The organism is Aeromonas sp. 96A, assembly GCF_051919165.1.
Classification (GTDB): Bacteria; Pseudomonadota; Gammaproteobacteria; order Enterobacterales; family Aeromonadaceae; genus Aeromonas; species Aeromonas veronii.
The window spans coordinates 2,827,501-2,883,070 of the sequence record NZ_JBQBFE010000001.1 but is presented as its reverse complement, the minus strand read 5'-3'; the positions used below and the strand labels follow the sequence as shown (position 1 = coordinate 2,883,070).

The 55,570-nt window shown below is 58.7% G+C and carries 55 protein-coding genes (2 of these 55 running past the window's edge); 37 read left to right on the top strand and 18 right to left on the bottom strand.

Annotated elements, in window-relative coordinates:
- Window positions 1-386, top strand: partial view of a response regulator gene (locus ACTG2W_RS13250; protein ID WP_005357169.1) — the 3' portion only. The gene continues 298 nt to the left of window position 1, outside the view; the window shows 386 of its 684 coding nt (coding positions 299-684); the start codon falls outside the window, past its left edge; the stop codon is at window positions 384-386.
- Window positions 387-390: 4 nt separating this feature from the next.
- Here ACTG2W_RS13250 and ACTG2W_RS13245 read toward each other — a convergent pair whose 3' ends face one another.
- Complete coding sequence (locus ACTG2W_RS13245) at window positions 391-1,518, bottom strand: multidrug effflux MFS transporter (protein WP_106844438.1); 1,128 nt, start codon at window positions 1,516-1,518, stop codon at window positions 391-393.
- 91 nt (window positions 1,519-1,609) lie between these two features.
- Here ACTG2W_RS13245 and ACTG2W_RS13240 point away from each other — a divergent pair, with 91 nt between their 5' ends.
- On the top strand, window positions 1,610-2,434 hold the full coding sequence (locus tag ACTG2W_RS13240; RefSeq protein WP_106844439.1) for an AraC family transcriptional regulator: 825 nt from the start codon (window positions 1,610-1,612) through the stop codon (window positions 2,432-2,434).
- On the opposite strand, the gene ACTG2W_RS13235 is transcribed toward ACTG2W_RS13240, so the two are convergent.
- A complete protein-coding gene (locus ACTG2W_RS13235; protein ID WP_106844440.1) occupies window positions 2,364-2,597 on the bottom strand; it encodes a hypothetical protein in 234 nt (77 codons plus the stop codon). The genes ACTG2W_RS13240 and ACTG2W_RS13235 overlap by 71 nt on opposite strands.
- A 302-nt stretch (window positions 2,598-2,899) precedes the next feature.
- Between ACTG2W_RS13235 and ACTG2W_RS13230 the strand changes: the two genes are divergently transcribed.
- Window positions 2,900-4,150, top strand: a complete 1,251-nt coding sequence (locus ACTG2W_RS13230; RefSeq protein ID WP_106844441.1) for a valine--pyruvate transaminase — start codon at window positions 2,900-2,902, stop codon at window positions 4,148-4,150.
- A gap of 72 nt (window positions 4,151-4,222) precedes the next feature.
- Here the strand turns inward: ACTG2W_RS13230 and ACTG2W_RS13225 are convergent, their stop codons facing one another.
- The gene (locus ACTG2W_RS13225) at window positions 4,223-4,663 is read right to left on the bottom strand and encodes an Hsp20 family protein (protein ID WP_005339297.1); all 441 of its coding nucleotides are present in this window, start codon (window positions 4,661-4,663) and stop codon (window positions 4,223-4,225) included.
- Window positions 4,664-4,755: 92 nt separating this feature from the next.
- Window positions 4,756-5,169: an Hsp20 family protein gene (locus ACTG2W_RS13220; RefSeq protein ID WP_005339298.1), complete on the bottom strand. Its 414-nt coding sequence runs from the start codon at window positions 5,167-5,169 to the stop codon at window positions 4,756-4,758.
- Window positions 5,170-5,449: 280 nt separating this feature from the next.
- Here ACTG2W_RS13220 and ACTG2W_RS13215 point away from each other — a divergent pair, with 280 nt between their 5' ends.
- The 5 genes from ACTG2W_RS13215 to ACTG2W_RS13195 all read left to right on the top strand — a co-directional run bounded on the left by ACTG2W_RS13215 (window position 5,450) and on the right by ACTG2W_RS13195 (window position 9,873).
- Window positions 5,450-6,220 (top strand): MBL fold metallo-hydrolase, encoded by a 771-nt coding sequence (locus ACTG2W_RS13215; protein ID WP_128834586.1) that lies wholly within the window; start codon window positions 5,450-5,452, stop codon window positions 6,218-6,220.
- A gap of 91 nt (window positions 6,221-6,311) precedes the next feature.
- Window positions 6,312-7,271 carry a helix-turn-helix domain-containing protein gene (locus ACTG2W_RS13210; RefSeq protein WP_106844442.1) on the top strand — a complete coding sequence of 320 codons (960 nt, stop codon included), beginning with the start codon at window positions 6,312-6,314 and terminating at the stop codon, window positions 7,269-7,271.
- Between the two features lie 65 nt (window positions 7,272-7,336).
- The gene (locus ACTG2W_RS13205; protein ID WP_106844443.1) at window positions 7,337-8,041 is read left to right on the top strand and encodes a helix-turn-helix transcriptional regulator; all 705 of its coding nucleotides are present in this window, start codon (window positions 7,337-7,339) and stop codon (window positions 8,039-8,041) included.
- Window positions 8,042-8,130: 89 nt separating this feature from the next.
- Complete coding sequence (locus ACTG2W_RS13200; protein WP_043820704.1) at window positions 8,131-8,904, top strand: alpha/beta fold hydrolase; 774 nt, start codon at window positions 8,131-8,133, stop codon at window positions 8,902-8,904.
- Between the two features lie 204 nt (window positions 8,905-9,108).
- On the top strand, window positions 9,109-9,873 hold the full coding sequence (locus ACTG2W_RS13195) for a GNAT family N-acetyltransferase (protein WP_106844444.1): 765 nt from the start codon (window positions 9,109-9,111) through the stop codon (window positions 9,871-9,873).
- A gap of 68 nt (window positions 9,874-9,941) precedes the next feature.
- On the opposite strand, the gene gyrB is transcribed toward ACTG2W_RS13195, so the two are convergent.
- From gyrB to dnaA, 4 genes are all read right to left on the bottom strand, one after another.
- On the bottom strand, window positions 9,942-12,353 hold the full coding sequence (gene gyrB / locus ACTG2W_RS13190) for a DNA topoisomerase (ATP-hydrolyzing) subunit B (protein WP_005357188.1): 2,412 nt from the start codon (window positions 12,351-12,353) through the stop codon (window positions 9,942-9,944).
- Window positions 12,350-13,453: a DNA replication/repair protein RecF gene (recF, locus tag ACTG2W_RS13185; RefSeq protein WP_005339305.1), complete on the bottom strand. Its 1,104-nt coding sequence runs from the start codon at window positions 13,451-13,453 to the stop codon at window positions 12,350-12,352. Before recF ends, gyrB begins: the two co-directional genes overlap by 4 nt.
- A gap of 2 nt (window positions 13,454-13,455) precedes the next feature.
- Complete coding sequence (dnaN, locus tag ACTG2W_RS13180) at window positions 13,456-14,559, bottom strand: DNA polymerase III subunit beta (protein WP_106844445.1); 1,104 nt, start codon at window positions 14,557-14,559, stop codon at window positions 13,456-13,458.
- Window positions 14,560-14,642: 83 nt separating this feature from the next.
- The gene (dnaA, locus tag ACTG2W_RS13175) at window positions 14,643-16,013 is read right to left on the bottom strand and encodes a chromosomal replication initiator protein DnaA (RefSeq protein WP_005339307.1); all 1,371 of its coding nucleotides are present in this window, start codon (window positions 16,011-16,013) and stop codon (window positions 14,643-14,645) included.
- Window positions 16,014-16,324: 311 nt separating this feature from the next.
- On the opposite strand from dnaA, the gene ACTG2W_RS13170 reads away from it, so the two are divergent.
- The 8 genes from ACTG2W_RS13170 to mnmE all read left to right on the top strand — a co-directional run bounded on the left by ACTG2W_RS13170 (window position 16,325) and on the right by mnmE (window position 22,591).
- Complete coding sequence (locus ACTG2W_RS13170) at window positions 16,325-17,083, top strand: amino acid ABC transporter substrate-binding protein (protein ID WP_019445519.1); 759 nt, start codon at window positions 16,325-16,327, stop codon at window positions 17,081-17,083.
- Window positions 17,084-17,752, top strand: a complete 669-nt coding sequence (locus ACTG2W_RS13165) for an amino acid ABC transporter permease (RefSeq protein ID WP_019445518.1) — start codon at window positions 17,084-17,086, stop codon at window positions 17,750-17,752.
- Between the two features lie 12 nt (window positions 17,753-17,764).
- Window positions 17,765-18,499 (top strand): amino acid ABC transporter ATP-binding protein, encoded by a 735-nt coding sequence (locus ACTG2W_RS13160; protein WP_040068428.1) that lies wholly within the window; start codon window positions 17,765-17,767, stop codon window positions 18,497-18,499.
- 270 nt (window positions 18,500-18,769) lie between these two features.
- Window positions 18,770-18,904: a 50S ribosomal protein L34 gene (gene rpmH / locus ACTG2W_RS13155; protein ID WP_005307156.1), complete on the top strand. Its 135-nt coding sequence runs from the start codon at window positions 18,770-18,772 to the stop codon at window positions 18,902-18,904.
- Window positions 18,904-19,263, top strand: coding sequence for a ribonuclease P protein component (gene rnpA, locus ACTG2W_RS13150; protein ID WP_005339313.1), 360 nt, complete (start codon window positions 18,904-18,906; stop codon window positions 19,261-19,263). The genes rpmH and rnpA overlap by 1 nt, the downstream gene beginning before the upstream one ends.
- Window positions 19,230-19,478 (top strand): membrane protein insertion efficiency factor YidD, encoded by a 249-nt coding sequence (gene yidD / locus ACTG2W_RS13145; RefSeq protein ID WP_010672280.1) that lies wholly within the window; start codon window positions 19,230-19,232, stop codon window positions 19,476-19,478. The genes rnpA and yidD overlap by 34 nt, the downstream gene beginning before the upstream one ends.
- 5 nt (window positions 19,479-19,483) lie before the next feature.
- Window positions 19,484-21,130 carry a membrane protein insertase YidC gene (yidC, locus tag ACTG2W_RS13140; protein ID WP_005355794.1) on the top strand — a complete coding sequence of 549 codons (1,647 nt, stop codon included), beginning with the start codon at window positions 19,484-19,486 and terminating at the stop codon, window positions 21,128-21,130.
- 99 nt (window positions 21,131-21,229) lie between these two features.
- Window positions 21,230-22,591 (top strand): tRNA uridine-5-carboxymethylaminomethyl(34) synthesis GTPase MnmE, encoded by a 1,362-nt coding sequence (mnmE, locus tag ACTG2W_RS13135; RefSeq protein ID WP_106844446.1) that lies wholly within the window; start codon window positions 21,230-21,232, stop codon window positions 22,589-22,591.
- Window positions 22,592-22,664: 73 nt separating this feature from the next.
- On the opposite strand, the gene fhuB is transcribed toward mnmE, so the two are convergent.
- The 5 genes from fhuB to ACTG2W_RS13110 form a co-directional block, all read right to left on the bottom strand.
- The gene (fhuB, locus tag ACTG2W_RS13130; protein WP_440016257.1) at window positions 22,665-24,644 is read right to left on the bottom strand and encodes a Fe(3+)-hydroxamate ABC transporter permease FhuB; all 1,980 of its coding nucleotides are present in this window, start codon (window positions 24,642-24,644) and stop codon (window positions 22,665-22,667) included.
- Window positions 24,641-25,525 (bottom strand): ABC transporter substrate-binding protein, encoded by an 885-nt coding sequence (locus ACTG2W_RS13125; protein ID WP_128836553.1) that lies wholly within the window; start codon window positions 25,523-25,525, stop codon window positions 24,641-24,643. The genes fhuB and ACTG2W_RS13125 overlap by 4 nt, the downstream gene beginning before the upstream one ends.
- 33 nt (window positions 25,526-25,558) lie before the next feature.
- Window positions 25,559-26,323, bottom strand: a complete 765-nt coding sequence (locus ACTG2W_RS13120; RefSeq protein WP_124930500.1) for an ATP-binding cassette domain-containing protein — start codon at window positions 26,321-26,323, stop codon at window positions 25,559-25,561.
- A gap of 46 nt (window positions 26,324-26,369) precedes the next feature.
- On the bottom strand, window positions 26,370-28,016 hold the full coding sequence (locus ACTG2W_RS13115; protein WP_421309396.1) for a multidrug ABC transporter permease/ATP-binding protein: 1,647 nt from the start codon (window positions 28,014-28,016) through the stop codon (window positions 26,370-26,372).
- Between the two features lie 79 nt (window positions 28,017-28,095).
- Entirely contained in the window at window positions 28,096-30,219 is a 2,124-nt protein-coding gene (locus ACTG2W_RS13110; protein ID WP_128834580.1) for a TonB-dependent siderophore receptor, read from the bottom strand.
- A gap of 396 nt (window positions 30,220-30,615) precedes the next feature.
- On the opposite strand from ACTG2W_RS13110, the gene mioC reads away from it, so the two are divergent.
- The 15 genes from mioC (at window position 30,616) to glmU (ending at window position 44,391) form a co-directional block, all read left to right on the top strand.
- Window positions 30,616-31,065, top strand: coding sequence for an FMN-binding protein MioC (gene mioC, locus ACTG2W_RS13105; protein ID WP_033138545.1), 450 nt, complete (start codon window positions 30,616-30,618; stop codon window positions 31,063-31,065).
- Between the two features lie 508 nt (window positions 31,066-31,573).
- Complete coding sequence (gene mnmG / locus ACTG2W_RS13100) at window positions 31,574-33,463, top strand: tRNA uridine-5-carboxymethylaminomethyl(34) synthesis enzyme MnmG (protein WP_005357220.1); 1,890 nt, start codon at window positions 31,574-31,576, stop codon at window positions 33,461-33,463.
- 8 nt (window positions 33,464-33,471) lie between these two features.
- Window positions 33,472-34,098 carry a 16S rRNA (guanine(527)-N(7))-methyltransferase RsmG gene (gene rsmG / locus ACTG2W_RS13095; RefSeq protein WP_440016256.1) on the top strand — a complete coding sequence of 209 codons (627 nt, stop codon included), beginning with the start codon at window positions 33,472-33,474 and terminating at the stop codon, window positions 34,096-34,098.
- 26 nt (window positions 34,099-34,124) lie between these two features.
- A complete protein-coding gene (locus ACTG2W_RS13090) occupies window positions 34,125-34,928 on the top strand; it encodes a ParA family protein (protein WP_005307193.1) in 804 nt (267 codons plus the stop codon).
- Window positions 34,925-35,833, top strand: a complete 909-nt coding sequence (locus ACTG2W_RS13085) for a ParB/RepB/Spo0J family partition protein (RefSeq protein WP_005342343.1) — start codon at window positions 34,925-34,927, stop codon at window positions 35,831-35,833. The genes ACTG2W_RS13090 and ACTG2W_RS13085 overlap by 4 nt, the downstream gene beginning before the upstream one ends.
- A gap of 190 nt (window positions 35,834-36,023) precedes the next feature.
- Window positions 36,024-36,434 carry an ATP synthase subunit I gene (locus tag ACTG2W_RS13080; protein ID WP_019445506.1) on the top strand — a complete coding sequence of 137 codons (411 nt, stop codon included), beginning with the start codon at window positions 36,024-36,026 and terminating at the stop codon, window positions 36,432-36,434.
- 8 nt (window positions 36,435-36,442) lie between these two features.
- The gene (gene atpB, locus ACTG2W_RS13075; protein WP_005339335.1) at window positions 36,443-37,225 is read left to right on the top strand and encodes a F0F1 ATP synthase subunit A; all 783 of its coding nucleotides are present in this window, start codon (window positions 36,443-36,445) and stop codon (window positions 37,223-37,225) included.
- 58 nt (window positions 37,226-37,283) lie between these two features.
- Window positions 37,284-37,526: a F0F1 ATP synthase subunit C gene (gene atpE / locus ACTG2W_RS13070; RefSeq protein WP_005307205.1), complete on the top strand. Its 243-nt coding sequence runs from the start codon at window positions 37,284-37,286 to the stop codon at window positions 37,524-37,526.
- Window positions 37,527-37,580: 54 nt separating this feature from the next.
- Window positions 37,581-38,051, top strand: coding sequence for a F0F1 ATP synthase subunit B (gene atpF / locus ACTG2W_RS13065; RefSeq protein WP_005339336.1), 471 nt, complete (start codon window positions 37,581-37,583; stop codon window positions 38,049-38,051).
- A gap of 13 nt (window positions 38,052-38,064) precedes the next feature.
- Complete coding sequence (gene atpH, locus ACTG2W_RS13060) at window positions 38,065-38,598, top strand: F0F1 ATP synthase subunit delta (protein ID WP_005339341.1); 534 nt, start codon at window positions 38,065-38,067, stop codon at window positions 38,596-38,598.
- A 15-nt stretch (window positions 38,599-38,613) separates the two neighbouring features.
- Window positions 38,614-40,155 carry a F0F1 ATP synthase subunit alpha gene (atpA, locus tag ACTG2W_RS13055; protein WP_005339342.1) on the top strand — a complete coding sequence of 514 codons (1,542 nt, stop codon included), beginning with the start codon at window positions 38,614-38,616 and terminating at the stop codon, window positions 40,153-40,155.
- Between the two features lie 43 nt (window positions 40,156-40,198).
- On the top strand, window positions 40,199-41,065 hold the full coding sequence (gene atpG / locus ACTG2W_RS13050; RefSeq protein ID WP_005339343.1) for a F0F1 ATP synthase subunit gamma: 867 nt from the start codon (window positions 40,199-40,201) through the stop codon (window positions 41,063-41,065).
- Between the two features lie 33 nt (window positions 41,066-41,098).
- Window positions 41,099-42,487 (top strand): F0F1 ATP synthase subunit beta, encoded by a 1,389-nt coding sequence (gene atpD, locus ACTG2W_RS13045; protein WP_005339344.1) that lies wholly within the window; start codon window positions 41,099-41,101, stop codon window positions 42,485-42,487.
- An 18-nt stretch (window positions 42,488-42,505) separates the two neighbouring features.
- Window positions 42,506-42,934, top strand: coding sequence for a F0F1 ATP synthase subunit epsilon (locus ACTG2W_RS13040; protein ID WP_005339345.1), 429 nt, complete (start codon window positions 42,506-42,508; stop codon window positions 42,932-42,934).
- Between the two features lie 95 nt (window positions 42,935-43,029).
- Window positions 43,030-44,391, top strand: a complete 1,362-nt coding sequence (gene glmU, locus ACTG2W_RS13035; protein ID WP_106844466.1) for a bifunctional UDP-N-acetylglucosamine diphosphorylase/glucosamine-1-phosphate N-acetyltransferase GlmU — start codon at window positions 43,030-43,032, stop codon at window positions 44,389-44,391.
- Between the two features lie 51 nt (window positions 44,392-44,442).
- On the opposite strand, the gene creD is transcribed toward glmU, so the two are convergent.
- From creD to blrA, 4 genes are all read right to left on the bottom strand, one after another.
- Window positions 44,443-45,819, bottom strand: a complete 1,377-nt coding sequence (gene creD, locus ACTG2W_RS13030) for a cell envelope integrity protein CreD (protein WP_106844467.1) — start codon at window positions 45,817-45,819, stop codon at window positions 44,443-44,445.
- A 120-nt stretch (window positions 45,820-45,939) separates the two neighbouring features.
- Window positions 45,940-46,734 (bottom strand): OXA-12 family class D beta-lactamase, encoded by a 795-nt coding sequence (gene blaOXA / locus ACTG2W_RS13025; RefSeq protein WP_106844468.1) that lies wholly within the window; start codon window positions 46,732-46,734, stop codon window positions 45,940-45,942.
- A gap of 79 nt (window positions 46,735-46,813) precedes the next feature.
- Window positions 46,814-48,235, bottom strand: a complete 1,422-nt coding sequence (gene blrB, locus ACTG2W_RS13020) for a beta-lactam sensor histidine kinase BlrB (protein ID WP_106844469.1) — start codon at window positions 48,233-48,235, stop codon at window positions 46,814-46,816.
- Window positions 48,232-48,906: a beta-lactam response regulator transcription factor BlrA gene (blrA, locus tag ACTG2W_RS13015; protein WP_106844470.1), complete on the bottom strand. Its 675-nt coding sequence runs from the start codon at window positions 48,904-48,906 to the stop codon at window positions 48,232-48,234. The genes blrB and blrA overlap by 4 nt, the downstream gene beginning before the upstream one ends.
- Before the next feature lie 122 nt (window positions 48,907-49,028).
- On the opposite strand from blrA, the gene ACTG2W_RS13010 reads away from it, so the two are divergent.
- Both ACTG2W_RS13010 and glmS read left to right on the top strand, forming a co-directional pair.
- Window positions 49,029-49,802 carry a DeoR/GlpR family DNA-binding transcription regulator gene (locus tag ACTG2W_RS13010; protein ID WP_106844471.1) on the top strand — a complete coding sequence of 258 codons (774 nt, stop codon included), beginning with the start codon at window positions 49,029-49,031 and terminating at the stop codon, window positions 49,800-49,802.
- Between the two features lie 56 nt (window positions 49,803-49,858).
- On the top strand, window positions 49,859-51,691 hold the full coding sequence (gene glmS / locus ACTG2W_RS13005; RefSeq protein ID WP_106844472.1) for a glutamine--fructose-6-phosphate transaminase (isomerizing): 1,833 nt from the start codon (window positions 49,859-49,861) through the stop codon (window positions 51,689-51,691).
- A 59-nt stretch (window positions 51,692-51,750) separates the two neighbouring features.
- On the opposite strand, the gene ACTG2W_RS13000 is transcribed toward glmS, so the two are convergent.
- The gene (locus ACTG2W_RS13000; RefSeq protein WP_005357256.1) at window positions 51,751-52,527 is read right to left on the bottom strand and encodes a helix-turn-helix transcriptional regulator; all 777 of its coding nucleotides are present in this window, start codon (window positions 52,525-52,527) and stop codon (window positions 51,751-51,753) included.
- Between the two features lie 210 nt (window positions 52,528-52,737).
- Here ACTG2W_RS13000 and ACTG2W_RS12995 point away from each other — a divergent pair, with 210 nt between their 5' ends.
- The 4 genes in view from ACTG2W_RS12995 to ACTG2W_RS12980 are tightly spaced (each overlapping or abutting the next) and all read left to right on the top strand, a layout consistent with a single transcriptional unit that may run on beyond the window.
- On the top strand, window positions 52,738-53,499 hold the full coding sequence (locus ACTG2W_RS12995) for a DUF3450 domain-containing protein (RefSeq protein ID WP_162516110.1): 762 nt from the start codon (window positions 52,738-52,740) through the stop codon (window positions 53,497-53,499).
- Window positions 53,496-54,800: a MotA/TolQ/ExbB proton channel family protein gene (locus tag ACTG2W_RS12990; RefSeq protein WP_106844473.1), complete on the top strand. Its 1,305-nt coding sequence runs from the start codon at window positions 53,496-53,498 to the stop codon at window positions 54,798-54,800. The genes ACTG2W_RS12995 and ACTG2W_RS12990 overlap by 4 nt, the downstream gene beginning before the upstream one ends.
- The gene (locus tag ACTG2W_RS12985; protein ID WP_005339367.1) at window positions 54,797-55,327 is read left to right on the top strand and encodes a MotA/TolQ/ExbB proton channel family protein; all 531 of its coding nucleotides are present in this window, start codon (window positions 54,797-54,799) and stop codon (window positions 55,325-55,327) included. The genes ACTG2W_RS12990 and ACTG2W_RS12985 overlap by 4 nt, the downstream gene beginning before the upstream one ends.
- Window positions 55,324-55,570, top strand: the 5' portion of a protein-coding gene (locus tag ACTG2W_RS12980) for an ExbD/TolR family protein (RefSeq protein ID WP_106844474.1). It continues 155 nt past the right edge of the window; the window shows 247 of its 402 coding nt (coding positions 1-247); the start codon lies at window positions 55,324-55,326; the stop codon falls past the right edge of the window. Before ACTG2W_RS12985 ends, ACTG2W_RS12980 begins: the two co-directional genes overlap by 4 nt.

Here is a 55,570-nt window from a genome sequence, read left to right as displayed (position 1 = left end):
GCAAGCCGTTTGGCATCGGCGAGATGATGGCCCGCATCCGTGTGCTGTTGCGCCAGCGGGCTGGCGTCAGCAGTGGCGAGCGGCGCCACTTCCCCCAATGCGGCCTGACGCTGGATGTCAGCAGCCACAAGGTGACCATGAAAGACGAGGAGATTCCCCTCTCCCGCAAGGAGTTCGCCCTGCTGCAGGCGCTGGTGTGCCACCCCGGCAAGCTGGTGATGCAGACCCAGCTGCTCAACGACATCTGGGGGCCGAGCCACAAGGAGGACACCCACTACCTGCGCATCGTCATCGCCAGTCTGCGCAAAAAGCTGGGGGATAACCCCCAGCAACCGACGCTTATCGAGACCGAATCCGGTATCGGCTACCGCTTTATCGGCAACTGACGTTTCACGTGGAACAACGCCCGCTGCAAAGCAGCACCAACAGACCGCAGCCACTCAGCAACAGGCCGAGATCCTGCAATCCGGCCGCCACCGCCAACCCCAGACTGAGCAGCAGGTAGTAGCCGAGCCCGAACAGGGCGCCAGCACTACCCGCCACCTCGCGATAGGCCAACAGCGCCTGACTCAGCACATTGGGGATCGCCACCCCATAGGCCACCACGATTCCCATCATGGGCAACAGGAACCAGAGGCTGCCCTGAGTCGCCCATACCAGCAGCCCGGTAACCAGCGCCAGAGCGCAAGCCAGTCTGACCAGAGATGACGGCAGCCACCCCCTCCCCAGGAGATGCTTGTTGAGCAGGCTGCCGAGCAGGGTCGCCAGCGCCAGCAAGATCCCCGAGTAACCAAACTCGCCGGTGCTCAATCCCAACCCAGCAAACAGGAAGGGGGCCAGACTGTAGTAGCCAAACAGCATGGTGTTGAACAGGGCGACCAGTACGGCACTGCGCCAGAGTCCGCCATCCTTCATCATCCGGCATGCCAGCGGCCAGAGTGCGACTCGCTGGGTAGTAACCGGACGGGTTTCCGGCAGCTGCCAGCAGGCAACCAGCAACAAGCAAACCGCCAGTATCAGCAGACCGCTGAACACCCCGAGATAGCCGAACCCGCTCGCCAGCTGGCCGCCACTTAGCAACCCCAGCACCGGACTGAGTGAGAGCGCAATGCCCATCACCGAGAAGACCCGCGCCAGATCGCTACCCTGATAGCTGTCGCGCAGCATGGTCTGGGTCACTACGGATCCAACTGCGGCGCCAAAGGCCGAGATGACACGGGCCAGCAGCAGGGTTTCAAACTGATGTGCCATCAATGCCAGCAGACTGCCCGCACCGTAAGTCAGCAGACCGGCCAGCATCGCGGGCCGCCGCCCGATCAGATCGCAGAGCCGTCCCCAGCAGACCACGCCTACCGCAAACGCCAAAAAGTAGACCGACAGGGTCTGGGATGCCTGCCCCTCGCTCACCTGAAACTGGGTGGCGATGTGGGTCAGTACCGGGCTGTAGATAGTTTCCACAATCTGGGGAAACATCATCAATCCCACCACCAGCCAGAGCGGTGGCAACTTGTTGTTCATGACAAGCCTCCTTCATAAGAGGTCGCCATTCTGAGATATGCCAATTGTCTGATTACAATAAGCAGGACTATAAACATCAAAAATCGGACATATGGCCTTTATTCTTCCCGATCACCCTTTTGACCCCGACCAGCTGACGGGCAGCGTGATCGGCATCGCCTCCGCGCTCGGCTGGCACGACTCTGGCCTACATCAGCATCAACGCCATCAGCTGCTGTTCGCCCAATCTGGCTGCATGACCATGGAGCTGGAAGGTCGGGTCTGCCTGCTGCCACCTACCCGTGCGGCCTGGCTGCCAGCGGGCACTGCCCATCGGGTACTGATGCGTGGTGTGGTGGCCTACCGTTCCCTCTACTTCCAGCCGCACCCCGAGTTGCCCGTCACGCTGGAGGTGCTGGCGGTCAATCCGCTGCTGCACGAACTGATCGAGCGGATGGCGCTCTGGCCGTGGGACAAACCGCAGGAGCAGCAGCAACGGATGGTGGCACTGTTTATGGAGGAGTTGGGGCTGGCGCCGCGGGAGTCGTGGCAACTACCGCTGCCGACCGATCCCAGACTGGGCGACTGGCTACAGCAGTTGAAACGGGGAAATGCCCTGCCCGATCGGCTCAACCGGCTGGCCGAACGGGTGGGTGCCAGTGACAAGACCATTGGCCGCATCTTTATACGGGAGACCGGCATGAGCTATCAGGCGTGGCGTCAGCAGTGGCGGCTGTTGCGCGCCATGGAGCTGCTGGCCGAAAGCGAGTCCATCAGCCGGATTGCCGCTGCACTGGAGTTCTCCAGCGACAGCGCCTTCATCAGCTTCTTCAAACAACATACGGGACAGACCCCCCTGCGCTACCTCAGCTCTCGGGGTGAGTCGCCACAGCCTGACTCGCCTCCACCACCAGGGTATCCAGCGCCAGCGGCTTGAGATTGTGCAACGCATCCTGCACCACGGCATGGGATGCCTGTTGCAACTCGCTCTGCACATCCTGCTCCAGCTGGGCACTCTCCAGCTCGGGCCGCGGGTTTTCGTTGGCCATCACGTTCAGGCTCATGGCACTCACAATCAGGGTAGCGATCAGGCTTTGCATCTGGTTTGCTCCGGTATGGTTGAGATGACCAGATAGCTATTCCAATAGTTGTGCCAATTGTTGCGCCAACTCGCACAATTCATAACATGATGATTTTGTTTAAATTAACTATCTTGCGACAGCAAATTGAGTCGCAAAATGCATTCCGCCAGGTCATTTTTAAACCAACAGTTGGTGCTTTTAACCACGCTTGATTTTTGCGCCATGTTCCACGTGGAACGTTCCATCTTTTTGATCGACACCCGCTTTTAAACTGAGCTATGGTGCTACATCTTCGTAACTGACTCTGGATCTGTCACCGAATGGAATTTTCCTTGTTCGGCGAGAAGTTCACTCGCCACGCCGGTATTACCCAACTCATGGATGACCTCAATCAGGGGCTGACCAATCCGGACGCCATCATGCTGGGTGGCGGCAATCCGGCCCCGATCCCCGCCATGCTGGAACGCTTTCAGGCCGAGGCCAAGAGCCTGCTCGACAACGGCGAGCTGGTCAAAGCGATGGCCAACTACGATGGCCCCCAGGGCAAAGACAGGTTCACCAGGGCACTGGCCGCCCTGCTCAGCAAGGAGCTGGGGTGGGATATCTCGGCCCGTAATATCGCCCTGACCAACGGCAGCCAGAATGCCTTCTTCTACCTGTTCAACCTGCTGGCCGGTGAATTTGCCGACGGCCGCAAGAAGAAGGTGCTGTTCCCGCTCGCCCCCGAATACATCGGCTATGCCGACTCGGCGCTGGCCGACGACTACTTCGTGGCCTACAAGCCCACCATCGAGAAGCTGCCCGATGGCCAGTTCAAGTACCATGTGGATTTCGAGAGCCTGCAGGTGGGTGACGACATCGGAGTGATCTGCGTCTCCCGCCCGACCAACCCGACCGGCAACGTGCTGACCGACGAAGAGATCGAACACCTCGATCAGATCGCCCGCGACAAGGGGATCCCGCTGCTGATCGACAACGCCTACGGTGTGCCCTTTCCCGGCATCATCTTCAGCGAAGCCAAGCCGTTCTGGAATGCCAACACCATCCTCTGCATGAGCCTCTCCAAGCTGGGATTGCCGGGCACCCGCTGCGGCATCGTCATCGCCGACGAGAAGATCATCCAGGCCATCACCAACCTCAGCGGCATCATCAATCTGGCGCCGGGCAGTCTGGGGCCCGCCATCACCATCCCGATGATCGAGAGCGGCGATATCATCACTCTCAGCGAACAGGTGGTGAAGCCCTTCTATCAGCAGAAGGCGGAGCTGGCGGTGCAGCTGCTGCGCGAAGCGATCCCCGACCCGCGCTTCCACATTCACAAACCGGAAGGGGCCCTCTTCCTCTGGCTCTGGTTCGAAGGCTTGCCGATCCACTGTCAGGAGCTCTATGAGCGACTGAAGGCGAAGAACCTGCTGATCGTGCCGGGTCACTACTTCTTCCCCGGCATCGATGACCCCGAGTGGCGCCACAGCCAGGAGTGCATCCGCCTCAACTACTCCCAGAGCGAGGAGCTGGTGCGCCGCGGCATCGCCATTCTGGCCGACGAGATCAACACCCTCTACGCTGGTTAATCCAATCCAGCGATACAAAAACAGAAAGGCCTGCAGATGCAGGCCTTTGTTGTTTATCGCGATCCGGTTTGCTTAGCCGGGCAGCGCCAGCTGCTCGGGTTTACCGATGGGGATGGCACGGGGCTTGAGTGCCTCCGGCAGTTCGCGGGCCAGGTCGATGGTCAGCAGACCATGCTCCAGCTTGGCGCCCTGCACTTCCACGTGCTGGCTCAGCTTGAAGGCCAGCTCGAAGTCACGCTCGGCAATCCCCTGATGGAGGAACTGACGCTCACCGGCCGCAGCCCCTTTGCGCCCCTTCACCTTAAGGGTGCCGTTTTCGGTCTCCAGCTCCAGCTCTTCACGCTCGAAGCCAGCCACGGCGACCGTGATGCGATAGCCATCCTGATCGCGCTTTTCAATGTTGTACGGGGGGTAAGCGGCGGTCTTCTGCTCGAACAGACCTTCCAGCTCACGGGCCATCCGCTCGAAGCCGACAGCATTGGAATAGAGATGAGAAAAATCGAGGTTACGCATAATCCTATCCTTCTAATAAGCAACAGGTTCAACTCTCCACAGGCCCGTCATCGGCACCCGGGAAATTTTAAAATTTCAGTGAATTCAGGCTATCAGCCGTTGATCTCAATCTTGCGCGGCTTCATCGCTTCGGGCACTTCACGCACCAGCTCGATGTGCAGCAAGCCGTTTTTCAGGTCGGCCCCTTTCACCCGCACATAGTCGGCCAGCTGGAAGCGGCGCTCGAAACCACGTTCGGCGATCCCCTGATAGAGATAGTTGCGCCCGGTGTCGGCCTGCTTGTTGCCCTTCACCGTCAGCAGATTTTCCTGGAAGCTCAACTCCAGCTCTTCCTGGGTAAAGCCCGCCACCGCCATGCTGATGCGGTAGTCGTTGTCACCCAACTGCTCGATGTTGTAGGGGGGATAACCGGCATTGCCATTGCTGGCCGCAGATTCGATGAGATTGGCCAGACGATCGAAACCGATGGCAGAACGATAGAGCGGAGAAAAGTCGATAGAACGCATAGTATTACCCTCTTATGAGCGATAACGGATTGTTTGCCCTCCTTATGGACGGGCGCCTGGTCGAAACCTCTGTCGAGCGTTCCGGCCTTGTTACCTATATAGGGGCTCACTTTTTTCTTTCAAGGGGATTTTTTCAAATTTTTTAAATGGCCGCGCCGGTCTGTAGAACATCAACCTGTTGGCCCGATAGTGATGATAATCGACCCGTGGGCCACTGATGGCAATGCGCTCCGCACCCCATAATTGGTTGCATATCCACCAGCCAACATGGAGCCACCCCATGAAGATTACCCAAGTTCGCAACGCCACCTTGCTGCTCGACTATGCCGGCACCCGCTTTCTGATCGACCCCATGCTCTCGGCCAAGGGGGCTTTCCCCGGCTTTGAGGGCACCGCCAACAGCCAGCTGCGCAATCCGCTGGTCGAGCTGCCGCTGCCGATAGATGATCTGGTCGATGTGGACGCCGTTATCGTCACCCACGACCATCCCGACCACTGGGATGACGCAGCCAGAGCCCTGATCCCCAAGCATCTGCCGCTCTTGGTGCAACATCAGAAGGATGCCGATGCCATTCGTGCCAGTGGCTTTGAGGATGTGCGCCTGCTGAGCGACCAGCCCGAGTTTGCCGGCATTCGCCTGCAGCAGACCGGTGGCCAGCACGGCAGCGACCAGTTGATGGCGGTACTGGGCGAGCGCATGGGAGAGGTATGCGGCGTGCTCTTCTCCCATCCCGATGAACAGAGCCTCTATCTGGCCGGTGATACCATCTGGCATCCCTCGGTCGAGCAAGCCCTGCAACAGCATCAACCCGAGGTCATCATCCTCAACTGCGGTGATGCACAGGTGCCCGGACTCGGTTCCATCATCATGGGCAAGGAGGATGTCGCCGCCGTTTATCAGGCCGCACCGCAAGCCACGCTGATCGCCAGTCATATGGAGGCGGTCAACCACGCCGTGCTGTCACGCCAGGAGCTACGCGACTATCTGGTGGACCGGGGCATGATGGATCGGGTACGGGTGCCGCAAGATGGCGAGGCGATATCGCTATGATCCACAAGAGAGCCATGTCAGACATGGCCCTTCGGCTTTCACAGCCAAACGCTTATGATGAGTGGTCTGCGCGCAGAGAGGAGCCAACACCATGACCACCCCGATCGTTGCCGTGGTGACCTTCGATCACTTCAGCCCTTTTCACTGCGCCGTCCCCTGTCTCATCTTCGGCGACATCCTGCCGCGCCAGCCGCTGTTCGAGCTCAAGATCTGCTGCGGTGATGGCAACCATCATGCACACTCGGCGCAAGGCTTCACCATTCAGGCTCCTCATGGGCTGGAGGTGCTGGCCGAGGCGGAGATCATCGTCATCCCCTTCTGGCACGACCCGGCAGCACAGCCACCCGCAGCACTGCTCGATGCCCTGATTGCCGCCAGAGCCAGAGGTGCCCGGCTGGTCGGGCTCTGTCTTGGCACCTATGTGCTCGCCTACGCCGGACTACTTAATGGTCGCAAAGCATCGACCCACTGGGAGTACGAACAGGATTTCTGCCGCCGCTTTCCCTGCGTGCAGCTCGATACCAACGCCCTCTATGTGGATGACGATGGGCTGGTCACCTCGGCAGGCACTGCCGCCGGGTTGGACTGCTGCCTCTATCTGGTACGCCAGTACCACGGCTCGGCCATCGCCAACAAGGTGGCGCGGCGGCTGGTGATCCCGCCTCACCGGGAAGGGGGCCAAGCCCAGTTTATCGAACAGCCGGTGCCCGCCTCCACTCGCGATGTCAGGATGAACCAGTTGCTCGATCACCTGCGTGCCCATCTGGCCGAACCCCACACCCTGGATTCTCTGGCGGCCCACACCCTGATGAGCCGCCGCACCTTTACCCGCCGTTTTCATCAGGCTACCGGCCTCTCGGTGGGTGAATGGCTGCTGGCGGAGCGGCTCAGGCGCAGTCAGGAGCTGCTGGAGGTAAGCGGCCATTCCATCGATCGCATCGCCGAGCTGGTCGGCTTCAAGACTGCCACCTCCCTGCGCAATCACTTTCGAGCCCGCTTTGCCATCTCCCCCAGCGAGTGGCGACGATCTTTTCGTGGCAACAATGTCTGATGACATCCTCTATACCCGCTCACTCCGCTATGGCAGGCTAACCAGAAATCCCGAGGAGTCATCCCATGTCCCGTTCCGAACGCCTGCTGGCCCTGCTCCAGCTGCTGCGCGGCCACCGTTACGCCATCACTGGCGCGGAACTGGCCAGCCAGCTTGGCATCAGCCTGCGCACCCTCTATCGGGATATCGCCACTCTGCAGGCGCAAGGGGCCCATATCGAGGGCGAGCCGGGGATCGGCTATGTGCTGCGTCCCGGCTTCATGCTGCCGCCATTGATGTTCAGTGAAGAGGAGCTGGATGCGCTGGTGCTGGGGTCACGTTGGGTCGTCGCCCACGGTGATGGAGCCTTGAGTGCATCGGCCAGCAGTGCGCTGGCCAAGATAGAAGCCGTGCTGCCCGCCGACTATCGCCTGCAGCTCCAGAGCAATGCCCTGCTGATTGGCACCTCCCGCAGCGACAGCCTCACCGATGAAGCCCCCCTGCGCAGTGCCATCCGCCAGCAACGCAAGGTGATCCTGGGCTATCGCGATCTCAAGGATGAGGCCTCTGAGCGCACCGTCTGGCCCTTTGCCCTCGGCTACTTCGAACAGGTACGGGTACTGGTGGCCTGGTGCGAACTGCGTCAGGGCTTTCGCCACTTTCGGGTCGATCGCATCACCCGGATGCAGCCGCAAGATTGCCGCTATCCAAAAAGCAGAGAGAGCCTGCTGAAGGAGTGGCGCACCACCCAGCAAATCCCGCAGCCGAAATTCATTGCTGACAGAAACTGACAGCAGGTAGCGCCATCCTGAGGGGGTCGGCGCAGATGTGCTATTTCATCTGTTAGGTCATATACATCGAAACGAGGTTGCTCAAAAACATGAACAATAAAAGTGGTTATATCGGCGTCAACGGTGGTGAGTTGTATTACGAACTTTCGGGTAATCCTGATGGTGAGCCTTTATTGATGCTTCATGGTGGCCTTGGTTCCCTTAATGAACTAATACCCATTCAAAGATATGTTGCCATGGATTATCAGTTGATCAGTGTAGATTTCCGTGGCCATGGAAAATCCCCCCTAGGTAGTAAGCCACTGAGTTACTTGCAGTATCAGCAAGATATCCAAACACTCCTCGACTATCTGGGCGTTGATAAATATTCAATATTTGGCTTTAGTGATGGTGGTATCGTAGGTTATCGACTAGCCGTACAAGAACCCGATAGCGTTTCTTGTTTGGTTACACTTGGTGCAACGTGGCGATTAGAGCCTGATGATCCATCACTCGGGTTGCTAAGCGGCTTAACAGCAGACTTTTGGATTTCAAAGTTTGCCGATGATGTCGCGCTATATAAGGTGTCAAATCCCGAGCCTGATTTCCCAAAACTGGTCGATGCTGTAAAGGCTGTTTGGCTTGATACAACACCATCTGGCTACCCGAGTAACCTAGTTGAAAAAATTCGTTGTCCGACATTAATCATGAGGGGTGATAACGATGTCATATTTTCGCTTGAGGAGTCTGTGGCTTTAAAAGCAAAAATCGCAGATTCCAGTTTTGCCAATATTCCACTCGCGGCTCACTCAGCTCATCAAGAATCGCCGGAACTGGTAGGTAAAATGCTTCAACAGTTCATGTCACAGCATAAAAACTATTAACTCTTCCATAGCACACTGCATATAAAGAATCAGCTCTGTGCAAGTGAACTCATCATCAAAATGCCGAACATCAAATTCGGCATTTTCTTTATCTCAGCCCGCTCGCCCATCCTTTCAACTGCCAGTGTTTCACGTGGAACGTCGGGCGGCATCCGGCTGGGCCGTCTGTGCTATCATCCCCGCTCCTTACTCTCTGGAGAAACAATGACCACTCGACATAATCCGCTCGAACTGTACCAGCCGGACAACAGCTCCCCCGATAAACTGAGCGAACGACAGCTGATGCTATTTGCCCTACTACAACAGCGTGAGCAGGAGTTTGGCTTCAACCAGAACGTAATCGTCCACTACCCGGAAGCGAGCTTTCTCACCGCTCCGCTCGATTATCTGGATCTGCTGATCCTGGAACAGCAGCAACAGGGTCACCTCATCAATGAGGTGGTGATACTCACCACTTACCCTCAGGTGCACACCCCACTGGTCGAGCGTGACTATCTGCATGAAGCGGTTCATATGCCCGCAGGCCCGGATCACACTGCAATATTCAGAGCGCATTGCGGTTCTCAGCAAGCAGGCAAAATCCTCTACATCGAAGCGGTCAACGAGCAGGATCCCAAAATCCAGCCGACCTTTGTCTTGATGCTGCGCGATGAGAATGGTGAACTGCAGGGAGGTATGTCCGGGTCTATCTACTCCACAGACAATCAGCGATACGCCTATATCGGCACTGTGGTCGTGCAACCAGGGCAACCCGCAGGAACCGGCACCCTGCTCGCCAATACCGTGCTGGAGTACCTGACGCAGCAAGGGGTTTACGAGGTCAATCTCGGCACCCAGACCGCCGAGTCTTTCTATGCCAAGCTGGGGTTCAGGGTCATCCACCACATAGTGCCAGCGTTGCGTCATCGCACGGCTAGCGATGGTGCTGTGCTACCCCACAACCTGGTTATCATGAGCAAAATGCTCTGATAAAGCAGACTACAAATGTAAAAAAGCCGCTCTTGTGAGCGGCTTTTTATTGCAATCAGCGAGTCTGATTAGACGTCGAGGTTGGCCACGCGCAGGGCGTTGGTCTCAATAAAGTCACGACGGGGCTCAACGGCATCACCCATCAGGGTGGAGAAGAGCTGGTCGGCACCGACGGCGTCGTCGATGGTGACGCGCAGCATGCGACGGGCTTCCGGATCCATGGTGGTTTCCCACAACTGGTCCGGGTTCATCTCGCCCAACCCTTTATAGCGCTGGATGTAGATGCCGCGCTTGCCTTCGCCCATCAGCCACTCGACTGCTTCCACGAAGTTGGCAACCGGCTTGACCTTCTCGCCACGCTTGATGAAACCACCTTCCTCGATCAGGTTGGCGATCTCCTTGCCCAGCGAGACCAGTTGACGGTACTCACCGGACTGCAGGAAGTCGTAGCTGAGCGGATATTCGCGGTCGACACCGTGCTGACGTACCACGGCGTGCGGAACGTACAGGCTGCGCTCTTCGTCACGACGAACCTGGATCTGGTACTGGATACCGTGGTTGCTCTCGTTGAGCACGGCTTCCATACCCTGACACCAGGCCAGCAGATCGCTCTCGCTGTTCAGCAGTGCTTCGTTCAACTCCGGCTGATAGATCAGCTGGGTCAGCACGGCTTCCGGCGCACGACGAGACATGCGGGTGATCAGGTGAGTCACCGAGCGGTGCTGGTTGACCAGGCGCTCCAATGCCTCGCCACCGATAGCCGGAGCAGACTCGTTGACGTGCAGGGTAGCACCGTCCAGCGCCATGGCGGTCTGGTACTGCAGCAGCGCGTCTTCGTCTTTCAGGTACTGCTCCTGCTTGCCCTTCTTCACTTTGTAGAGCGGCGGCTGGGCGATATAGACGTAGCCACGTTCGATGATTTCCGGCATCTGACGATAGAAGAAGGTCAGCAGCAGGGTTCGGATGTGCGCACCATCGACGTCCGCATCGGTCATGATGATGATGTTGTGATAACGCAGCTTGTCCGGGTTGTACTCATCGCGACCGATACCGCAGCCCAGTGCGGTGATCAGGGTGCCCACCTCTTGCGAGGAGATCATCTTGTCGAAACGGGCCTTCTCTACGTTCAGGATTTTACCCTTGAGCGGCAGGATGGCCTGGTTTTTACGGTTGCGACCCTGCTTGGCAGAACCGCCAGCAGAGTCCCCTTCCACTATGTAGAGTTCGGAGAGAGCCGGGTCTTTTTCCTGACAGTCAGCCAGCTTGCCGGGCAGACCGGCGATATCCAGCGCACCTTTGCGGCGGGTCAGTTCGCGGGCTTTGCGGGCCGCTTCACGGGCACGGGCCGCATCGATGATCTTGTTGACCACGATCTTGGCATCGCCCGGGTTTTCCAGCAGGAAGTCCGCCAGCTTCTCACCCATCGCCTGCTCAACGGCGGTCTTCACTTCGGAAGAGACCAGCTTGTCTTTGGTCTGGGAGGAGAACTTGGGATCCGGCACCTTGACGGAGATAACGGCAATCAGACCTTCACGCACGTCGTCGCCACTGGCGGCAGACTTGGCCTTCTTGCTGTAGTCCTCTTTGTCCATATAGGAGTTCAGAGTACGGGTCAGCGCGGTACGGAAGCCAACCAGGTGAGTACCACCATCCCGCTGCGGGATGTTGTTGGTGAAGCAGTAGACCCCTTCCTGATAGGCGTCGTTCCACTGCATCGCCACTTCAACGCCGATACCATCCTGCTCGGTGGTGAAATGGAACACCTTCGGGTGGATCGGGGTCTTGTTCTGGTTCAGGTATTCAACGAACGCCTTGATGCCACCCTCGTAGCAGAAATGCGCCTCGCGGCCATCACGCTCGTCTTGCAGACGGATGGAGACACCGGAGTTGAGGAAGGAGAGCTCACGCAGGCGCTTGGCCAGGATCTCGTAGTGGAACAGGGTATCGCTGAAAATGGCAGGGCTCGGCCAGAAGCGAACTTCAGTACCGGTACCGGTGCTGTCGCCAATCTGCTTGAGCGGCGCCTGCGGCTCACCCAGATGATAGGTCTGCTCGTAGACGTGGCCGTTACGACGAATGGTCAGCAACAGCTTGTCAGAGAGGGCGTTAACTACCGAGACACCCACGCCGTGCAGGCCGCCGGATACCTTGTAGGAGTTGTCATCAAACTTACCGCCTGCGTGCAGCACGGTCATGATGACCTCTGCGGCGGAGCGGCCCTCCTCCTCGTGCATGTCTACCGGGATACCCCGGCCATTGTCACGCACAGAGACAGAACCGTCGGAATGGATCTTGACCAGAATATCGGAGCAGTAGCCAGCGAGCGCCTCGTCAATGGAGTTATCGACGACCTCGAACACCATGTGGTGCAGACCCGAGCCATCATCCGTATCGCCGATATACATCCCCGGGCGCTTGCGGACCGCATCCAGGCCCTTCAGCACCTTGATATTCGAGGAGTCGTAAGTATTTTCACTCATAGCTTACTCTCTGCCTTCTCTAACGTTTCGGAGATTTTACCCTGTTCCACGTGGAACAACTTGCAGTCATTCGCATCCATCATGTCTGCGAGCTGACCGGTGTCGATGGCGGTGATAAACACCTGGGACGCACACTGCTTCAGCCTTGCGGCCAGCAAGCGGCGCTTGTCGACATCCAGTTCAGAGGCAAAATCGTCAATTAAAAAAATACAGCCACGGCTGCTATGTTGATTCAAATAGAGCCCTTGGGCCAGTCGCATGGCGCAGACCAGCAACTTCAGCTGACCCCGGGACAAAATATCCTGAGCGGGTACCCCGTTCGCCTTGAGGCGCACATCGGCTTTCTGTGGACCGACACCGGTATAGCCCAGCGCCCGATCCCGCTCAAACCCCGCCTCCAGCAGATCGCCGAGGGGAGTGTCTTTCTCCCAGCCCCGGTAAAAGCCGAGACTGATATCGAATTCCGGCAGAAAATCCGCCGTCATCTCCTTGATCAGGGGCGTAATGGCCTGACAATAACTGGCGCGAAACTCGGCAAGCTCACCACCCAGCCGCACCAATTCCTGATCCCAGAACGCCAGCTGGCGGTACTGGGTGCTCTGGCGCAACAGCGCATTGCGCTGTTTCAGCAGCCGCCGCACTCGCCCCCACAGGGCAAAGAAGGTCGGCTCCTGATGGAAAACGCCCCAATCGAGCCAGGCGCGGCGAGCCTGAGGCCCGCCCGTCAGCAGGTTGAAGCCATCGGGATGGATCAACTGCACCGGCAACAGCTCCGCCAAATCGGCCAGCCGCTGGGCCTGCGCCCCGGCAATCTTGAGCTGGGTCTCGCCACTCTTGTCTTTGGCAAGACCGATCGGTACCTGTCGCCCCTCCAGTTCACACTGGGCAAACAGGGTAAAGGCCCGCTCCCCCTGGCGGATGACCCGCCCGGTCAAATGAGTGCGAAAGGAGCGCCCCAGACCAAGGTAGTGAATGGCTTCCAGCACGCTGGTCTTGCCGCTGCCATTGCACCCGACCAGAATGTTGAGGCCGGGCGACAGCTTGAGACTGGCTTGCTGGATATTGCGAAAGTCGCTGAGCTGGAGTTTGACCAGGGACACGACTAGATCCGCATCGGCATCACCACGTACTGAGCATCCTGATGTTCAAAATCCTCAATAATGGCACTGCTGATGGAATCGCTCAGGCTAATCCGAATTTGGTCACATTTTAACGTATTCAGCACGTCGAGCACATAAGAGACGTTAAAGCCGATCTCCATCTCGCCAGCGGCATATTGTACGTCAAGCAGCTCTTCGGCTTCTTCCTGTTCCGGGTTGTTGGCAGTGATGCGCAGCAGGTTTTCCTGCAGATTGAGACGCACCCCACGGAATTTCTCGTTGGAGAGGATGGCAGCGCGGGCAAACGCCTGACGCAGATCCTCACGGCCGGCAATCAGGGCCTTGTCGCTGTTGCGCGGAATGACGCGGCGCCAGTCCGGGAAGCGGCCATCCACCAGCTTGGAGGTGAAGATAAAGCCGTCCAGCGCAGCACGCAGGTTGCTGCGACCAATCTGCAGCCGCACCGGTTTGTCTTCCGCCTCCAGCAGACGCACCAGCTCCAGTACCCCTTTGCGCGGCAGGATAACCTGATGATCGGGCAGCGATTCCCCTACTACCTCGCGGCGGCAGGTGGCCAGACGGTGACCGTCGGTCGCCACGGTACGCAGACCGTGACCTTCGCTCTCGAACAGCATACCGTTCAGGTAATAACGCACGTCCTGGCTGGCCATGGAGAACTGGGTCGCATCGATCAGCTTCTTCAGCTCCAGCTGGCTGATATCGAACTCGAGCACGGATTCCCAATCCTCGATGTTCGGATACTCGGTCGCCGGCAGGGTCGAGAGGTTGAAGCGGGAACGGCCGGAACGGATGATCAGGCGATCGCCTTCGGTATTGAGGCGGATCTCGGCGCCTTCCGGCAGACCACGGCAGATATCCAGCAGCTTGCGCGCCGGTACTGTGGTGCGGCCATCTTCGCTGGCCCCGTTCAGATAGACCTGACCGATCATCTCTACTTCGAGATCGGTACCGGTCAGTGACAGCAGACCGTTGCTGACATCAAGCAGCACGTTGCCGAGGATCGGCAGGGTCGGTCGGCCGCCGAGGGCGCCGGACACCAGTTGCAGAGGACGTAACAGGGCCTCACGGCTAATTTCGAGCTGCATCTGTGCTCTCCGTTGTGATTAGGAGGAAAAGATTCGGATCAGGTTGGAATATTCGCGCTGCATCTGTCCACTCGATTCCGTTATCAGGAAGAAAGGGTACGGATCAGGTTGGAATAGTCCTCCTTGATGTCGTGACTCTCCTCCTTCAGCTGCTCGATCTTGCGGCAGGCATGAAGAACGGTAGTGTGGTCACGGCCACCAAAGGCATCACCTATCTCCGGCAAACTGTGGTTGGTCAGCTCCTTGGCCAGTGCCATCGCCAGTTGGCGCGGACGGGCAACAGAGCGGGAACGACGCTTGGAGAGCAGATCCGCCAGCTTGATCTTGTAGTATTCCGCCACCGTCTTCTGGATATTGTCGATGGTGACCAGCTTCTCCTGCAGTGCCAACAGGTCGCGCAGCGCTTCGCGCACGAAATCGATGTTGATGGCACGGCCGGTGAAGTTGGCGTTGGCGATCACCCGGTTGAGGGCGCCTTCCAGTTCACGGACGTTGGATCGCAGACGTTTGGCAATGAAGAAGGCCACTTCGTCCGGCAGATGGATCTGATTCTCGTCTGCCTTGCGCATCAGGATCGCGACGCGGGTCTCCAGCTCCGGCGGTTCGATCGCCACGGTCAGGCCCCAGCCGAAGCGGGACTTGAGGCGATCCTCAACACCGTTGATCTCCTTCGGATAGCGATCCGAGGTGAGGATGATCTGCTGGTTACCTTCCAGCAAGGCATTGAAGGTATGGAAGAACTCCTCCTGGGAGCGCTCCTTGTTGGCGAAGAACTGGATGTCATCGATGAGCAGGGCATCGACGCTGCGGTAGTAACGCTTGAACTCTTCAATGGCGTTGTTTTGCAGCGCTTTCACCATGTCCTGAACAAACCGCTCGGAGTGCATATAGATGACTTTGGCATCTTTTTTACTCTCCTTGATGGCATTGCCAACGGCGTGCAGCAGGTGGGTTTTACCAAGGCCAGTGCCGCCATAGAGGAACAGCGGGTTGTAAGCACCACCCGGATTGTCCGCTACCTGACGGGCAGCCGCACGCGCCAACTGGTTGGACTTACCCTCGACGAAATTCTCGAAGGTATAGTTCACGTTGGTGTTGCTCTTGTGGTTCGGCTCGGGCTTGGCTTCAGCCTTGCTTTCCCAGCTCTTCTGCAAGTTATTCACAGGCGCGGCACCCTGTACCGGCGCTCTGGCGACAGCAACAGGATGGGGACGATTGCCTATATCAAAACGCAGGGCGGGGCCGTCGACCCCGCAGAGTTCGTTGATGATGCCGTTAACCCGGATGAGATACTTGTCTCGTACCCAGTCCAGAACAAAGCGATTCGGTGCATACAGGGTCAGAGTATTGTCACTCAACTCCGCTTGAAGCGGCCGGATCCACATGCTGAATTCTGCCGAGGGCAACTCATCTTGCAGCCGGTTAAGGCACTGCTGCCATAGCGAAGCAGTCACTCTAAACTCCTGTCGATTGATTAACTAAAGACCGGCTATTCTACGTTTTTAGCCGCCGGATCTCCAGCCATCGCCCGGTGGATCCAGCAAATAAGATCCTTGACTTTCAAGGATCCAGCGCCTTTGGATCGGATTTCATCCCCAAAGTTACCCACAGCTTGATCCACCGTCCGGATTGGTCGATCCCGTGCTTCTCTCCTGTTATTTCATATAACCAAATGTCATTTATTTTTTAAATTTTATTCCAATAACATCAGGGCCAAACCAGTTATTACAACTACAAATACAAGACATTGAGAGAGAGAAACACCATGAAAACATCCATCAAACTGATTTCCGGCGCAGCCATCCTGCTCGCCACCCTGTCCGGTCAGGCCATCGCCCAGGAGACCATCAAGGTCGGCATGTCTGGCAAATATTTCCCGTTCACCTTCGTCAAGCAGGACAAGCTGCAGGGCTTTGAAGTGGATATGTGGAACCAGATCGGCGAGCGCACCGGCTACAAGGTCGAATTCGTGACCGCCAGCTTCTCCGGCCTGTTCGGCATGCTGGAAACCGGCCGCATCGACACCATCTCCAACCAGATCACCATCACCGACGAGCGCAAGGCGAAGTACGACTTCTCCCAGCCTTACGTCTATGACGGCGCCCAGATCGTGGTACGCAAGGGCAACAGCACCATTCATGGCATCAAGGATCTGGAAGGCAAGAGCGTTGCCGTGAACCTGGGTTCCAACTTCGAAGAGCTGCTGCGCAAGAACGACCCGAACAAGAAGATCGATATCCGCACCTATGACTCCGCCTTCGAGCAGGATGTCGCCCTGGGTCGCATCGATGCCTTCGTGATGGACCGCGTCTCCACCGCCCAGCTGATCAAAGAGTCCAAGCTGCCGCTGCAACAGGCTGGCGCACCGTTCGAGACTATCGAGAACGCCCTGCCCTTCCTGAAGACCCCGGAGAAACAGGCGCTGCTGAAGAAGGTCGACGAGGCCCTGACCGCCATGCGCAAGGATGGCTCCCTGCGTCAGATCTCCGAGAAATGGTTCGCTTCCGACATCACCGACAAATAAATGATGGAATTTGACCTCGAATACACGCTGGGGCTGTTTCCCATCCTGCTCAAATACCTGGGCACCACGATGGAGATGGCCCTGTGGGGATTCGTGCTGGCACTCGTACTCTCGCTGGCCCTGGCGATAGTACGGGTGTTTCGCGTCCCTGCGATTCACTGGCTGGCGATGCTCTATATCTCGTTCTTTCGGGGTACACCGCTACTCGTTCAGCTGTTCCTGCTCTACTACGGACTGCCGCAACTGTTCCCGATCTTCGTGGGAATGGATGCCTTTACCGCCGCCATCGTCGGTCTGACCCTGCACTTCGCCGCCTACATGGCCGAGTCGATCCGCGCAGCCATCCTCGGCATTCACAAAAGCCAGATGGAAGCGGCGCTCAGTATCGGCATGAGCCGTTATCAGGCGATGCAGCGGATCATCCTGCCGCAGGCGGCCCGTATCGCCACCCCGTCGCTGATGAACTACTTCATCGACATGATCAAGAGCACCTCGCTGGCGTTCACGCTGGGAGTGGCCGAGATCATGGGCAAGGCGCAAATGGAAGCCTCCTCCTCCTTCAAGTTCTTCGAGAGCTTTATGGCGGTGGCGCTGATCTACTGGGTAGTGGTGATCTTCTTTACCCGCTTGCAGCATCTGCTGGAAGTCCGTCTTAACCGTGCCTATTAAAGGAGGGCTCTCATGATCAAGCTAACCGGCCTCTCCAAGGCATATCACGGCAATCAGGTGCTCAACGGCATCGATCTGGAGGTCAAAAAGGGGGAAATTGTCGTCATCATCGGCCCCTCCGGCACCGGCAAGTCGACTCTGTTGCGCTGCCTGAACCTGCTGGAGACCCCGGATGCGGGCACCCTTGCCATCGACGATCTCAAGCTGAATCTGGCCAAGGCCAGCGAACAGCAGGCGATCGAGCTGCGCAAGCGGGCCTCCTTCGTGTTCCAGAACTACGCCCTTTTTGCCAACAAAACAGCGCTCGACAACATCGCCGAAGGGCTGATCACCGTCTGGAAGCAGCCAAAAGCCGAGGCCCGTGCCACAGCGCTCGGCATCCTCAAGGACATTGGTCTTGCCGACAAGCAGGATGCCTATCCGGCCTCCCTCTCCGGCGGCCAGCAGCAGCGGGTCGGCATTGGTCGCGCCATGGCGGCACACTCCAAGGTGATCCTGTTTGACGAGCCCACCTCGGCTCTCGATCCCGAGTGGGTCGACGAGGTTTTGGGACTAATGAAAGAGTTGGCCCGCCAGCACCAGACCATGGTGGTGGTGACCCATGAGATTGAATTTGCTCGTGATGTTGCCGATCGGGTGATCTTCATGGAAGGGGGGCGGATCGTCGAGCAGGGCCCGCCGGATCAGATATTGGTCGATCCCAAGGATCCCCGTACCCGGGAGTTCTTGCGGAAAGTCCTTAAATAGCTCTCTCTTTGGCGGCCTGGCCGCCTTTTTTATTGAGGGATCCCTTGTTTAACCCCGGGTTGCCAGTATAATCCGGAGCCCTTGATCCTCTGGATCCTCACGCTCGGCAGCGGCCTTTTCAAGACCACGGCAGGATGAGAGGGAACGGCGGATTGACTAAAAGCCGAACTCTGTTTAGAATTCGGCCTCTTTTGCTAGTCGTCACACGCTATAGCTGGCGCGTCGGCTAAGTGTGACAATCAAAACTGTACAGAAATACGGAATCGAATCATGAAACGTACTTTTCAACCGTCCAACCTGAAGCGCAAGCGCTCTCACGGTTTCCGCGCCCGCATGGCAACTGCCAACGGTCGTAAAGTTCTGGCCGCTCGTCGTGCCAAGGGTCGTGCCCGTCTGGTAGTTTAATGCCTACCCAGCACACCTTCTCTCGGGAGTTACGTCTGTTAACTCCCGAACACTTCAAACGCGTTTTCGCCGAGCCTGTCCGGGCTGCTTCCCCGCAAATTACGCTTCTCGCCTGCCCCAATTCACTCGAACACTCTCGTCTTGGTCTCGCTGTGCCCAAAAAAGCACTCAAGCGTGCCGTCTGGCGTAACCGTGTCAAACGGGTGGTCCGGGAAAGTTTCCGCCTCAAACAACATCAGCTGCCCGCTATCGACATCGTGGTGATCGCCAAGGCCGGTGTGAAAGAGATGGATAACGAGGAACTGTTCAAGTTACTGGAAAAGCTATGGCGCACTCTGTCACGCCGTTGCAATGGGTAGCTATCAAACTGATACGACTGTATCAGCTAATCATTAGCCCTCTGCTCGGGCCGCGCTGCCGTTTTACTCCAACTTGTTCCCAATTTGCGATAGAAGCCATCCGACTTCACGGTTTCATAAAAGGCGTTTGGTTAGCTAGCAAACGTCTATTAAAATGCCATCCCTTATCCGAGGGTGGTTATGACCCGGTTCCGCAACCAAAGCGAAGAAACTGAAGACTATGGAATCACAACGCAATCTACTCCTGATCGGTTTGCTGTTCGTGAGCTTTCTGCTCTGGCAACAGTGGGAGTCCGACAAGGCTCCGAAGCCGGCCCCGACTACCGTGGCCCAAACCGAACATTTCGTACCTGAAGCCGGTCAGACCGGTGATATTCCTCAGGTTTCCGAGCAAGCCAACGCGACTGCCGCACGCAAGCTGATCACCGTCTCCTCTGACGTGCTCAAGCTGACCCTGGATACCCAGGGTGGTGACGTCGTGTCTGCCGAACTGCTGTCTCACAAACTGGAAGAGGGCAAGGACCAACCGTTCGTGCTGCTGACCAGCAAGCCTGAGCACCTCTATATCGCCCAGAGCGGTCTGGTGGGTCGCAACGGTCCGGACAGTCAGGCCGAAGGTCGTCCTACCTATGAAGCCGCCCAGACCAGCTATCAGCTGGCCGATGGTCAGGATCAAGTCGTCGTTCCGATGACCTGGACCGACAGCAAGGGCGTGGTCTTCACCAAGGAGTTCATCCTCAAGCGTGGCGACTATGCCGTTGGCGTTGATTACAAGATCGACAACAAATCTGCCGAGCCGGTTCAGGTGCAGTTCTATGGTCAGCTGAAGCAGACCGTAGCCACACCGAAGGATCAGGAAGGTCATGCCATGGTAGCCAGCGCTTACCGTGGTGGTGCCTTCTCCACTGAAGATACCCGCTACAAGAAGTACACCTTCGACGAGATGAAGGATGCCGACCTGAACAAGACCACCAAGGGTGGTTGGGTCGCCATGCTGCAACACTACTTCGTCTCTGCCTGGGCTCCGAATGCCGACGATACCAACAGCTTCTACAGCCGTGTGATCCCGGGCAAAGGCCAGGCCATCATCGGTTACAAGGCGCCGCTGGTTGACGTAGCTGCCGGCCAACAGGCCGAAGTGACCAGCAAGCTGTGGGTTGGTCCCAAGCTGCAAGACCAGATGGCCAAGGTGGCTAACCACCTCGACCTGACCGTCGACTACGGCTGGCTGTGGTTCATCGCCCAACCGCTGCACTGGCTGCTGACCGTGTTCCACGGTTTCGTCCAGAACTGGGGTCTGGCCATCATCATGCTGACCCTGCTGGTGCGCGGCATCATGTTCCCGCTGACCAAGGCCCAGTACACCTCCATGGCCAAGATGCGCATGCTGCAACCCAAGATTGCGGCCCTGCGCGAGCGCTTCGGCGATGACCGCCAGAAGATGTCTCAGGGCATGATGGAGCTGTACAAGAAGGAGAAGGTCAACCCGCTGGGTGGCTGCCTGCCGATCCTGGTTCAGATGCCGATCTTCATCGCCCTCTACTGGGCACTGATGGAATCCGTTGAACTGCGTCACGCGCCGTTTGCCCTGTGGATCACTGACCTGTCAGTGAAGGACCCCTTCTTCGTGCTGCCAATCCTCATGGGTGCCTCCATGTGGTATCTGCAGAAGATGAGCCCGACCACCGTAACCGACCCGATGCAGCAGAAAGTGATGCAGTTCATGCCGATCATCTTCACTTTCATGTTCCTCTGGTTCCCGGCTGGCCTGACTCTCTACTGGCTGGTGAGCAACGTCATCTCCATCATCCAGCAGACCATCATCTATCGTCAGCTGGAGAAGAAAGGACTGCATTCACGCAGCTAATCTTCCCGTGATGACAAAAGAGGCGGCCTTCGGGCCGCCTTTTTTATTACAATGTCTCCCACTACGTTTTCCTATCAGCGAACAAACGAGCCAAGCAAGATGACAACAGATACGATCGTGGCCCAGGCCACCGCGCCAGGCCGTGGTGGCGTCGGCATAGTCCGGGTCTCCGGCCCCGCCGCCGAACAGGTCGCCGGGATAGTGCTCGGCAAGCTCCCGCGGGTGCGCTACGCCGAATATCTGCCGTTCAAGGATGAGCAAGGCCAGGTACTGGATCAGGGCATCGCCCTGCTGTTCAAAGCTCCCAACAGCTTCACCGGCGAGGATGTGCTGGAGCTGCAGGGCCACGGCGGCCCCGTCATCATGGACATGCTGATCCGCCGCATTCTGAAAATCGATGGCATCCGCCCTGCCCGCCCCGGCGAGTTCAGCGAGCGCGCCTTCATCAACGACAAGCTGGATCTGGCCCAGGCCGAAGCTATCGCTGACCTTATTGAAGCCTCCAGCGAACAGGCCGCCCGCAGCGCCATGCACTCCCTGCAGGGGCAGTTCTCCAGCAAAATCCAGCAACTGGTGGAGAGCCTGATCCGGCTGCGCATCTATGTGGAAGCGGCCATCGACTTCCCGGACGAGGAGATCGACTTCCTCTCCGACGGCAAGGTGGCGGGCGACCTCTACAGCATCATGTCCGAGCTGGACGACGTGCGCGGGGAAGCCAAACAGGGCGCCCTGCTGCGGGAAGGGATGAAGGTGGTGATCGCCGGTCGTCCCAACGCCGGCAAATCGAGCCTGCTAAATGCCCTGGCGGGCCGTGAGTCGGCCATCGTCACCGAGATTGCCGGTACCACCCGCGACGTGCTGCGCGAGCATATCCATCTCGATGGCATGCCGCTGCACATCATCGACACCGCCGGTCTGCGCGACACTCAGGACAAGGTGGAGCAGATCGGTATCGAACGCGCCTGGGCCGAGATTGAACAGGCCGATCGGGTGCTGTTTATGGTGGATGGCACCACCACAGACGCGGTTGACCCGCGGGAGATCTGGCCGGAATTTGTTGATCGGTTGCCAAAAAACATCGGCCTCACCGTCATTCGCAACAAGGCCGATCTAACAGGCGAGGATCTGGCACCGAGTCAGGAGCAGGGCCACGCCGTCTACCGTATCTCCGCCAAGACCGAGCTGGGACTGCCTGCCCTGCGCGAGCACCTGAAAGCCTGCATGGGTTTCCAGGGCAACACCGAAGGGGGCTTTATGGCTCGCCGCCGCCATCTGGATGCGCTGGAGCGTGCCGCCGAGCGCCTGCTGGTGGCCAAGGAGCAGCTGGAAGTGTTCGTGGCCGGCGAGCTGGTAGCCGAAGAGTTGCGCCTGGCGCAGGAGTCTCTCTCCGAGATCACCGGCGAATTCAGCTCCGACGATCTGCTGGGTCGCATCTTCTCCAGCTTCTGCATCGGCAAGTAACTCTCCGCTCAGCAGACAATAAAAAGCCCGGGTTCATCCCGGGCTTTTTATTGTGCGTTTTTTGTCCACAAACCTAGAGGCGACGCAGGCACCACATGAAGTAAGCGCCCCCTAACAGGGTGGAGACCAGCCCGACCGGCACCTCCTGCGGGAAGAGGATCTGCTGGCCGACCCAGTCAGCCGACACCATCAACAGGGCGCCGGAAGCGGCGGCCCCAAGCAGGTGCCAGCGTGCCCGCACCAACCCCATCAGCTTGGCCATATGTGGCGCCAACAGACCGACGAACGAGAGCGGCCCGACCACCAGGGTGGCGCTGGCAGTGAGCACGGCCACCAGCAGCAGGATGGCGAGCTGGGCACGGTTGAGGCGAATGCCGAGTGCGGTCGCTACAGCACTCCCCATCGGCATCAGATCGAGCCAGCGGCTCACCAACAGGCAGGCGGCCAGCATCAACAGCACCAGCCCCACCAACCCATAGGCCACCGGCAGGGTGACGTAATAGGTAGAACCGGACATCCAGGAGAGCAGTTGCTGCACCCGCAGGTCGCCGTTGGCCAGCGCGATAGCCTGCAGCGGCTCAAACAACGCCGTGATGGCGATACCGGAGAGCAGGATCCGCTCCGGCTGGAAACCGTGCTTGCGATTGACCAGCACCAGCAGCAACAGGCAGCCGAAGGCACCGAGAAGGCCACCCAGCAGCATTATGGGCAACGGCAAAGCTGGCAGCAGTAAGGCCGTCGTTATCACCCCCATAAAGGTGCCGCCGCTCACCCCCAGCAGCTCCGGACTCGCCATAGGATTGTTGCTGACCCGCTGCAACAGGGTGCCCGCCAGCGCCAGCAGCACGCCAGCCGCCCCCGCCGCCAGAGTGCGCGGCAGCCGCCACTCCAACTGGGCATGCCAGCGGAGCCAGCTTGGCCAACTCCAGCCCGTCATTCCCTGCCCAAACAGCAGGGAGGCGGCCACGGCCAGCAGCAGCCCGACCAACAACAGGCCAATAAGGCGAGCCGGTGCCGGATGGCGGGCCACCAGCAGGCCGGCGTTTGCCTTCGGCGTACCCGACTTGATGCCAAGGCGCGGGATCAGCCAGAGCAGCAGCGGCGCCCCCAGCAATGCGGTCATGGCGCCGGTGGGGATCAATACCGGCCAGAAGCGGCTCAGGCTCTGCAGCAGATCGGTCGCCGCCAGCAGCAGGGCGCCGAGGATCGGTGCCCACAGCAGCCGCTGGCCAAGCTGGCGGATCCCGAGCAGCCGCACCATGGCGGGCGCCGCCAGCCCGATAAAGCCGATCAACCCCACCACGCTCACCACGCAAGCGGTGACAAACACCGCCAGCCCCAGTCCGGCAAAACGCAGATGCTGCAGGGAGACCCCCAGACTGCGGGCGCTGGCATCATCCAGCTCCAGCACCGCCAGCGGGCGCACCAGTACTGCGGCCAGCGCAGCGGCTGCCAGCAGGCGGGGCAACAGGTAACTCACCCCGCTCCAGCTATTCTGCACTAGCGAGCCACTGCCCCACACCAGCAAACCTTTCAGCTCCTCCTGAAAGAACAGCAAGAGCCCCATGCTGATGGCCGCCAGATAGAGGTTGATCACCAGCCCGGCAAAGACGATGACCACCGGATTGAGCTGACGACGCCAGGCCAGGGCAAACACCAGTGCCATCGCGAGGCAGCCACCGGCCATGGCGATCCACTCCCGTCCCAACAGCAACCAGGAGGGGGCAAACAGGGTCACCATCATCAACGCCAGTTGGGCACCGGAGGCCACCCCCAAGGTGGTCGGTGACGCGAGCGGGTTGCGCAGCACCTGCTGCATCAGGGTACCCGCCAGCCCGAGAGCCGCCCCGGCCAACAGGGTGACAGCCAAGCGGGGTAGCCAGCTGAAATGCACCACCGCTTGGCTGACATCATCCAGATTGGGGGCGAAGAGGCTCTGCCACCAGAGCGCACCGGGCAGCTGGCGAGCCAGCTCCCAATACGCGAGCAAGAGGATCAACCCCAGCAGGATCGAGACCGGCCGCAGCAGCGGCGATGTGAGCAGTCGCTTCATCGGCTAGCCTCCATACGCTCGGCATCTTGCAGCAATGCATCGCTGAGCAGACCGGCGAAACGGCGGGCGGCCAATACGCCGCCAAAACTCCAGACCGCAGGCAGATGCAGCACGGGCGCCTGCCGTACCAGCGGCAGATGCTGCCACAGCCCAGGCTCCTGCAGCCGTTCACTCACCCCGACCGGAATGGGATCGACCACCACCAGCCGCGCGGTTGGCAAGGTCATGAACTGCTCGATGCTGACCACCGAGAAACCCCAGTCATTGGTCTGCTCCTGCCAGCCATTACGCAGCCCGAGGCGCGTCATCACCGCATCGAACAGGCTGTGGCGACCAAACACCCGCACATGGCGCTCATCGATAAACTGCACCACCAGCAGGGGCGGCAAATCCGCAGGCAATCTGGCCTGCATACTGGCAAGATCCCGATCCAGCCCGGCCAGCAGCCGTTCGCCCTCGGCGGTTTTGCCCACTATACGGGCGAGGGTCAGGGTCACCTCGTGCAGCCGCTGCCACAGATCGGTTTGCCCATCATAGAGGGCGATGGTGCTCACCGGCGCGATGCGGGAAAGAGTTGGCGCCAGCGGGGCCGCCAGCGGCGAGATGAGGATGCGATCGAGTTTGAGCTCCGCCAGCAGCTCACGGTTGGGCTGGGTACGCAGGCCGATATCCACCACTCCGGCAGGTAGCCGTGGCTCGCCGACCCAGGCCTGATAGGGACCAGCATCCCCCACCGCCAGCGGAGTCACCCCGAGTGCCAGCAGGGTTTCGGCTATGGTCCAGTCGACGGTGGCGATACGGGGTAGCGGTGCAGAGGCGATCGGGGATGTTTCGGCCTGCGCCACAAGTGGTAACAGCAGGCTGATAAGGCAGGGTGCCATTTTCTTAAATAAACGGTTCAAGAGAGCCCCCGGTCAGACGATGGCGATGGGATGGGCATGGGCCGGGTGGCGAATGACCTCCATCGGGATGCCATAGATGGCGTGCAGGGTCTCGCTGGTCATGATCCCCTCAGGTTCGCCGTGGGTGAGCAGGCGGCCGGAGTGGAGCGCCACCAGCCGATCACAGAAGCGGGAGGCCATATTGATGTCGTGAATGACGATGATGACCCCGAGGTTTAGCTGACGGCTCAACTGCTTGACGAGCGTGAGCACCTCCACCTGATGGGCCACATCCAGCGCGGCCAGCGGCTCGTCCAGCAGGATAAAGCGGCTCTCCTGCGCCAGCAGCATCGCCAGCCAGACCCGCCCCCGCTCGCCGCCGGAGAGGGTATCCACCAGCCGATCGGCAAAACGTTCGGTATGGGTAAGGGCGATGGCCCGCTCGACCTGACGGTGATCCTCCGCCCCCATCCGGCCCAACAGGCCGCGCCAGGGATAGCGGCCCATCTCCACCAGCTCCCGCCCGAGCAGGTTCTCGGCGCTCGGCAAATGCTGGGGCAGATAGGCCACCTGACGGGCAAACTCCCGATTGCCCCAGTCGGGCAGCGGCTTGCCATCGAACAGGATCTCGCCGTCGCTGAGGGGTTGCTGGCGTGCCAGCAGCTTGAGCAGGGTCGATTTGCCCGACCCATTGTGGCCGATGAGGCCATAGACCTGTCCCTGCTCGAAACGCAGGTCGGTGGGGTGCAGCAGCGTGCGGTCATTGACCGTGAAGCTGGCTGATTTCATCTCGAACATAAGCAATTCCTGTGCTGGCTTGCCGCCAGTCTCATCGGTGCCGGCATCAAGCCGGCACCTCGCAATCCAGATGGGCGATCGCATCGCGGCTCACTGCGGCACGGCGCGCGCCGGTCAGTTCAGTGAGCTGGCCCTGACGCATCTCCAACAGGCGATCGGCCAGCGGGAAGTAGTGATCATCGTGACTGATGGCAATCACCGTCTTGCCCATCTCCTTGAGGCGCGGCAGCAGCACCTGATAGAAGATGCGGCGGAACTGGGGATCCTGATCCGCGGCCCACTCGTCAAACAGCATCACCTCGCGCTGCTCGGCCAGCGCCAGCAGCAGGGCGACCCGCTTGCGCTGCCCTTGGGAGAGATCGATATCGGCTATAAAGCCATCCTCGATGGTGAGCTTGCTGCCCATCTGCAACCGCTCCAGCCACTCGGCCACCAGCTCATCCTTGGGTTCCGGCCCCAGCAGGTGCTGGAACAGGTGATAGTCGGTAAAGATGGCGGAGAAGAGCGCCAGATAGCCATTGCGATCGGTGACCGGCCCACCATCCAGCAGGATCCGGCCCGATTCAGGCTGGTAAAGGCCGGTCAGCAGCATGGCCAGCGTCGACTTGCCGGAGCCATTGCCACCGATGATGAAGATCTGCTCCCCCTTTTCGATGACCAGATCGATGGGGCCAACGGCAAAGCCGCCCTCCCCCTGATAGTGAAAGCTCACCTTCTCCAGCTCGATACGCTGCCAGGGGCGGATGGCGGGCGGCAGTGGGAAGTCCGCATCCGGCTCAGCCAGATTGAGGGCGGCGATCTTGTCGAAGGCCACCTGAGCGGCAAGCAGGGTCGGCAGGGCGCCAATCCCCTGCAACAGCGGGGTGCGCAGGAACAGCAGGGTCAGGGCGAAGGTGGCGGCCACATTAGTGTTGGCCCAGCCAAGGCCGTTGGCCAGAAAGAAGACCAGACCGATGGCCCCCAGCATCATGATATTCGACCAGTTCACCGCGCTCAGGTGATAGGTGTCGGCGCGAATGATCTGCTGGCGGTAGTCACGGGCATTTTGCTCATAGAGCTGGTGGTAAACGAAGTGAGCCCGCTCGCGGTTGAGCGCCAGCTCCTTGCTGCCAGCGATGATGGCCTGATAGTTCTGATAGAGCCGATCTTCAGCCTGACGCATGTGGGAGAGATGGCGATAAACACGGTTCACCAGCAACCAGCCCACCACCATGGTGACGGTGACCCAGAGTGCGGTCACCCCGAGCAATGCAGGAGAGAGCCAGCCAAGGTAAAGGGCAGAACCCAGCGTGAGCACCAGCCCCTGCACCAGCTCCGGCAGGCGCACGAAGGCGATGGTGATCTGGCCGATATCGCTGGAGAGGGAGGCCAGTAGCGGCCCCTGACCAATCTGGCGGATGCGGGCGACATCGGTATCCAGCAACTGCTTGAGAAGGCGTCCACGCAACCGGTAGACAAAATGGTGACCGAGAGTGGTCAGGGCCAGCTGAGATCCGAGTGTGATCACCAGCAGCAGCACAATGAGGCCGACCAGCTGACCGAGGATCGGCAGCGGATCACCTATAGATTCGATAAGAGACTGATTGATAAAAGCAATGACGCCAATCCCGCTGACGGCACTGAGCAGACTGAGCAGGGTAATGGCGATAAAGGGCCAACGATATTGGCGATAAACCAGAGACAAGAGTTCCATAACGGACCGGTATTCCAGAGAGATCAGAACAACTGCGGGTGAAAAGAAGGGCGGGAACCCGGTTCCCGCCCGACTTCGATTACCAGCGGTAGTTGATGCTGCCCACTACGCTGCGCGGCTCGCCGTAGTAGCAGTAGTAGTCACAACTGGCCACGTAGGTTTCACCCAGCAGGTTGTTGACGTTGAGCTGGGCACGCCAGTTCTTGGCAAAGTCATACCCGATCATCGCATCCCAGACGGTATGGGCCGGCACCTCGGCAGAGCCGTAGATGGGGGTATAGTCCGCATTCACGGCGCCAATACCCACGCTGGAACCGATATAACGCACACCGGTCCCCAGCTCCAGACCCGAAGCCACCCCTTGCTGCACCTTGTAGTTACCCCAGAAGGAGGCCTGGTGGCGCGGGATCAGGCTGGCACGGCGATCGCCACTGCCGGTGTCGTTGGTTTTGGCATCGGTGTAGGTATAAGCAGCGGTCAGACGCAGTGCATCGGTCACCTGCACGCTCCCTTCCAGCTCGATCCCCTGAGAGGTCATCTCTCCAGCTTGGGTCTGCTGGCCTGAGCCACTGGAAACCAGAGCGTTACTTTGCTCCAGATCGAACAGCGCCAGATTGATGTAACCGTCGAGGAAGGCAGGCGCATATTTGACGCCTGCTTCATACAATTTTCCCTCACGGGATTTATATGAAGTTTTGGTATTCGGATCGATCCCGGGCAACATCAAGAACGACTCAGAATAAGCAAGATATGGCGAGATGCCGTTGTCGGCCAGATACATCAAGCTGCCGGAAAGGGATAGCGCATGCTCGTACTGCCTTTCATCTCTATCATATGTTTTGCTGATGTTATGGGTCTCGACATAGTCAAAGCGACCACCTCCTGTCAGCAACCAGCGATCGTCCCAACGGATCTGATGCTGGGCATAGATCCCCTCTTGAGCCATGGTTGTTTTCTGGTAAGTGGCCGTTGACTCATCAAATCTAGGGAAGCCGCTGTAATCCGGGTTCTGGGTATCTATGGTCCCCATCCATGAGTCCGCTTCCATCCCCTTGTTGACATGACGCTGCAGATCCACCCCAAGCAGCAGGGTCTGCTCGGTGCTGTCGGTGTTCCAGTAACCCACCATCTGATTATCAATAGTGGCACTCTTGGTATTGCCATCCCGATAGATCATGCCACGGCCACGAACCGGCATATTTTCATCGGGTGTCGCGGGCCAGGCAGCCCAAGGATAGATATAGGTCTGGCGCAGCAGCAGATCGTTATAGTTGAACCGAACCTTCTGCTTGAACTCCCAGCTCTGGTTGAGCTGGTGGGCCAGCTCATAACCGGTGGAGATCTGGGTATTGCGGTTGCGATCGTAATCCGGCTGGCTCAGGTTGGTGGAGGGATCAATCTGGCCACCTGACGTATTCAGGGTGCCATAGACCGGGAAGAAGCCGTTGGTCGGGACCCCTTCGTCGTGCAGGAAACTGGCCAGCAGGGTCAGGCTGGTACGATCCGAAAGATCGAAGGTGACGCTCGGCGCCAGATAAACCCGATCGTTGTAGGTGCCAGTGAGCACGCCATCACGCTCTTTATAGAGAGCAACCATGCGGTAGCGGCTGCTGTCGGAGAGCGCGTCAGAGACATCCACCCCGACCTGACGATGATCCCGGCTGCCAAGCTGCAGATCCACCAGCCCTTGCGGCGTGGTGGTCGGTCGCTTGCTAATGGCATTGATCACCCCGCCCGGAGGCGCTACGCCATAGAGCATTGAAGCGGGCCCCTTCAGCACTTCCAGACTATCCAGGCCGAACGGTTCCGGCGTCCAAAGATAGTAACCAGAGCCAAACAGGATGCTTCCATCGAGATAGGAAGCAGCATCAAAGCCACGCACCTTGAACCAGTCGGTGTTGTTGTCGGAACCATAGAGGCCGGTCAATACGCCGGAACGATAGCGAAGCGCCTCATCCAGCTGCAACACGGCGTGCTGATCCAGCTCCTCGCGATTAACTACGGAAACGGCGCGAGGGGTCTCGGCCATCGGCACTTCCACCTTCATGGCCGTACCGGTCACCACCATGGTTTCGCTGGCTTTGGGCAGCTCAGCGGTGGTTTGTTCGGCCATCAGCGGCAGGGAGACGAGCAAACCGGAGAGCGAAAGCACGCCGAAGGCGCCCTTCTTGCCGGGTCCTATAGTGTATTTTTGCGCAATCATATTAAAGTCTCGTTTATCAATGAGTTATGTTGTTTTAATTGTTATTTGTGGTCGTTTGTCACGACATAACCCTGTTCCATGGGCGAATAAAGCAGCGCAATCCTACTACAGGAGCCGTGATCGAATCGATTCAATAATTGCTAATCATTTGCATCTACATTGTTATCTAGCAGCATCGTTGGCAGGATTTCGCGGGAGATGGGAGCCATCAGGAGAGCTATGAGCGGTGAAGAAAATGAAGAGGAATATAAAGAAGCAGAAAAAAGATCGGCAGGATGGATCCGGCGGCATTATCTGACTGGATCCATTATCCCCAAGCTTTATCCATATTTATCCACACCCTTTGGCGGTAGAATCCGGCTTTCCGTTTCTTTGTCTGAAATCAGGATCCATTCCATGGCCAAACTCAATCTCGTCGTCGGCTCCATGCTGGGCGCCGCCGAATATGTCGCAGACCACGTCGCCAACCTGCTGGAACAGGCTGGCCACCAGACCCGGATCCACAACCCGGCCAAGCTGGCAGAGGTGCTGGATGATGCGGGATCCATCCTGCTGGTGGTCACTTCCACCCATGGTGCCGGGGATGTGCCCGACAACCTGCAACCCTTCGCCAAGGATCTTGCCGAGCAGCATCCGGATCTTAATTCATTGAAATATGGCGTGATCGCCCTTGGTGACAGCAGTTATGACACCTTTTGCCAGGGTGGCAAGACGCTGGATCGGCTGCTGGCCGAGTGCGGTGCCAGCCGGATCGGCGAGCGGCTCGACATCGATGTGACCCAACACGAGATCCCCGAAGATGCCGCAGAAGTGTGGATCCGCGACTGGATGACGATGATCGCCTGATCAGCGTGCGGGAGATCCTGAAAAAAAGCTTGATCTCCCCACTTATCCCCAGATCGACTATCCACCATTTTATTAACAGATTGATCCGGGAGAGTTGTTCTACAAGGTTACCCACAACGCCCAGGGGTAATGTGCATAACTACGGTGTAAAGCTCTGCAAAACCTATAGTTATCCATGTATTAGATCCAGACCGACAGACCTCTGTGTATAAAAGTCCTGGTTATCCCCTCGTTCACCGGGCCAGGATCCAAGCTTTTCCACAAGCTAGGATCGTCCTTAAATTAATGATCTTTATGATCAAAAAGTGCTTATCAACAGAAAGGGCGGATCCTAATAAGAGATCCAGTAAAAGATCGATCTAAAGATCCTTAAGATCTAATTAGTGGATCCTCCTTTCATACTGAACGTTAAGTAGACGTTCCCCTCAGGACGCGAAACAGATAGAATGTTCAGCCCTTTAGCCCAGGCAAATAAAGATCTTCAGGCGTGCAGATCAAGGTGATCCCAATGCAATACCATGAACAATTTGATGTGATCGTCGTCGGTGGCGGTCATGCCGGAACCGAAGCAGCAACAGCGGCAGCCCGTATGGGCATGAACACCCTGTTGCTGACCCACAATATCGATACGCTGGGACACATGTCCTGTAATCCGGCGATCGGCGGGATCGGCAAGGGACACCTGGTCAGGGAAGTTGACGCACTCGGCGGGATCATGGCGCGTGCCATCGATCTTGGCGGGATCCAGTTCCGCACCCTCAACTCCTCCAAGGGCCCGGCAGTGCGAGCCACTCGTGCCCAGGCGGATCGCCTGCTCTACAAGGCCGTCGTTCGCCAGATGCTGGAGAACTACCCGAACCTGAAGATCTTCCAGCAGGCTTGTGACGATCTGATCATGGACGGGGATCGTGTTGCCGGTGTGGTGACCCAGAGCGGGATCCGCATTAGCGGCAAGACTGTGGTGTTGACCGTAGGCACCTTCCTGAACGGTTTGATCCACATCGGGATGGAGAACTACAAGGGCGGCCGTGCCGGGGATCCTCCCTCGATCGCTCTGGCCCAGCGCCTGCGCGAACTGCCACTGCGCATCGATCGCCTCAAGACCGGCACCCCGCCGCGCATCGATGCCCGCAGCGTCGATTTCTCCGTCATGCAGGAGCAGCACGGTGACGATCCGCGTCCGGTCTTCTCGTTTATCGGCAATGCCAGCCAGCATCCCCGTCAGGTGCCCTGCTACGTCACCCACACCAACGAGCGTACCCACGAGGTGATCCGCAATAACCTGGATCGCAGCCCCATGTACGCCGGGGTGATCGAGGGGATAGGTCCGCGCTACTGCCCGTCGATCGAAGACAAGATCACCCGTTTCGCCGACAAGACTGCACACCAGATCTTCGTCGAACCGGAAGGCCTTACCACCCACGAACTCTATCCGAACGGGATCTCCACCAGCCTGCCGTTTGACGTGCAGGTGCAGATCGTCCGTTCCGTGCGCGGCTTCGAGAATGCCCACATCACCCGTCCCGGCTATGCCATCGAATATGATTTCTTCGATCCGCGGGATCTCAAGGCCAACATGGAGAGCAAGTGCATTCCAAACCTGTTCTTCGCCGGCCAGATCAACGGCACGACCGGTTACGAAGAGGCGGCGGCACAAGGCCTGATGGCCGGTCTGAACGCGGCCTTGCGTGCCCAGGACAAGGATCCTTGGAACCCGCGTCGGGATCAGGCCTACATGGGCGTGATGATGGATGATCTCTCCACCCTGGGGACCCGCGAGCCTTACCGCATGTTCACCAGCCGTGCCGAATATCGCCTGCTGCTGCGGGAAGACAACGCCGATATCCGCCTGACTGCCATCGGTCGCGAACTGGGTCTGGTGGATGACGAGCGCTGGAGCAAATTCAACGCCAAGATGGAACAGGTCGAGCTGGAGCGTCAGCGCATGCGTTCAACCTGGATCCACCCGCAACATCCGTCACTAGAGGCAGTCAACGCCCTGGTCAACACCCCGCTGACCCGCGAACAGAGTCTGGAAGAGCTGCTGCGTCGCCCCGAGGTGACCTATGATGCGCTGATGGCCATCGAAGGTGTCGGCCCCTCCGTGACTGATCCTGCCGCGGCCGAACAGGTTGAGATCCAGATCAAGTACGCCGGTTACATCGAGCGTCAGCACGATGAAGTGGAAAAGCAGCTGCGCAACGAGAACACCCTGCTGCCGCTGGATCTGGACTATCGCGAGGTGAACGGCCTCTCCAACGAGGTGAAAGCCAAGTTGAACGATGCCAAGCCGCAGACCATTGGTCAGGCTTCCCGCATCTCCGGCATCACCCCGGCGGCCATCTCCATCCTGCTGGTTCACCTGAAAAAACACGGCCTGCTGCGTAAAACCGCCTGAGGAATCCCATGTTGGAAAGATTGAACGGCCTGCTCATGCAGGCCGGAATTGTTATCACCGATACCCAAAAGAGCCAACTGGTGCAGTTGGTCGAGTTGCTGCACAAGTGGAACAAGGCTTACAATCTCACCTCGGTGCGAGATCCGGACGCCATGCTGGTCAAGCATATCCTCGATAGTCTGGTGGTAAGCCCCCACTTGCACGGTGAGCGCTTCATCGATGTGGGGACTGGTCCCGGCCTGCCGGGATTGCCGCTGGCGATCATCAATCCAGACAAGCAGTTCGTCCTGCTCGACAGTCTGGGCAAGCGGATCAACTTCATCCGTCAGGTGATCCTGGAGCTGGGCTTGACCAACGTGACTCCCGTCAAATCCCGGGTCGAGGAGTATCAGCCCGAGGTGGGATTTGACGGCGTGCTGAGCCGGGCCTTCGCCTCACTGGAGGACATGCTGGGCTGGTGTCACCATCTGCCGTCTGCCCAGGGCAGCTTCCTCGCGCTCAAGGGACAGTATCCCGAGCAGGAGCTGGCCCAGTTGCCCGCCAACATCCGTCTGGTCGCCTCCCATCAACTGGTGGTGCCGGAGCTGGAAGGCGAACGTCATCTGCTGGAATTCAAACATATCCAGCCCGAATAGGGTCGCAGTTTCATTTAGGGGACAGTGTGGGAAAAGTCATCGCCATAGCCAACCAGAAGGGTGGAGTGGGTAAAACCACCACCTGTGTGAATCTGGCCGCCTCCATGGCCGCTACCCGGCGCAAGGTGCTGGTGATCGATCTGGATCCGCAGGGCAATGCCACCATGGGCAGCGGTGTCGACAAGTACGAAGTCGAGCGCACCGCCTATGAGCTGCTGATCGAGGACGCCCCCATCGGCGAGGTGATCATCCCCGAAACCTCCGGGGGCTATCACCTGATCGCCGCCAACGCCGACGTGACCGCGGCCGAAATTCGTCTGATGGAGTTCTTCGCCCGCGAGATCCGCCTGCGCAACGCGCTGGCCGCGGTGCGGGACAAGTACGACTACGTCTTCATCGACTGCCCGCCTTCTCTCAACATGCTGACCGTCAACGCCATGGCCGCCGCCGACTCCGTGCTGGTGCCCATGCAGTGCGAATACTATGCGCTCGAAGGGCTGACCGCCCTGGTGGACACCATCAGCAAGCTGGCAGCCGTGGTCAATCCGGATCTGAAGATCGAAGGGGTGCTGCGCACCATGTTCGATCACCGCAACCGGCTGGCCAATGATGTGTCCGATCAGCTTAAACAGCACTTCGGGGACAAGGTCTATCGCACCATCATTCCCCGCAACGTAAGACTGGCGGAGGCACCGAGTTTCGGCGCCCCGGCCATGCACTATGACAAATCATCGGTGGGCGCCAAGGCCTATCTGGCTCTGGCTGGCGAGATCCTGCGTCGCCAGGAGCAGGAGCGTCAGGTGACCATCGCAGACCGAGAGAGCATATGACGCCGAAAAAACGTGGGCTGGGCAAGGGGCTGGATGCCCTGCTCAGTACCAGCACGGCTGCCCGCCAGAAACAGGTGATGAGCGATCAACGTACTGAAGAGGCCATGGCCCCCACCAATCAGGGCGAGCTGCGCAAGCTGCCGGTGGAGTGGTTGCAGTCCGGCAAGTACCAGCCCCGCAAGGATATGTCCCAGGATGCACTGGAAGAGCTTGCCAACTCCATCCGCGCCCAGGGGGTGATCCAGCCCATCGTGGTACGCCCTCTCGGCGAACAATCCTTCGAAATCATCGCCGGTGAGCGGCGTTGGCGCGCGTCCCAGCTGGCGCGGCTCGAGGTGGTGCCCTGCATCGTCAAGGATGTACCCGACGAGGCAGCCGTCGCCATCGCGCTGATTGAGAATATTCAGCGGGAAGACCTCAATGCCATCGAAGAGGCGGTCGCTTTACAAAGACTGCTGACCGAATTCGAACTCACCCACCAGCAGGTGGCCGAGGCGGTGGGCAAGTCCCGCACCACGGTGACCAACCTGCTGCGTCTCAACCAGCTCAACGACGATGTGAAGCGTTTCGTCGAGCATGGCGACCTCGACATGGGCCATGCCCGTGCCCTGCTGGCACTGAGCGGCCAGGCCCAGTCCGAACTGGCCAAGCTGGTTGCCCAGAAAGGGCTGACCGTACGCGATACCGAGAAACTGGTGCAAAAAGCGCTCGAACCGGCAAAAGCCAGGGTCGAACCGGCCCGTGATCCGCAGATCGGCTACCTGGAGCGCCAACTGGCAGAAAAAATTGGCAATCAGGTGCAACTTCAGCCTGGCAAGCGGGATAGCGGGAAGTTAGTAATAAGTTACGAGAATTTGTCCGATTTGGACCGTATATTGGGCTATTTTGGCGTGTCGGAATCGTGATTTTTACGCTTTTTGTAGTAATAAAACATCCATTCCTTTTGATATGACCATAACCCTGATTTGCCGCGGAAAGCCGCAAAAATTAAGGATTTTTGTCATATTGCAATAGCTGCCCTCAAGGGTATAATTTGACCGGCTTTAAGAGCTGTTAACATGGGGTCTTCGGATCCCGATTTTTTACAGTTCTGTAATGTTCAGGGGTAGGTTGGTGAAGCAGAAAATAGCCTTGGAAGGTTTGACACTGGCCTTGGTTATGCTCGTTTGTCAGCTCATCCTGATCCTGGCGATGAGTGCCGTCTGGTTTTACCTGACTGGTGCCAGCGCCGGTTATTCCGCCCTCTACGGAGGGGGGATGTACTGGGTTCCTCAAGCCTTGTTTACTGTCTGGGTGCTGCGCCGCAAGGTGACAACCGAGAGTGTGGGCCTGGTTTTGCGGGACTTTTATGGTGGGGCAGGGATTAAGCTCATTTCTACAACAGGTCTATTCGCCCTGATGTTTGGTGCGGGAGTCGAGGTCGTTACCGTCTCGTTTTTCGCCACTTATATCCTCGCCCTCGTTGTACAGTGGATGGTTTCATTCACGCTTAACAACCACTATTAGGAAAACTCATGTCTGCAACCGGAGAAGTCCTGACTCCTCAGGGATATATCTCCCACCACCTGACCCACCTTCAAGTCGGGTCCGGGTTCTGGACGGTCAATATCGACTCAATGGTATTTTCCGTCGTGCTAGGCGCCCTGTTTATCCTGCTGTTCCGCAAAGTAGCCGTTAACGCTACCAGCGGGGTGCCGGGTAAGCTGCAGTGCTTTGTGGAGATGCTGGTCGAGTTTGTGAATGGTAACGTCAAAGACATCTTTCACGGTCGCAACAAGGTCATCGCACCTTTGGGGCTGACGGTGTTTGTGTGGATCTTCCTGATGAACTTCATGGATCTGATCCCCGTTGACTTTATCCCTCACGCTGCACAATTGATGGGTATTCCCTATCTGCGTGTGGTTCCCTCTGCTGACGTTAACATCACCATGTCCATGGCTTTGGGCGTGTTCTTCTTGATCCTGTATTACAGCATCAAGGTCAAGGGTATCGGCGGGTTTGTGAAGGAGCTGACACTTCAGCCTTTCAACCACCCGGCGGCCATCCCGGTTAACCTCATCCTGGAAACTGTTACGCTGATTTCCAAACCTGTTTCTCTGGGTCTTCGACTGTTCGGCAACATGTATGCTGGCGAACTGATCTTTATCCTGATTGCTGGTTTGTTACCCTGGTGGTCACAGTGGATCCTGTCCGTGCCTTGGGCAATTTTCCACATCCTGATCATCACTTTGCAGGCATTCATTTTCATGGTTCTGACCATCGTCTATCTGTCGATGGCGCAGGAAGACCATGGTTGATGCAACTCAAATAATCCTTTTTATACAATCAATTACATCTAAATAACTGGAGATCCTCATGGAAAACTTGAACATGGACCTGCTGTACATCGCTGCTGCAATGATGATGGGTCTGGCTGCTATCGGCGCTTCCATCGGTATCGGTATCCTGGGTGGCAAGTTCCTGGAAGGTGCTGCTCGTCAACCGGATCTGATCCCTGTTCTGCGTACCCAGTTCTTCATCGTAATGGGTCTGGTGGATGCGATCCCGATGATCGCCGTTGGTCTGGGTCTGTACGTGATGTTTGCGGTTGCTGGCTAAGTCGTTACGACTCTCCAGGCATAACCCATTAACTAACTTAAGAGGACATCGGCTGTGAATATCAATGCCACCCTCCTCGGCCAAGCAATTGCTTTTTTCTTCTTCGTAGTGTTTTGCATGAAGTACGTATGGCCGCCGCTGATTGCTGCCATCGAAGCCCGTCAGAAAGCTATTGCTGACGGTCTCTCTTCTGCCGAGCGTGCCAAGAAAGATCTGGATTTGGCCAAGGCCAATGCCACCGATCAGCTGAAAGAAGCCAAGCTGCAGGCTGCTGAAATCATTGAGCAGGCTAACAAACGTAAAGCCCAGATCATTGATGAAGCTGCCGCTGGTGCCCAGTCTGAGCGGGAAAAAATCCTGGCTCAGGGCCGTGCCGAGATCGAAGCTGAACGTCATCGTGCCAAAGAAGAACTGCGTAAGCAGGTTGCTGCTCTTGCCATTGCTGGTGCAGAGAAGATCCTGGCGCGTCAAATCGACCAGGCTGCCAACAGCGACATCGTCGACAAACTGGTAGCAGAACTGTAACGGGAACGGGGCTATGTCTGAACTGACTACAATCGCTCGCCCCTACGCCAAGGCTGCTTTCGAGTTTGCCGTTGAGCACAAGGCGGTTGACCAGTGGCTGGGTATGCTCGGTTTCGCTGCGCAAGTAGTGGAAAACGAGACCATGCACAACCTGGTAAACGGCTCTGTGGCCGCCGAAGAGCTGGCAACGCTGTTTGTCGGTGTCTGCGGTGAGCAACTCGACGTGCATGGCCAGAACCTGATCCGGGTGATGGCCGAGAATGGTCGCTTGGGTGTGCTGCCGGCGGTCGTTGCTGAATTTGTAGCGTTCAAAGCTGAACTGGATAAAGAGGTTCAGGCTGACGTGATTTCGGCGATCGAACTGACCGACCAGCAGAAAGCCAATATTCAGGCTTCTCTGGAACAACGTCTCGCGCGCAAAGTGAAGCTGAATTGCAGCATCGATGCGTCCTTGATGGCCGGGGTGCTCATCAAGGCCGGTGATCTGGTAATCGACGGCACAGTCCGCGGTAAGCTGGATCGCATGGCTGACGCGCTGCAATCTTGATTGGGGTATTAGAGCATGCAACTGAATTCCACTGAAATCGCCGAGCTGATCAAGCAGCGCATTGCGCAGTTTGATGTAAAGAGCGAAGCGCGTAACGAAGGTACTATCGTCTCTGTGAGCGACGGTATCATTCGTATTCACGGCCTGGCTGATGCCATGCAGGGTGAGATGATCGAGCTGCCGGGCAACCGCTACGCTCTGGCATTGAACCTGGAGCGTGACTCCGTCGGTGCGGTGATTATGGGTTCCTATGACGGTCTGTCAGAAGGAATGAAAGTAAAAGGTACTGGCCGTATTCTGGAAGTGCCGGTAGGTCGTGGTCTGTTGGGCCGGGTGTTGAACACCCTGGGTCAGCCGATCGACGGTAAAGGTCCGATCGACAACGACGGCTTCTCGCCGATCGAAGTGATCGCACCGGGCGTTATCGAGCGTAAGTCTGTTGACCAGCCGGTCCAGACCGGTCTGAAAGCCATCGATGCCATGATCCCTATCGGTCGTGGCCAGCGTGAGCTGATCATCGGTGACCGTCAGGTTGGTAAGACCGCCATCGCGATCGACACCATCATCAACCAGAAAGATTCCGGCATTAAGTGTGTCTACGTTGCGATTGGCCAGAAGGCCTCCACCATCGCCAACGTGGTGCGCAAGCTGGAAGAGCACGGCGCCCTGGCCAACACCATCGTGGTTGTTGCCTCTGCCTCCGAAGCGGCTGCTCTGCAGTACCTGGCTCCGTATGCCGGTTGCTCCATGGGTGAGTACTTCCGTGACCGCGGTGAAGACGCGCTGATCATCTATGATGACCTGTCCAAGCAGGCCGTAGCTTATCGCCAGATCTCCCTGCTGCTGCGCCGTCCGCCAGGACGTGAAGCCTACCCGGGTGACGTTTTCTATCTGCACTCCCGTCTGCTGGAGCGTGCTGCTCGCGTTAACGCCGAGTACGTAGAGAAGTTCACCAAGGGTGAAGTGAAAGGCAAAACCGGTTCTTTGACTGCGCTGCCAATCATCGAAACTCAGGCGGGTGACGTATCTGCGTTCGTTCCGACCAACGTGATCTCGATCACCGATGGTCAGATCTTCCTGACTTCACAGCTGTTCAACTCCGGTATTCGTCCGGCGGTTGACCCGGGTATCTCCGTATCCCGTGTAGGTGGTGCTGCTCAGACCAAGATCGTCAAGAAGCTGTCCGGTGGTATCCGTACCGCGCTGGCCCAGTATCGCGAACTGGCGGCCTTCGCCCAGTTCTCTTCCGATCTGGACGAGGCGACTCGCAAGCAGCTGGATCACGGTGTGAAAGTGACCGAGCTGATGAAGCAGAAGCAGTACTCTCCGCTGAGCGTGGCTCACCAGTCTCTGGTGCTGTTCGCCGCCGAGAAAGGCTATCTCTCCGATGTCGAGCTGAACAAGATCGTCGACTTCGAAGCCGCTCTGCTCTCTTACGCCAATACCCAGCATGCCGAGCTGATGGCTGAAATCAATGCCAAAGCCGACTACAACGACGCGATCGTTGGCAAGCTGACTGCGTTGCTGGATAGCTTCAAAGCAACCCAGACCTGGTAAGCGTGTGTGGCAGCGTGAGCTGCCACTTGATGGAGAGTAAGAGATGGCCGGCGCAAAAGAGATACGTAACAAGATCGGGAGTGTGAAAAACACTCAGAAGATCACCGGCGCTATGGAAATGGTGGCAGCAAGCAAAATGCGCCGTGCGCAGGAACGCATGTCTGCCAGCCGTCCGTACGCTGAAACCATGCGCAAGGTGATCGGCCATATCGCTCAGGGGAACTTGGAATACAAGCACCCCTACCTCATCGAACGTGAGGTCAAGCGAGTGGGTTACATCGTCGTCTCCACCGACCGTGGCCTGTGTGGTGGTCTGAACATCAACCTGTTCAAGGCTGCCCTCAATGATATGAAGCAATGGAGCGCGAAAGGTGCCAAGGTTGACCTGGCACTGATCGGTAACAAGGCCTCCAACTTCTTTGAACGGCACGGCGCCAAGGTTAAAGCTCATGTCGCAGGACTGGGCGATAGTCCGAGCGTCAATGACCTGATTGGTTCAGTCAAGGTCATGCTGAAGGCTTACGACAACGGTGAGATTGACAAGCTGTATCTGGTGTACAACAAGTTCGTCAACACCATGGTGCAGCAACCACGGGTCGATCAACTGCTGCCTTTGCCCGTAACTGAAGACAGCAAGCTCGCCAAGAAACACCACTGGGATTACCTCTATGAGCCGGATCCCAAGAAGCTGCTGGATACCCTGCTGGTTCGCTATGTCGAATCTCAGGTTTACCAGGGTGTAGTGGAAAACTTGGCAAGTGAACAGGCAGCCCGAATGGTTGCCATGCAAGCCGCGACTGACAACGCCGGTAACCTGATTAACGATCTGCAACTGGTATACAACAAGGCCCGTCAGGCCAGTATTACCCAGGAGCTGACAGAGATCGTATCCGGTGCTGCTGCGGTGTAAGGCAAGGGTTATCAAAGGTTTAGAGGATTTGACATGAGTAACGGTTTCATCGTCCAAATCATCGGCGCTGTGGTGGACATCGAGTTCCCGCAGAATGCCGTGCCCCAGGTGTACGATGCACTGAAGGTCGTTAGCGAAGGTCAAGGCCAGGGTCTGGTGCTGGAAGTTCAGCAACAGATCGGTGGCGGCGTCGTTCGTTGCATCACCATGGGCTCCTCCGACGGTCTGCGTCGTGGGTTGGAAGTAGTGAATAGCGGTAAATCCATCCAGGTTCCGGTCGGTACTGCGACTCTGGGTCGGATCATGAACGTACTGGGCGAGCCAATCGACGAAAAAGGTCCGATCGGTGAAGAAGAGTGCTGGTCTATCCACCGCGCTGCCCCCAGCTACGAAGATCAGTCCAACAGTAACGATCTGCTGGAGACCGGCATCAAGGTTATCGACCTGGTATGCCCGTTCGCCAAGGGTGGTAAGGTTGGTCTGTTCGGTGGTGCCGGTGTAGGCAAAACCGTAAACATGATGGAGCTGATCCGTAACATCGCGATCGAGCACAGTGGTTACTCTGTGTTTGCCGGTGTAGGTGAGCGTACCCGTGAGGGTAACGACTTCTACCACGAGATGATGGAGTCCAACGTACTGGACAAAGTATCTCTGGTTTACGGTCAGATGAACGAGCCGCCCGGAAACCGTCTGCGCGTTGCGCTGACCGGCCTGACCATGGCCGAGAAGTTCCGTGACGAAGGTCGTGACGTGCTGTTCTTTGTGGACAACATCTACCGTTACACCCTGGCCGGTACTGAAGTATCCGCACTGCTGGGCCGTATGCCTTCCGCAGTAGGTTACCAGCCGACCCTGGCCGAGGAGATGGGTGTTCTGCAAGAACGTATCACTTCCACCAAGACCGGTTCCATCACCTCCGTACAGGCCGTTTACGTTCCTGCGGATGACTTGACTGACCCGTCTCCGGCGACCACCTTTGCCCACCTGGATGCGACCGTCGTACTGTCCCGTCAAATCGCGGCACTGGGTATCTACCCGGCCGTTGACCCGCTGGACTCTACCTCTCGTCAGCTGGATCCGCTGGTGGTTGGCAAAGAGCACTACGAGACCGCTCGTGGCGTTCAGACCGTACTGCAGCGCTACAAAGAGCTGAAGGACATCATCGCCATCCTGGGTATGGATGAACTGTCAGAAGAAGACAAACTGACCGTAGCCCGTGCCCGTAAGATCGAGCGTTTCCTGTCCCAGCCGTTCTTCGTAGCAGAAGTGTTTACCGGTTCTCCGGGTAAATACGTGCCGCTGAAAGAGACCATCCGTGGTTTCCAGGGCATCCTGAAAGGCGAGTATGACGATCTGCCCGAGCAGGCGTTCTACATGGTTGGCGGTATCGACGAAGTCGTCGAGAAATCCAAGAAACTGTAAGCCTCGACAGGAGGGCCCATGGCAGAGATGATCTCCTTTCACCTGGACGTGGTGAGCGCCGAAGGAAAACTGTTTTCCGGTCGCGTGCAATCCGCTCAGGTATCAGGCTCCGAAGGTGAGTTGGGTCTCCGCCACGGTCATGCTCCGTTGCTGACTGCCATCAAGCCGGGCTTGGTCCGCTTGGTGAAGCAGAACGGAACTGAAGAGGTGCTGTACATCTCCGGCGGTATGCTGGAAGTACAACCTGAATCCGTGACCGTGCTGGCGGACACCGCGATTCGTGCTGACGACTTGGATGAGGCGAAAGCCCAGGAAGCCAAGCGCGCAGCCGAAGAGCGGATCCACAGCTCACATGGTGATATCGACTACGCCCAGGCCGCCACCGAGCTGGCCAAGGCGATGGCTCAACTGCGAGTCATTGATATCGTCAAAAAGAATTACCGCTAATAACGGTGATGTAAAAAGCGACCTTCGGGTCGCTTTTTTTTTACCCGTTGGATAGACTCCGCCGAGTATTTCCACACAAGTTCAAGGTCGAAGTCATGTCTCTCAACGTCGTGATCCTGGCGGCGGGTAAAGGTACCCGCATGCGTTCCGCTCTGCCCAAGGTACTGCACCCGGTAGCCAATAAACCCATGGTCTCCCATGTGATCGATACTGCCCGTCAGGTCGGCGCCGAGCAGCTGCATCTGGTCTATGGCCACGGTGCCGAGCTGCTGAAAGAGCGGATCGTGGCGGCCGGTGTGAACTGGGTGCTGCAAGCCCAGCAGTTGGGGACAGGTCACGCCGTCGCCCAGGCCATCCCGTTCTGGAAGGATGAAGACGATGTGCTGGTGCTCTACGGCGATACCCCGCTGATCCAGCCAGAGACCCTGCAGCGACTGCTGGCTGCCAAGGCTGAAAACGGGATGGCACTGCTGACCGTGGTACTGGACAATCCTACCGGCTATGGCCGTATCGTCCGTGAAAATGGTCAGGTAGTCGGTATCGTCGAGCAGAAGGATGCCAATGCCGAACAGCTGGCGATCCGTGAGGTGAATACCGGCGTGCTGGTGGCCAATGGGGGCCAGTTGCGTCAATGGTTGTCTCGTCTCGACAACAAGAATGCCCAGGGTGAGTTCTATCTGACGGATGTGATCGCCATGGCGCACGGCGATGGCTGCCCGATCGCAGCGGTCCATCCGGAGCGTGCCGCCGAGGTGGAAGGGGCCAACAACCGGGTGCAGCTGGCTGCCCTTGAGCGCAGCTACCAGCAGATGCAGGCCGAGAAGCTGATGATCGCCGGTGCTACCCTGATCGACCCGGCCCGCTTCGATCTGCGCGGAACCCTCGAGATCGGTGAAGAGGTGGTGATCGATGTCAACGTCATCATCGAAGGCAAGGTAACCCTCGGCAACCACGTACGTATCGGTGCCGGTGCCGTGCTGAAGGATTGTGTCATTGGTGATCACACCGAGGTGAAGCCTTACTCCATCGTCGAAGGGGCTCAGGTGGCGGATCAGTGCTCGGTCGGCCCGTTTGCCCGTCTGCGCCCGGGTGCCGTGCTGGAGCAGGATGCCCACGTCGGCAACTTCGTCGAGATGAAGAAGGCTCGTCTGGGGGTTGGTTCCAAGTGTGGCCACCTCACCTATCTGGGGGATGCCGAGGTGGGTGCCAAAGTGAATATCGGTGCCGGTACCATCACCTGCAATTACGACGGCGTGAACAAGTTCCAGACCATCATCGAGGATGATGTGTTCGTCGGTTCCGATACCCAGCTGGTAGCGCCGGTGCGTATCGGCAAGGGTGCTACCCTGGGGGCAGGTTCCACCATCACCAAGGATGTGGCCGAGAATGAGCTGGTGATCACCCGGGTGCCCCAGCGCCACATCAAGAACTGGGCTCGCCCGGTCAAGAAGAAGTGATGCCCGATCAATAAAATAGAACCGGCGCCATCAGGCGCCGGTTTTTTTGGCTTATGACTGATGGTTGGTGTCACTGGTCGATGACTGGGGGGCCGCCCATGTGGTCGCGGGGGCGCTATAGTCCATCACCTGATACCAGTCGAGCTTGCGGGTCAGCAGCATGATCAGCGCCAGGGTGGCGAACAGCAGCAGGGCGCCGAGCAGCAGAGCGATCTCTTCGGCCTGCAGCAGGCTGTAGAGGATGGCATAGACCAGCCCGAGCAGCGCAGCGAAGCCGATCCCCTGCTTCGGGCCGCCCAGCACATCGCTGAGGTAGAAGCCGTTGAGCAGCACGCTGGCCAGCGCGGCCACCAGATAGGCCCAGCCAAAGCCGAGGTGCTCGGTCAGGGCCAGCAGCACCAGATAGAAGATAGCCAGCCCCATGCCTACCAGCGCGTACTGGATCGGGTGAACCCTCAGCCCCTTGAGCAGCTCGAACATAAAGAAGCTGATAAAGGTGAGGCCGATGAAGAGCAGGGCATATTTGGCCGCCCGTTCGTTGAGCTGATAGTGATCCACCGGCTGCACCAGACTGACGCTGAAGGTGGAGAGATTGCTATCGCCCCCGTTCATCATCCGGTTGAAGCGGGTCTCCATGTCGCTGGCGAACCAGCTGGTTTGCCAGTTGGCCTCAAACCCTTGTTGACTCAGGGTGCGACTGCCCGGCAGAAAGTCGCCGATAAAGTTGGGATGGGGCCAGTTGCCCGCCAGCAGCAAGGTGCTCTCCTTGCCCAGCGGTACTATGTCTAGGACGTTCATCCCCTGCAGATTCAGATCCAGATGAAAGGTGCCATCCTGTTGCGGCAGGCTGTCGAGCGGGGCATGGATACCTGCCAGCGCATCACCGAGGCGGGCGCCGGGGGCAAACGGGATCCGCTGTGTGCCGAGTTGCAGTTCGGGGACGCTGTTGATGCCGCGGGCATCGGAGAGCACCAGGCTAAGGTAGGGTTTGCCCGCCACCAGCTCGGCCGTTTCACCGAGCGGTGAGGTCGCGTCACCCAGCAGACTCTGTCGGGTAGGTAGGTGGCCCGATAGGGTGAGCCGGGTCTGATAGACCTGCGCCTGATAGATGCCCAGCTTGCGCGGGGTCACCTCCATGTTGGCCCTGATATCCAGTTGCTCCGGCAGCAGGTAGCGGTAGATCTGCTCCTGACGGACGAAGCGCTTGCCCTCCTGCTCAACCGTCACCGAACGGGTATAGGGCTGCACGATAATGGGCCCCATCAGTCGTTGCGGGCCGCTGCTGCTGGCCATGATGCTGTGAATGGCCTGACTGCGGTAAGCCTGACGCTCCCGGTTCAGCTCCATGATGGATTGCACCGGCACCATCAACAGCAGGCTGAGCAACAGCAGCAGAAAGATCTTGTGGGTGAATATCTGTTTGACCATGACACGTCTCCTTGTTGGATGGAGTGAGTCTGTCAGTCCGGCGTGAAGTGGTGATGGGTCTGTGTGAAGTGGTGGTGAAGGGGGATAAAAAAACCGGCATTGCGCCGGTTTCTGGAGGAATTACAGGGTCTTCAGCTTCCCGGGCAATGCGGCCAGCACCTCTTCTTTCGCCTTGAGGGAGGCGAACTGCTTGCCGGGCTTTTGCACCACGGTATGGACAAAGATCAGCTGCTTGCCCGGTTTGCTGGCCCAGCCGACGAACCAGCCGATCTGCTGATCGCGGTTGAGGCTGCCATCCAGCTTCTTCGGGTAGCCCATGCCGGTCTTGCCGTGGATCTGCCAGCCGTCGATCTCGCTCACCTTGAGGATATTGGCGGTGTATTGCAGGGTCTGCGCCGAGACCGGCAGCTTGCCGCTCACCATCTTGCCGAGGAAGCGAGCCTGCTCCTCCGGACTGATGGCGAGGCTGGAGCTGAGCCAGGCCTGGGTCAGGCCGTCATGCTTGCCCGGATTGCCGGAGAGATCCCGGTTGCCGTAGTCGAAGCGGTCGACGTATTGCTGGAAGCGCTCCATCCCCAGCCACTCGGTGATCTGCTGGGAGAACCAGACCACCGAGTAGGTTTCCCAACGGCGCGGGGTAGTGGTTTCGCGCCAGGCGGGCAGCCAGCCGTCGTAGCTCGGCTTGTAGGGCAGTGCCGGATGCTCTTCATCCACCAGATAGCCGCTGTCGTAACCCATCAGCGCGAGCGGGATCTTGAAGGTGGACGCGGGTGGCAGCTGGCTGGAGCAGTCCCCTTCGCTGGAGAGGGTCTGGCCGTTGCCGTCAGCATAGAGAAAGCAGCCGCTGGCGGCGGAGGCAGGCAGGGCTGCGAGCAGACCGGCAGCCAGCAGGCTGGAGAGAAGCAGGCGGGACATAGCATTTCCTTGAGCAAATGGATGAGAGAAAGCGGCAGTCTAATGCCGCTTTGTGTGGGGAATGTGAAGTTGCGGGGGACTAGGCGAACGGCAGCCAGAGTTCCGCCAGCGCGCCCCCTTCCGGCCGGTTGCTCAGGGTCAGACTGCCGCCATGCTGGTGGGCTACTTCATGGGCGAAGCTGAGCCCCAGACCGCTGCTCTTCCCCTTGTCCGGTCGTGGCAGGGAGTAGAAGCGCTCGAAGATGCGCGGCAGGGCGTAGTCGGGAATGCCGGGGCCGCTGTCGGTGACCCGAAAACAGTAGCCCTCCTCCTGCTGGCTGCCGCTCAGGGTGACCTGCCCGTTGGCGGGAGAGAAGTCGATGGCGTTGTCCAGCAGGTTGCCGATGGCCTGCTCCACCAGCAGCGGATCCCACTTCTGTTTCGGCGCGCTGGCCAGCTCGGCCACCAACTCGACCTGACGGCGCTGGGCAATGATCTGGCGGGCGTCGAGGGTGCGCTTGCCCAGTTTTGCCGGTTCCACCGACTGGCGATCCAGCCCCTGCCCCGACTCCAGCCGCGCCAGTTGCAGCATTCGCTCGATCAGCTGCTGCATGCGCGCGGTTTCCTGATTGATGTTGCCGATAAACCGTTTGGCAACTTCGGGGGGCGGCGTTTCGGCCAAAATCTCCCCTGCCCCGCGAATGGCGGCCAGCGGGCTCTTCAGCTCGTGGGTCAGGCTGTGCACATAGGCTTCGATGTAGCTTTTGCCATCGAGCTGGTGGCGCATGGTCTCCAGCGAGCGGCCGAGCCGATCCAGCTCGACGGTGTGCAGCCGTGGCAGCGGTGCCGCCTCCCCCTTGCTGACCGAGTCGGCGTAGTGCACCAGCTTGCCGATGGCGCGGTTGAGCCACCACACCAGCAGGCTGCCGATCAGCAGCGAGATGAGCAGCATCTGGCCGCCGGCCCGCAGCAGCTCCTGTTCCCCGCGCTCGATGGCTGGCATCAGGGTGCGATTGGGTTTGGCGACGGTGAGGGAGCCGATGATCTCGGCCCCTTCCCGCAGCGGCGCCGCCACATACATGGTCGAGCTGGCGGCATCGTCGGGATCGGTGCGGGTGCTGCGGGCGCCATATTGGCCGCGCAGGGTGCGGTAGACATCGTTCCAGCGGGAATAGTCCTTGCCCAGATCCGTGCCGTCGGAGTCGTAAATCACCATACCCTTCTGGTCAGTGACATAGATGCGGTACTCCGCCTGCTGCTTGAGGTGGCCGTCGATCATCGCATTGATGGGATTCTGGTTGAGGCGGGCGAAGGCGCTGGCCAACCGCCCGTTCATCATATTGCCCTCTTTCAGATCATCGAGCGCCAGCGGTGCCAGCAGCTGGGTCATGTCTACCAGAGTATCCTCGGTGGCGCTGCGCACCCCTGGTTTTATCTCCTCGACGAAGATCTCCAGCACGAACCAGGCGGCCAGCGCGAAGATCAGCAGCAGGCCGCACAGCAGTTGCAACCCGAGTCTCATGCCAGCTCCAGGCTGTAGCCCAGCCCGCGGTGGGTGAGGATCAGGTTGGCCTCGGGATCATGTTCGCGCAGCTTGGCGCGGATGGTCTTGATATGGGTATCGACGGTGCGATCCAGACTCTCCTCCGCATCCTGCCACACCAGATCCATCAGCTGCTGGCGGGAGTAGACCCGCCCCGGCGCCAGCATCAGGGTCTTGAGCAGCAGATATTCGTAGCGGGTGAGGGCCAGCGGTTGGCCGCGAAAATGGATGCGGGCCCGTTCCTCATCCAGCACCAGCAGGGCGCTGGGCTGGGGGGCGACGGGCTGGCTGCGGCGCAGGATGACCCGCACCCGGGCACACACCTCCCGTGGTGAGAAGGGTTTGGCCACATAGTCGTCGGCACCGATCTCCAGCCCGATCAGCCGGTCTATCTCCTCGCTGCGGGCGGTGAGGAACATCAGGGGGATATCGGTCAGCGCCCTCACCTGCTTGCAGAGTTCAAAGCCGCTGATGTCGGGCAGCCCCACATCGAGGATCAGGAAGTCGGGGCGCGTCTGTTTCAGTCGTGTCAGCAACTGCTGGCCCAGCATGAACCACTCCACCTCGAACCCGTCGGTCTGCAGGGCGTAAATCAGGGTGTCGGCGATGCTGGCCTCATCCTCCACCAGCCAGATGACTCTCTTTTGCATGGCATCCTCGTCGCAAATTGGCACCCCATTCTGGCATCGAACCAAATCGGATCCTATTTGCTGTTTTATTTTTCCGAAAAAGGGGCTAATATTTCGATGTTCTTTCGAATCGAAACTTAAAAATGACCAAACGTAATACTCAACAACGCCGACACACCATAGTGACCCTGGTACAAGAGCAGGGTGAAGTGAGCGTCGACGCCCTCGCCAAACACTTTTCTACCTCCGAAGTGACTATCCGTAAAGATCTGGCGGTACTGGAGAGCGGTGGTCTGCTGCTGCGCCGTTACGGTGGTGCAGTCCCTTTGCCGAGCGAGATGGTGGTCGAGGCCAATCCCGAACAAGTTTCGAACCGAAAGTTAGCCATTGCCCGTGCGGCGGCCGAGCGGCTGCGTGATCACAACCGCGTCATCATCGACAGCGGCAGCACCACCAGCGCCATGATCCCCATGCTGGGCAACAAGCGCGGCCTCATCGTGATGACCAACTCCCTCAATGTGGCCGGTGCCCTGCGCGAGCTGGAAAATGAGCCTACCCTGTTAATGACCGGTGGCACTTGGGACCCTCACTCCGAATCTTTTCAGGGTCAGGTGGCGGAACAGGTGTTGCGATCTTACGACTTCGACCAGCTCTTTATCGGTGCCGACGGCATCGACCCGGAGCGTGGCACCACCACCTTCAACGAGCTGGTGGGCCTGTCGCGGGTCATGGCCGAGGTATCGCGGGAGGTCATTGTGATGGTCGAATCGGAAAAGATCGGCCGCAAGATCCCCAATCTCGAACTTCCCTGGTCGAGCATCCATACCCTGGTGACCGACGAGGGGCTGGCCAGCGAGGCCAGAGAACAGATTCAAGCCCAGGGGGTGACGCTTATCTGCGCCCCGGTCACTTGCTGACATCGAGCTCTGAACCATCCAACTGACTTTACGATTTGCATCTCAAGGAGAAGTGTATGTGTGGCATCGTCGGGGCTGTCGCCCAACGTGATGTGGCTGAAATTCTGGTAGAGGGCCTGCGCCGTCTGGAGTACCGCGGTTATGACTCCGCTGGTGTGGCCGTGTTCAGCGCCAACCAGCCGTTGCAGCGGGTTCGCCGTCTGGGCAAGGTGGCCGAGCTGGCCAAGGCGCTCGACGAGCAGTTCGTTCACGGTGGTACCGGCATCGCCCATACCCGCTGGGCCACTCACGGCGAGCCCTCCGAGCGCAACGCCCATCCCCACGTTTCCGAGCATATCGTGGTGGTGCACAACGGCATCATCGAGAACCACGAAGAGCTGCGGGAAGAGTTGAAGGCGCTGGGTTATGTGTTCAGCTCCGACACTGACACCGAAGTGATTGCCCATCTGGTCCATCACGAGCTGAAGAGCGCCGGTAGCCTGCTGGCCGCCATGCAGACTGCGGTGAAGCAGCTGCGCGGTGCCTACGGTACCGTGGTGATGGACAGCCGCGACGACAGCCGCGTGGTGGTGGCCCGCTCCGGTTCACCGCTGGTGATCGGCCGCGGTATCGGCGAGAACTTTATCGCCTCCGACCAGATGGCGCTGCTGCCGGTGACCCGTCGTTTCATCTTCCTGGAAGAGGGTGATGTGGCCGAAGTGACCCGCCGTGACGTGCACATCTTCGATACCAACGGCAACGCCGTGGTGCGTGAAGAGCAGGAGTCCGAACTCTCCCACGATGCCGGTGACAAGGGTGAATACCGTCACTACATGCTCAAAGAGATCCACGAGCAACCCAAAGCGATCACCAACACCCTGGAAGGGCGTCTGGGCAGCGATCACGTGGTGGTCGAATCGTTCGGCAACGGTGCGCGCGCCATCTTTGACAAGGTCGAGCACGTGCAGATCGTTGCCTGCGGCACCTCCTACCACTCCGGCATGGTGGCTCGCTACTGGTTCGAAGAGATCGCTGGCGTCTCCTGCGATGTAGAGATCGCCTCCGAGTTCCGCTATCGCAAGTCGGTAGTGCGCCCCAACAGCCTGCTGGTGACCCTCTCCCAGAGTGGCGAGACCGCCGATACCCTGGCCGCCCTGCGTCTGGCCAAGGAATCCGGCTACATGAGCTCGCTGGCTATCTGCAACGTGCCGGGCTCTTCGCTGGTGCGTGAATCGGATCTGGCCTTTATGACCCGCGCGGGGGCAGAAATTGGAGTGGCCTCCACCAAGGCGTTCACCACCCAGCTGGCTGGCCTGTTGATGCTGGTGGCCTCGGTCGGTCACTGCCGTGGCCACCTGAGCGCCGCCGCCGAAGCCGAACTGGTCAAGGCGCTGCAAGCCCTGCCGCTGCGTATTAAAGAGAGTCTGGCGCTGGCCAAGGATATCGAAACCCTGGCCGAAGAGTTTGCCGACAAGCAGCACAGCCTGTTCCTCGGCCGCGGCAGCCAGTACCCCATCGCCATGGAGGGGGCGCTCAAGCTCAAAGAGATCTCCTACATCCACGCCGAAGCCTATGCCGCTGGCGAGCTGAAGCACGGCCCGCTGGCGCTGATCGATGCCGAGATGCCCATCATTGTGGTGGCGCCGAACAACGATCTGCTGGAGAAGCTCAAGTCCAACGTGGAAGAGGTGCGCGCCCGTGGCGGTATCCTTTACGTGTTCGCCGATGCCGATACTGGCTTCAAGAGCGACGAGACCATGCGGGTCATGAACCTCAACCATGTGGAAGAGGTGATCGCCCCCATCGTCTATACCGTACCGCTGCAGCTGCTCTCCTACCACGTTGCCCTGATCAAGGGCACCGACGTGGACCAGCCGCGCAACCTGGCAAAATCGGTGACCGTCGAGTAAGTCACTCTCTCAAATGAAAAAGAGCCGCAATTGCGGCTCTTTTTGTTTCGGCTGAGGGGTTACGACAGCCGCAGGTTGGTGATGGTGACCTCGTCGAGGGAGGGCACTATGATGCCGCTGGTGATCCCTTTGGCGATGGCCTGACTGCGATTCTTCGAGTCGGTCTTGTTGGTCACCTGGGTCAGGTGGAAGTTGACCGTCCGCTCACTGATGCCGAGGATGGTGGCGATCTCCCAGGAGGTCTTGCCCTCGCTGGCCCAGAACAGGCACTCCTTCTCCCGATCCGACAGTTCGGTCAGGTATTTCATCATATCCGGTCTGCTTTTGATCAGTTGCAGTGCGGAGTTGAAGATGTAGCTGGCGCAGAATGACAGCAGCGGAACATTTTCAAACATCAGATCGGAGTTGGATTTCTCCTTGGTGATGAATGAGAGGATGCCGTGCTCCCCCTGCGGGGTGTGCAGCGGAAAGGAGACGCCATTGCGTACCCCGAAATCAGCCGCCAGGTTCATCACATCGCGGCTGGCGCTGGGCAGCCAGGGCGAGTCGCAGTCGAGCTTGTTCCAGAAGATCGGCTGGGTCTGTTTCAGCCCCAGATAGACCACCGGATCCTGGGTCAGATACTGGTTTTCGCTGTAGGCGTCAAACCAGGTGGTCGGACAGTTGTTGAACAGTGCCACGTGGGATTTTTGCATGCTGATGGGGAAAATAATCAGCAGCCGAAAGTAATCAAAGCCCATTTGATGACTGAAGCGCTCCAGCAGTTGCTGGATATCGCTGGTTTTTGTTGCCTTGGTGAACTTGTCGATATGTTCCCAGATCGCATCGTTGAGCATTACTTTCTCCTTTTTCGATCTCTATCACACTGATCGAAAAGATTTTTTATCGTTATTTATATTTGTGCGGTGGCTATTGGCGCCACTTATTCCGTGCGTGCTTAAAAATTATCCTGTTTTTGTGCATAAAGGCCAAGAAAATCCTCTCGTTGCCAGTCCGCCCTGCATTTGAGATAATGATAATAGTTATCATTAGTAAGATGTATTTCAATGAACAAATTATGGGGTGTGGCCCTGCTGCCACTGTCAGTCCACTTTGCTGCCGTCGGGGATGAGCTGGTTGCTCCCGCCCTCAAGAACAGCATAGCTGCCGGGAAAGCCTCCCAGCAGCGGGTGGAAAAAGCCGCCGATGCCGCTGTTGCCGCACGACTGGAGCTGCAAAACGCCCAGCTGCAACTGCGTGACCTCGAAGCCTACAACCGTTACATGCAATCTCTGGTGGCCGATCAGCAAAATGAGCTGGGTAAATTGAGCCAGCAGCTGGAAGCGGTGCAAGAGACCCGTCAGGGCTTGATCCCGCTGATGTTGCAGATGCAGGCAGATCTGGAACAGCTGGTGCAAAATGACATCCCGCTGCGCAAGGAAGATCGGCTGGCGCGGGTTGAACAGTTGAAAGCGACCCTGGCCCGCGCAGACGTTAGCGAGGCAGAGAAATTCCGTCAGCTGCTGCAGGCCTATCAGATTGAAGCCGAGTACGGCAGCCGGATGGACAGCTATTCCGCCGAGCTGGAGCTGGATGGTGCTCCGCGTCGGGTCGATGTGCTGGCGCTGGGTCGGGTCTCCCTGCTGGCAATGACGGCCGATCGCAGTCAGGCATGGCGCTGGTCTGCCGAGGCGAAGCAGTGGCAAGCCCTCGATAGCCAGTGGCTCTCCCCTATCGCCGAGGCGATGGATGTGGCCGCCGACAAGAAAGTTCCCCAGTTGCTCAATGTCCCCCTCTCTGTCAGCCGCAGTCAGGAGGCCCAATCATGAGAGTCACCATGAAGTGGTTCCCCCTCCTTATTGCCCTCTCCTGCGGTACCAACGCCGCTGTCGCCGATGAGTGGCAACAGCAGGAACAGGCTCGTGAACAGCAGGCTCAGCAAGATCTGGCGACCGTTGCCAAGGAGCTCGGCACTGCCCGCGCCAGACTGGCCGAGGCCCAGCGCCTGAGCAAGGAGCTGGCTGGCAAGTTCGCCAGCAACGAGAAGCAGCTGGTCGAGCTTAACGCCCAGTGGGAGCAAGCCTCCGGCGACATGAACGAGATCTTCGCGGTGACCCGTCAGGGGGCCAGCGATGCGGTCAAGCTGCTGAGTGAATCCGCCGTCGAGGGCCAGTACCCGGAGCGTCTCGCCCCGCTGAAAGCCATGGCACAGGATAAACAGGTGCCGGATCGCGCCGCTCTCGCCCTGCTGCCCGCTACGCTGCTGCAGGAGATCCGCGAATCTGGCCGGATTACCCGGTTCAACGGCAAGGTGCTCGATGCCCAGGGGGCTGCCAGCGAGCAGTCGCTGACCCGGGTTGGCAGTTTTGCCCTGCTGGGGAGCGAAGGCTTCCTGCAACCGACCGCCGAAGGCTTGAGCCCGGTACTGGGTCTGCCCGGTAGCGTGCTCTCTGCCGTTGCGGCTTATCAGGGTCAGGAAGGGGAAGCGCTGCCGCTGGATCCTTCTCATGGCACTCTGCTGGCGATGCTGGCACAGGCACCTACCTTCTGGCAGCAGGTACAGCAAGGTGGTCAGGTCGGCGCCATTATCGTGCTGCTGGCCGCTATCGGTCTGGGAATTGCGGCGGTACGGCTGTGGAGTCTCTCTCGTGAGCTAGGTCGGGTTCGTCGCCAGCTCAAGAGCGGCGAGTATCACGCCGACAACGCCCTTGGCCGGGTGCTGACGGTGGCAGACAAACACCCCGAGCTGAGCATGGAGACCCTCGAACTGCGTCTTGATGAGGCGATCCTGCAGGAGACCCCTCGCATGGAACGTGGCATCGGCATGGTCAAGGTGATCGCGGCCATCGCCCCCATGCTGGGTCTGCTCGGTACCGTGACCGGGATGATCGGCACCTTCCAGGCCATCACCCAGTTTGGTACCGGCGATCCCAAGATCATGGCGGGCGGCATCTCCATGGCGCTGGTCACCACTGTACAGGGTCTGGTGGCGGCCATTCCGCTGATCCTGGCCCACAGCCTGCTGCAATCGCGCTTCACCGAGCTCTCCAATGTACTGGAGCAGCAGGTGGCCGGCATTCTGGCCGAGCGCGCCGAGAGCAATAACAACGGGATGGAGCGAGCAGCATGATGCTCGACATCTGGCAACAGCTGCAGAGCTTCATGGGCCGTGGCGGTCCGGTGCTCTGGGTCATTCTGGCCCTGCTGGTGCTGATGTGGATTCTGATGATCGAGCGACTGCTCTACCTCAATCTGGGGTTCGGCCCGTTGCAGCAACAGCTGCTCGGTCGCTGGCAAGCCCGCAGCGAGCGCCACAGTTGGCACGCTCGGGCGATCCGCAGCCGCTGGCTGGCACAGGCGGAGCTGGAACTGAACCGTCATCTGATCTTCATCCGCACCCTGGTGGTGCTCTGCCCCATGCTGGGGTTGCTGGGCACTGTGACCGGCATGATCGGCGTATTCGATGCGTTGGCTGCGGCCAACCGCTTTAACCCGGAGAGCATGGCGGGCGGGATCTCCCGCGCCACCATCCCCACCATGGCAGGCATGGTGGTGGCGCTCTCCGGCGTGTTGTTACTCAGTCGGCTCGAGAGTCAGGCCAAGCGTGCGCTGGCCAAGACCCGGGACGGACTGCGAGAAGAGAAGGTAATGCAATGAGACGGCAATCCAAACGCCAGCGTGACGAAGTGCAGATCGACATGACTCCCATGCTGGATATCGTGTTCATCATGCTGATCTTCTTTATTGTCACCACCTCCTTCGTGCGCGAAGCCGGGCTCGAGGTACACAGACCTCAGGCCAGTCAGGCCAAGTCGCAGAAATCCTCCAGCATCATGCTGGCGATCGGGGCTCAGGGTCAGATCTTCCTCGACCGCAAGCAGATCGATGTGGAGCGGGTAC

What these genes read in the sequence shown, in the direction of transcription:
- ACTG2W_RS13245 (WP_106844438.1), bottom strand. Translation starts at nt 1,518, where the DNA reads ATGAACAACAAGTTGCCACCGCTCTGGCTGGTGGTGGGATTGATGATG.
- ACTG2W_RS13240 (WP_106844439.1), top strand. Translation starts at nt 1,610, where the DNA reads ATGGCCTTTATTCTTCCCGATCACCCTTTTGACCCCGACCAGCTGACG.
- ACTG2W_RS13235 (WP_106844440.1), bottom strand. Translation starts at nt 2,597, where the DNA reads ATGCAAAGCCTGATCGCTACCCTGATTGTGAGTGCCATGAGCCTGAAC.
- ACTG2W_RS13230 (WP_106844441.1), top strand. Translation starts at nt 2,900, where the DNA reads ATGGAATTTTCCTTGTTCGGCGAGAAGTTCACTCGCCACGCCGGTATT.
- ACTG2W_RS13225 (WP_005339297.1), bottom strand. Translation starts at nt 4,663, where the DNA reads ATGCGTAACCTCGATTTTTCTCATCTCTATTCCAATGCTGTCGGCTTC.
- ACTG2W_RS13220 (WP_005339298.1), bottom strand. Translation starts at nt 5,169, where the DNA reads ATGCGTTCTATCGACTTTTCTCCGCTCTATCGTTCTGCCATCGGTTTC.
- ACTG2W_RS13215 (WP_128834586.1), top strand. Translation starts at nt 5,450, where the DNA reads ATGAAGATTACCCAAGTTCGCAACGCCACCTTGCTGCTCGACTATGCC.
- ACTG2W_RS13210 (WP_106844442.1), top strand. Translation starts at nt 6,312, where the DNA reads ATGACCACCCCGATCGTTGCCGTGGTGACCTTCGATCACTTCAGCCCT.
- ACTG2W_RS13205 (WP_106844443.1), top strand. Translation starts at nt 7,337, where the DNA reads ATGTCCCGTTCCGAACGCCTGCTGGCCCTGCTCCAGCTGCTGCGCGGC.
- ACTG2W_RS13200 (WP_043820704.1), top strand. Translation starts at nt 8,131, where the DNA reads ATGAACAATAAAAGTGGTTATATCGGCGTCAACGGTGGTGAGTTGTAT.
- ACTG2W_RS13195 (WP_106844444.1), top strand. Translation starts at nt 9,109, where the DNA reads ATGACCACTCGACATAATCCGCTCGAACTGTACCAGCCGGACAACAGC.
- gyrB (WP_005357188.1), bottom strand. Translation starts at nt 12,353, where the DNA reads ATGAGTGAAAATACTTACGACTCCTCGAATATCAAGGTGCTGAAGGGC.
- dnaN (WP_106844445.1), bottom strand. Translation starts at nt 14,559, where the DNA reads ATGCAGCTCGAAATTAGCCGTGAGGCCCTGTTACGTCCTCTGCAACTG.
- ACTG2W_RS13170 (WP_019445519.1), top strand. Translation starts at nt 16,325, where the DNA reads ATGAAAACATCCATCAAACTGATTTCCGGCGCAGCCATCCTGCTCGCC.
- ACTG2W_RS13165 (WP_019445518.1), top strand. Translation starts at nt 17,084, where the DNA reads ATGATGGAATTTGACCTCGAATACACGCTGGGGCTGTTTCCCATCCTG.
- ACTG2W_RS13160 (WP_040068428.1), top strand. Translation starts at nt 17,765, where the DNA reads ATGATCAAGCTAACCGGCCTCTCCAAGGCATATCACGGCAATCAGGTG.
- rpmH (WP_005307156.1), top strand. Translation starts at nt 18,770, where the DNA reads ATGAAACGTACTTTTCAACCGTCCAACCTGAAGCGCAAGCGCTCTCAC.
- rnpA (WP_005339313.1), top strand. Translation starts at nt 18,904, where the DNA reads ATGCCTACCCAGCACACCTTCTCTCGGGAGTTACGTCTGTTAACTCCC.
- yidD (WP_010672280.1), top strand. Translation starts at nt 19,230, where the DNA reads ATGGCGCACTCTGTCACGCCGTTGCAATGGGTAGCTATCAAACTGATA.
- yidC (WP_005355794.1), top strand. Translation starts at nt 19,484, where the DNA reads ATGGAATCACAACGCAATCTACTCCTGATCGGTTTGCTGTTCGTGAGC.
- mnmE (WP_106844446.1), top strand. Translation starts at nt 21,230, where the DNA reads ATGACAACAGATACGATCGTGGCCCAGGCCACCGCGCCAGGCCGTGGT.
- fhuB (WP_440016257.1), bottom strand. Translation starts at nt 24,644, where the DNA reads ATGAAGCGACTGCTCACATCGCCGCTGCTGCGGCCGGTCTCGATCCTG.
- ACTG2W_RS13125 (WP_128836553.1), bottom strand. Translation starts at nt 25,525, where the DNA reads ATGGCACCCTGCCTTATCAGCCTGCTGTTACCACTTGTGGCGCAGGCC.
- ACTG2W_RS13120 (WP_124930500.1), bottom strand. Translation starts at nt 26,323, where the DNA reads ATGTTCGAGATGAAATCAGCCAGCTTCACGGTCAATGACCGCACGCTG.
- ACTG2W_RS13115 (WP_421309396.1), bottom strand. Translation starts at nt 28,016, where the DNA reads ATGGAACTCTTGTCTCTGGTTTATCGCCAATATCGTTGGCCCTTTATC.
- ACTG2W_RS13110 (WP_128834580.1), bottom strand. Translation starts at nt 30,219, where the DNA reads ATGATTGCGCAAAAATACACTATAGGACCCGGCAAGAAGGGCGCCTTC.
- mioC (WP_033138545.1), top strand. Translation starts at nt 30,616, where the DNA reads ATGGCCAAACTCAATCTCGTCGTCGGCTCCATGCTGGGCGCCGCCGAA.
- mnmG (WP_005357220.1), top strand. Translation starts at nt 31,574, where the DNA reads ATGCAATACCATGAACAATTTGATGTGATCGTCGTCGGTGGCGGTCAT.
- rsmG (WP_440016256.1), top strand. Translation starts at nt 33,472, where the DNA reads ATGTTGGAAAGATTGAACGGCCTGCTCATGCAGGCCGGAATTGTTATC.
- ACTG2W_RS13085 (WP_005342343.1), top strand. Translation starts at nt 34,925, where the DNA reads ATGACGCCGAAAAAACGTGGGCTGGGCAAGGGGCTGGATGCCCTGCTC.
- ACTG2W_RS13080 (WP_019445506.1), top strand. Translation starts at nt 36,024, where the DNA reads ATGTTCAGGGGTAGGTTGGTGAAGCAGAAAATAGCCTTGGAAGGTTTG.
- atpB (WP_005339335.1), top strand. Translation starts at nt 36,443, where the DNA reads ATGTCTGCAACCGGAGAAGTCCTGACTCCTCAGGGATATATCTCCCAC.
- atpE (WP_005307205.1), top strand. Translation starts at nt 37,284, where the DNA reads ATGGAAAACTTGAACATGGACCTGCTGTACATCGCTGCTGCAATGATG.
- atpH (WP_005339341.1), top strand. Translation starts at nt 38,065, where the DNA reads ATGTCTGAACTGACTACAATCGCTCGCCCCTACGCCAAGGCTGCTTTC.
- atpA (WP_005339342.1), top strand. Translation starts at nt 38,614, where the DNA reads ATGCAACTGAATTCCACTGAAATCGCCGAGCTGATCAAGCAGCGCATT.
- atpG (WP_005339343.1), top strand. Translation starts at nt 40,199, where the DNA reads ATGGCCGGCGCAAAAGAGATACGTAACAAGATCGGGAGTGTGAAAAAC.
- atpD (WP_005339344.1), top strand. Translation starts at nt 41,099, where the DNA reads ATGAGTAACGGTTTCATCGTCCAAATCATCGGCGCTGTGGTGGACATC.
- ACTG2W_RS13040 (WP_005339345.1), top strand. Translation starts at nt 42,506, where the DNA reads ATGGCAGAGATGATCTCCTTTCACCTGGACGTGGTGAGCGCCGAAGGA.
- glmU (WP_106844466.1), top strand. Translation starts at nt 43,030, where the DNA reads ATGTCTCTCAACGTCGTGATCCTGGCGGCGGGTAAAGGTACCCGCATG.
- creD (WP_106844467.1), bottom strand. Translation starts at nt 45,819, where the DNA reads ATGGTCAAACAGATATTCACCCACAAGATCTTTCTGCTGCTGTTGCTC.
- blaOXA (WP_106844468.1), bottom strand. Translation starts at nt 46,734, where the DNA reads ATGTCCCGCCTGCTTCTCTCCAGCCTGCTGGCTGCCGGTCTGCTCGCA.
- blrB (WP_106844469.1), bottom strand. Translation starts at nt 48,235, where the DNA reads ATGAGACTCGGGTTGCAACTGCTGTGCGGCCTGCTGCTGATCTTCGCG.
- blrA (WP_106844470.1), bottom strand. Translation starts at nt 48,906, where the DNA reads ATGCAAAAGAGAGTCATCTGGCTGGTGGAGGATGAGGCCAGCATCGCC.
- ACTG2W_RS13010 (WP_106844471.1), top strand. Translation starts at nt 49,029, where the DNA reads ATGACCAAACGTAATACTCAACAACGCCGACACACCATAGTGACCCTG.
- glmS (WP_106844472.1), top strand. Translation starts at nt 49,859, where the DNA reads ATGTGTGGCATCGTCGGGGCTGTCGCCCAACGTGATGTGGCTGAAATT.
- ACTG2W_RS13000 (WP_005357256.1), bottom strand. Translation starts at nt 52,527, where the DNA reads ATGCTCAACGATGCGATCTGGGAACATATCGACAAGTTCACCAAGGCA.
- ACTG2W_RS12995 (WP_162516110.1), top strand. Translation starts at nt 52,738, where the DNA reads ATGAACAAATTATGGGGTGTGGCCCTGCTGCCACTGTCAGTCCACTTT.
- ACTG2W_RS12990 (WP_106844473.1), top strand. Translation starts at nt 53,496, where the DNA reads ATGAGAGTCACCATGAAGTGGTTCCCCCTCCTTATTGCCCTCTCCTGC.
- ACTG2W_RS12985 (WP_005339367.1), top strand. Translation starts at nt 54,797, where the DNA reads ATGATGCTCGACATCTGGCAACAGCTGCAGAGCTTCATGGGCCGTGGC.